General features: G+C 64.5%; 50 protein-coding genes and 3 pseudogenes. 28 read left to right on the top strand and 25 right to left on the bottom strand.

The annotated features are described in order from the left end of the window. The first annotated feature begins 119 nt into the window (after nt 1-119). From KDW55_RS28170 to hydA, 5 genes are all read left to right on the top strand, one after another. Nucleotides 120-1400: a Zn-dependent hydrolase gene (locus KDW55_RS28170; protein WP_069242459.1), complete on the top strand. Its 1281-nt coding sequence runs from the start codon at nt 120-122 to the stop codon at nt 1398-1400. Nucleotides 1401-1528: 128 nt separating this feature from the next. Next, nucleotides 1529-2869 carry an NAD(P)-dependent oxidoreductase gene (locus KDW55_RS28165; RefSeq protein WP_212161722.1) on the top strand — a complete coding sequence of 447 codons (1341 nt, stop codon included), beginning with the start codon at nt 1529-1531 and terminating at the stop codon, nt 2867-2869. A 109-nt stretch (nt 2870-2978) separates the two neighbouring features. Then, nucleotides 2979-4286: an NAD-dependent dihydropyrimidine dehydrogenase subunit PreA gene (gene preA / locus KDW55_RS28160; protein ID WP_212161721.1), complete on the top strand. Its 1308-nt coding sequence runs from the start codon at nt 2979-2981 to the stop codon at nt 4284-4286. 100 nt (nt 4287-4386) lie between these two features. Next, nucleotides 4387-5895: an NCS1 family nucleobase:cation symporter-1 gene (locus KDW55_RS28155; RefSeq protein ID WP_209825848.1), complete on the top strand. Its 1509-nt coding sequence runs from the start codon at nt 4387-4389 to the stop codon at nt 5893-5895. 61 nt (nt 5896-5956) lie between these two features. Continuing rightward, nucleotides 5957-7414: a dihydropyrimidinase gene (gene hydA, locus KDW55_RS28150; RefSeq protein WP_212161720.1), complete on the top strand. Its 1458-nt coding sequence runs from the start codon at nt 5957-5959 to the stop codon at nt 7412-7414. A 45-nt stretch (nt 7415-7459) separates the two neighbouring features. Here hydA and KDW55_RS28145 read toward each other — a convergent pair whose 3' ends face one another. The 8 genes and pseudogenes from KDW55_RS28145 to KDW55_RS28110 all read right to left on the bottom strand — a co-directional run bounded on the left by KDW55_RS28145 (nt 7460) and on the right by KDW55_RS28110 (nt 16410). Further along, nucleotides 7460-8581, bottom strand: coding sequence for an aromatic ring-hydroxylating dioxygenase subunit alpha (locus KDW55_RS28145; protein ID WP_038571045.1), 1122 nt, complete (start codon nt 8579-8581; stop codon nt 7460-7462). 217 nt (nt 8582-8798) lie between these two features. Beyond that, entirely contained in the window at nt 8799-9542 is a 744-nt protein-coding gene (msrA, locus tag KDW55_RS28140; protein ID WP_212149873.1) for a peptide-methionine (S)-S-oxide reductase MsrA, read from the bottom strand. A gap of 54 nt (nt 9543-9596) precedes the next feature. Continuing rightward, nucleotides 9597-11468: a cytochrome c biogenesis protein DipZ gene (locus KDW55_RS28135; protein WP_212161719.1), complete on the bottom strand. Its 1872-nt coding sequence runs from the start codon at nt 11466-11468 to the stop codon at nt 9597-9599. 36 nt (nt 11469-11504) lie between these two features. Next, on the bottom strand, nt 11505-12050 hold the full coding sequence (gene msrB, locus KDW55_RS28130; RefSeq protein WP_212161718.1) for a peptide-methionine (R)-S-oxide reductase MsrB: 546 nt from the start codon (nt 12048-12050) through the stop codon (nt 11505-11507). Between the two features lie 390 nt (nt 12051-12440). Further along, nucleotides 12441-13433 carry a hypothetical protein gene (locus KDW55_RS28125; protein WP_212161717.1) on the bottom strand — a complete coding sequence of 331 codons (993 nt, stop codon included), beginning with the start codon at nt 13431-13433 and terminating at the stop codon, nt 12441-12443. 299 nt (nt 13434-13732) lie between these two features. Then, nucleotides 13733-13996, bottom strand: a pseudogene (locus KDW55_RS28120) (transposase domain-containing protein); the annotation flags it as partial. 77 nt (nt 13997-14073) lie between these two features. Further along, entirely contained in the window at nt 14074-15534 is a 1461-nt protein-coding gene (locus tag KDW55_RS28115; RefSeq protein WP_212149870.1) for a winged helix-turn-helix domain-containing protein, read from the bottom strand. Nucleotides 15535-15537: 3 nt separating this feature from the next. After that, nucleotides 15538-16410, bottom strand: coding sequence for a PhzF family phenazine biosynthesis isomerase (locus KDW55_RS28110; protein ID WP_212161716.1), 873 nt, complete (start codon nt 16408-16410; stop codon nt 15538-15540). Between the two features lie 205 nt (nt 16411-16615). Here KDW55_RS28110 and KDW55_RS28105 point away from each other — a divergent pair, with 205 nt between their 5' ends. From KDW55_RS28105 to KDW55_RS29805, 4 genes and pseudogenes are all read left to right on the top strand, one after another. Then, nucleotides 16616-17470, top strand: coding sequence for an AraC family transcriptional regulator (locus KDW55_RS28105; protein WP_212161715.1), 855 nt, complete (start codon nt 16616-16618; stop codon nt 17468-17470). A gap of 626 nt (nt 17471-18096) precedes the next feature. Then, the gene (locus tag KDW55_RS28100; RefSeq protein ID WP_209825977.1) at nt 18097-19452 is read left to right on the top strand and encodes a nitrate regulatory protein; all 1356 of its coding nucleotides are present in this window, start codon (nt 18097-18099) and stop codon (nt 19450-19452) included. A 329-nt stretch (nt 19453-19781) separates the two neighbouring features. Further along, nucleotides 19782-20624: a formate/nitrite transporter family protein gene (locus KDW55_RS28095; protein ID WP_212161714.1), complete on the top strand. Its 843-nt coding sequence runs from the start codon at nt 19782-19784 to the stop codon at nt 20622-20624. 17 nt (nt 20625-20641) lie between these two features. Then, nucleotides 20642-20775, top strand: a pseudogene (locus tag KDW55_RS29805) (ABC transporter substrate-binding protein); the annotation flags it as partial. A 328-nt stretch (nt 20776-21103) separates the two neighbouring features. Here KDW55_RS29805 and KDW55_RS29680 read toward each other — a convergent pair. Both KDW55_RS29680 and KDW55_RS29675 read right to left on the bottom strand, forming a co-directional pair. Next, nucleotides 21104-21532: a LysR substrate-binding domain-containing protein gene (locus KDW55_RS29680; RefSeq protein WP_261314437.1), complete on the bottom strand. Its 429-nt coding sequence runs from the start codon at nt 21530-21532 to the stop codon at nt 21104-21106. Next, on the bottom strand, nt 21529-22029 hold the full coding sequence (locus tag KDW55_RS29675) for a LysR family transcriptional regulator (protein WP_280903323.1): 501 nt from the start codon (nt 22027-22029) through the stop codon (nt 21529-21531). The genes KDW55_RS29680 and KDW55_RS29675 overlap by 4 nt, the downstream gene beginning before the upstream one ends. 101 nt (nt 22030-22130) lie before the next feature. On the opposite strand from KDW55_RS29675, the gene KDW55_RS28085 reads away from it, so the two are divergent. The 5 genes from KDW55_RS28085 (at nt 22131) to KDW55_RS28065 (ending at nt 27702) form a co-directional block, all read left to right on the top strand. Further along, on the top strand, nt 22131-22964 hold the full coding sequence (locus KDW55_RS28085; RefSeq protein WP_069242247.1) for an SDR family oxidoreductase: 834 nt from the start codon (nt 22131-22133) through the stop codon (nt 22962-22964). 612 nt (nt 22965-23576) lie between these two features. Next, nucleotides 23577-24593 (top strand): LysR family transcriptional regulator, encoded by a 1017-nt coding sequence (locus tag KDW55_RS28080; protein WP_038571013.1) that lies wholly within the window; start codon nt 23577-23579, stop codon nt 24591-24593. A 158-nt stretch (nt 24594-24751) separates the two neighbouring features. Next, entirely contained in the window at nt 24752-25132 is a 381-nt protein-coding gene (locus KDW55_RS28075) for a response regulator (RefSeq protein ID WP_038571011.1), read from the top strand. 30 nt (nt 25133-25162) lie between these two features. Continuing rightward, nucleotides 25163-27061, top strand: a complete 1899-nt coding sequence (locus KDW55_RS28070; RefSeq protein WP_069242246.1) for a PAS domain-containing sensor histidine kinase — start codon at nt 25163-25165, stop codon at nt 27059-27061. Further along, a complete protein-coding gene (locus KDW55_RS28065) occupies nt 27058-27702 on the top strand; it encodes a response regulator (RefSeq protein WP_212161713.1) in 645 nt (214 codons plus the stop codon). The genes KDW55_RS28070 and KDW55_RS28065 overlap by 4 nt, the downstream gene beginning before the upstream one ends. 60 nt (nt 27703-27762) lie before the next feature. Here the strand turns inward: KDW55_RS28065 and KDW55_RS28060 are convergent, their stop codons facing one another. The 9 genes from KDW55_RS28060 to KDW55_RS28020 form a co-directional block, all read right to left on the bottom strand. Then, the gene (locus KDW55_RS28060) at nt 27763-29091 is read right to left on the bottom strand and encodes an MFS transporter (protein ID WP_209825843.1); all 1329 of its coding nucleotides are present in this window, start codon (nt 29089-29091) and stop codon (nt 27763-27765) included. A gap of 500 nt (nt 29092-29591) precedes the next feature. Continuing rightward, nucleotides 29592-30956: an FAD-dependent oxidoreductase gene (locus KDW55_RS28055; protein ID WP_059548215.1), complete on the bottom strand. Its 1365-nt coding sequence runs from the start codon at nt 30954-30956 to the stop codon at nt 29592-29594. Between the two features lie 42 nt (nt 30957-30998). Then, nucleotides 30999-31760: an SDR family NAD(P)-dependent oxidoreductase gene (locus KDW55_RS28050; RefSeq protein ID WP_038571000.1), complete on the bottom strand. Its 762-nt coding sequence runs from the start codon at nt 31758-31760 to the stop codon at nt 30999-31001. Between the two features lie 56 nt (nt 31761-31816). Continuing rightward, nucleotides 31817-32617, bottom strand: coding sequence for an SDR family oxidoreductase (locus KDW55_RS28045; protein WP_069242242.1), 801 nt, complete (start codon nt 32615-32617; stop codon nt 31817-31819). Nucleotides 32618-32854: 237 nt separating this feature from the next. Continuing rightward, nucleotides 32855-33616: a glycine betaine ABC transporter substrate-binding protein gene (locus KDW55_RS28040; protein WP_212161712.1), complete on the bottom strand. Its 762-nt coding sequence runs from the start codon at nt 33614-33616 to the stop codon at nt 32855-32857. 27 nt (nt 33617-33643) lie between these two features. After that, complete coding sequence (locus KDW55_RS28035; protein ID WP_038570992.1) at nt 33644-34567, bottom strand: DMT family transporter; 924 nt, start codon at nt 34565-34567, stop codon at nt 33644-33646. A 70-nt stretch (nt 34568-34637) separates the two neighbouring features. Continuing rightward, complete coding sequence (nfsB, locus tag KDW55_RS28030) at nt 34638-35291, bottom strand: oxygen-insensitive NAD(P)H nitroreductase (protein WP_069242240.1); 654 nt, start codon at nt 35289-35291, stop codon at nt 34638-34640. A gap of 40 nt (nt 35292-35331) precedes the next feature. After that, nucleotides 35332-36555 (bottom strand): L-dopachrome tautomerase-related protein, encoded by a 1224-nt coding sequence (locus KDW55_RS28025; RefSeq protein WP_059548205.1) that lies wholly within the window; start codon nt 36553-36555, stop codon nt 35332-35334. Nucleotides 36556-36615: 60 nt separating this feature from the next. Continuing rightward, complete coding sequence (locus tag KDW55_RS28020) at nt 36616-37623, bottom strand: zinc-binding alcohol dehydrogenase family protein (RefSeq protein ID WP_038570983.1); 1008 nt, start codon at nt 37621-37623, stop codon at nt 36616-36618. A gap of 139 nt (nt 37624-37762) precedes the next feature. Here KDW55_RS28020 and KDW55_RS28015 point away from each other — a divergent pair, with 139 nt between their 5' ends. The 4 genes from KDW55_RS28015 (at nt 37763) to KDW55_RS28000 (ending at nt 40929) form a co-directional block, all read left to right on the top strand. Further along, entirely contained in the window at nt 37763-38695 is a 933-nt protein-coding gene (locus KDW55_RS28015) for a LysR family transcriptional regulator (protein WP_069242238.1), read from the top strand. Between the two features lie 481 nt (nt 38696-39176). After that, the gene (locus KDW55_RS28010; RefSeq protein WP_209825839.1) at nt 39177-39545 is read left to right on the top strand and encodes a BON domain-containing protein; all 369 of its coding nucleotides are present in this window, start codon (nt 39177-39179) and stop codon (nt 39543-39545) included. A 366-nt stretch (nt 39546-39911) separates the two neighbouring features. Beyond that, nucleotides 39912-40448, top strand: coding sequence for a carboxymuconolactone decarboxylase family protein (locus KDW55_RS28005; RefSeq protein WP_038570977.1), 537 nt, complete (start codon nt 39912-39914; stop codon nt 40446-40448). 193 nt (nt 40449-40641) lie between these two features. Continuing rightward, nucleotides 40642-40929 carry an antibiotic biosynthesis monooxygenase gene (locus KDW55_RS28000; protein WP_038570974.1) on the top strand — a complete coding sequence of 96 codons (288 nt, stop codon included), beginning with the start codon at nt 40642-40644 and terminating at the stop codon, nt 40927-40929. Nucleotides 40930-41028: 99 nt separating this feature from the next. On the opposite strand, the gene KDW55_RS27995 is transcribed toward KDW55_RS28000, so the two are convergent. The 6 genes from KDW55_RS27995 to KDW55_RS27970 all read right to left on the bottom strand — a co-directional run bounded on the left by KDW55_RS27995 (nt 41029) and on the right by KDW55_RS27970 (nt 46406). After that, entirely contained in the window at nt 41029-41748 is a 720-nt protein-coding gene (locus KDW55_RS27995; protein ID WP_069242237.1) for an LrgB family protein, read from the bottom strand. Then, nucleotides 41738-42094, bottom strand: a complete 357-nt coding sequence (locus tag KDW55_RS27990) for a CidA/LrgA family protein (RefSeq protein WP_226209401.1) — start codon at nt 42092-42094, stop codon at nt 41738-41740. Before KDW55_RS27990 ends, KDW55_RS27995 begins: the two co-directional genes overlap by 11 nt. A 269-nt stretch (nt 42095-42363) precedes the next feature. Continuing rightward, nucleotides 42364-43569 (bottom strand): MFS transporter, encoded by a 1206-nt coding sequence (locus KDW55_RS27985; protein WP_069242236.1) that lies wholly within the window; start codon nt 43567-43569, stop codon nt 42364-42366. A 173-nt stretch (nt 43570-43742) separates the two neighbouring features. Further along, entirely contained in the window at nt 43743-44603 is an 861-nt protein-coding gene (locus KDW55_RS27980) for an N-acyl homoserine lactonase family protein (RefSeq protein WP_038570962.1), read from the bottom strand. 139 nt (nt 44604-44742) lie between these two features. After that, the gene (locus KDW55_RS27975) at nt 44743-45291 is read right to left on the bottom strand and encodes a TetR/AcrR family transcriptional regulator (protein WP_059548200.1); all 549 of its coding nucleotides are present in this window, start codon (nt 45289-45291) and stop codon (nt 44743-44745) included. A 305-nt stretch (nt 45292-45596) separates the two neighbouring features. Beyond that, the gene (locus KDW55_RS27970; RefSeq protein ID WP_038570957.1) at nt 45597-46406 is read right to left on the bottom strand and encodes an alpha/beta hydrolase; all 810 of its coding nucleotides are present in this window, start codon (nt 46404-46406) and stop codon (nt 45597-45599) included. Nucleotides 46407-46514: 108 nt separating this feature from the next. Here KDW55_RS27970 and KDW55_RS27965 point away from each other — a divergent pair, with 108 nt between their 5' ends. From KDW55_RS27965 to KDW55_RS27920, 10 genes and pseudogenes are all read left to right on the top strand, one after another. Then, entirely contained in the window at nt 46515-47066 is a 552-nt protein-coding gene (locus tag KDW55_RS27965; RefSeq protein ID WP_038570953.1) for a MarR family transcriptional regulator, read from the top strand. 78 nt (nt 47067-47144) lie between these two features. Next, nucleotides 47145-48101: a LysR family transcriptional regulator gene (locus KDW55_RS27960; protein WP_212161709.1), complete on the top strand. Its 957-nt coding sequence runs from the start codon at nt 47145-47147 to the stop codon at nt 48099-48101. A 220-nt stretch (nt 48102-48321) separates the two neighbouring features. Further along, complete coding sequence (locus KDW55_RS27955) at nt 48322-49251, top strand: TauD/TfdA family dioxygenase (protein WP_038570947.1); 930 nt, start codon at nt 48322-48324, stop codon at nt 49249-49251. After that, complete coding sequence (locus KDW55_RS27950; protein WP_212161708.1) at nt 49248-50717, top strand: AMP-binding protein; 1470 nt, start codon at nt 49248-49250, stop codon at nt 50715-50717. Before KDW55_RS27955 ends, KDW55_RS27950 begins: the two co-directional genes overlap by 4 nt. Nucleotides 50718-50731: 14 nt before the next feature. After that, nucleotides 50732-51358, top strand: a complete 627-nt coding sequence (locus KDW55_RS27945; protein ID WP_038570942.1) for a thermostable hemolysin — start codon at nt 50732-50734, stop codon at nt 51356-51358. A 57-nt stretch (nt 51359-51415) separates the two neighbouring features. Then, the gene (locus KDW55_RS27940; protein ID WP_038570939.1) at nt 51416-52606 is read left to right on the top strand and encodes a multidrug effflux MFS transporter; all 1191 of its coding nucleotides are present in this window, start codon (nt 51416-51418) and stop codon (nt 52604-52606) included. A 59-nt stretch (nt 52607-52665) separates the two neighbouring features. Further along, nucleotides 52666-53037, top strand: coding sequence for a DoxX family protein (locus KDW55_RS27935; RefSeq protein ID WP_249174527.1), 372 nt, complete (start codon nt 52666-52668; stop codon nt 53035-53037). Between the two features lie 165 nt (nt 53038-53202). After that, entirely contained in the window at nt 53203-54300 is a 1098-nt protein-coding gene (locus KDW55_RS27930) for an efflux RND transporter periplasmic adaptor subunit (RefSeq protein WP_212161705.1), read from the top strand. Then, on the top strand, nt 54297-57383 hold the full coding sequence (locus KDW55_RS27925; RefSeq protein WP_059548193.1) for an efflux RND transporter permease subunit: 3087 nt from the start codon (nt 54297-54299) through the stop codon (nt 57381-57383). The genes KDW55_RS27930 and KDW55_RS27925 overlap by 4 nt, the downstream gene beginning before the upstream one ends. Before the next feature lie 47 nt (nt 57384-57430). Further along, nucleotides 57431-57671 (top strand): annotated as a pseudogene (locus KDW55_RS27920) (multidrug transporter); the annotation flags it as partial.

The following is a 57671-nucleotide window of genomic DNA, read 5'->3' as shown; positions in this document are numbered from 1 at the left end:
CGAATCACGCTAACGATGCTTCGCTGCACCTCGCAGGTGCGGATTTGCCCGACGGCGGCAACGCGCGCACCGGCATCGACCGGGATGACGACATGACGGACCCCACAGGAGCGATACGAATGGACGCGGTATCGGAAACATCAAAGCGGGCAGCATTCGACACGTCGATCAAGGTCAACGGCCGGCGGTTGTGGGACAGCCTGATGGAGATGGCGAAGATCGGTGCGACACCGAAAGGCGGCGTGTGCCGTCTTGCGCTGACCGATCTCGACAAGGCCGGCCGCGATCTGATCGTCAGTTGGGCGAAGGCCGCGGGCTGCACGGTGACCGTCGATACGATGGGTAACGTGTTCATGCGCCGCGCTGGGCGCGTGGCCGACGCTGCGCCGGTCGTTACCGGCTCGCACGCCGATTCGCAGCCGACCGGCGGCCGCTTCGACGGCATCTATGGCGTGCTCGGCGGCCTCGAAGTGATTCGGACTCTGAACGATCACGGCATCGAGACCGAGCACCCGGTCGAGGTCGTGATCTGGACGAACGAGGAAGGCTCGCGCTTCGCGCCGGCAATGGTGGCTTCGGGTGTGTTCGCGGGCGTGTTTTCGCTCGAGTACGGACTGTCGCGCAAGGATGTCGACGGCAAGACGATCGGTGAGGAGCTCGCGCGGATCGGTTATGCGGGCGACGCGCCCTGCGGTGGCCGCAAGCTGCATGCGGCGTTCGAGCTGCATATCGAGCAAGGGCCGATACTCGAGGCGGAGTGCAGGACGATCGGTGTCGTGACCGATGCGCAGGGACAGCGCTGGTACGAGATCACGTTCACGGGCCAGGAAGCGCACGCGGGACCGACGCCGATGCCGCGTCGTCGCGACGCGCTGCTCGGCGCGGCGCGCGTCGTCGATCTCGTGAACCGGATCGGCCTCGATCATGCGCCGTTCGGCTGCGCGACGGTCGGGATGATGCAGGTTCATCCTAATTCGCGCAACGTGATTCCGGGCCGCGTGTTCTTTACCGTCGATTTTCGTCATCCGGACGACGCCGTGCTCGCGGAGATGGACGCGGCGCTGCGCGACGGCGTCGCGCGCATCGCAGGCGAGATCGGGCTCGAAACCGCGCTCGAGCAGATTTTCTATTACAAGCCCGTTGCGTTCGATCCCGCCTGCGTCGCGGCCGTGCGCGATGCGGCCGATCGCTTCGGGTACTCGCATCGCGACATCGTGTCGGGTGCGGGACACGACGCATGCTATCTGGCGCAGGTCGCGCCAACGTCGATGGTATTCGTGCCGTGCGTCGACGGCATCAGCCACAACGAGATCGAGGACGCAACGCCTGCGTGGATCGAGGCCGGCGCGAACGTGCTGCTGCACGCGATGCTGTCGCGCGCATGCGAACCCGCCTCATGACGGATCGGACATAGCGCGGCAGGCAGGCTGCGCACCGCTTGACCCCAGTACTCCGAAGCAGGACCGCCCCGACTGTGCATCGTCAGCCGGCGGGGACGGCTTTGTCTCCACCAGTCGAAGGAACGCGTATGACTACCCAGTCGTCACCCGGCGATATCGCCGCGCATCGCCTGTCGTCCACGCAACTGTCGTGCGAATTTTCCGATATCGCGCCGCTGCTCGATCCGACTGCCGCCGCGGCTGCGGCGAGCCGTTGTCACTACTGCTATGACGCGCCGTGCGTGCAAGCCTGCCCGACTCGCATCGACATCCCGAGCTTCATCCGCAAGATCGGCAACGGCAACCTGAAAGGGGCGGCGACCGACATCCTGTCTGCGAATCCGCTCGGCGGGATGTGCGCACGCGTGTGTCCGACCGAAATCCTGTGCGAAGGCGCATGCGTGCGCAATCATCAGGACGCGGAGCCGGTCGCGATCGGTGCGCTGCAGCGGCACGCGACCGACTGGGCGATGGCGAGCGGCGCGGTTCGCTTCCTGCGTGCGCCCGACACAGGGCGGCATGTCGCCGTGGTGGGCGCCGGGCCGGCCGGCCTCGCATGCGCGCACCGGCTCGCGCTGGCCGGACATCGCGTCACGCTGTTCGATGCGCGCGCGAAGGCGGGCGGCCTCAACGAATACGGAATCGCCGCATACAAGACGGTCGACGATTTCGCGCAGCGCGAAGTCGAATGGCTGCTGTCGGTCGGCGGCATCGCGGTGGAAACGGGCGTCGCGCTCGGGCGCGACGTCACGCTCGACGCGTTGCGGGAGCGGCACGACGCGGTGTTTCTCGCGATCGGTCTGACGGGCGTGCGCTCCCTCGCGATCGACGGCGAACAGCTGGCCGGCGTGATGAACGCGGTCGACTTCATCGAGCAGGTGCGTCAGGCGGATGCGCTCGAGAACGTGCCGGTCGGGCGGCGCGTGGTCGTGATTGGCGGCGGCAATACGGCGATCGACGCGTCCGTGCAGAGCCGCAAGCTCGGTGCGGAGCGCGTGACGATGGTGTATCGGCGCGGCGTCGACGCGATGAGCGCGACCTGGGCCGAACGTGAGTTTGCGCAAACCAGCGGTGTCACGCTCGTGACGCACGCGAAGCCGGTGCGCATCGCGGGCGCGGACGGGCACGTGACCGGCGTCGAATTCGAGGCCGCGACGGGCGAACGGTTTACGCTCGACGCGGACATGGTGCTGAAGGCGATCGGCCAGACGCTGGCGCCGGATGGTGTCGACGGCGCGCTGCTGACCGACGACGGATCGCGCATCGCGGTCGATGCGCACGGTCGCACTGCGTTGCCGGATGTATGGGCCGGCGGCGATTGCGCGGCGACGGACGGCATGGACCTGACGGTACAGGCCGTGCAGGACGGCAAGCGCGCGGCGGCCGCGATCGACGCGGCGCTTGCGCAGCGCGACGCCAAGGCTGCATGAATGCGAGATCCGCGACGGCGCCGCGCGCGTCGCACACGTCGTGCGCGCCACGCGTATGCCGCGACTCGCAAGGGTCAAGATAAACGCCCCCATTCTCACGGAGCCGAACATGGCCGACCTTCGCTGCACCATCGCAGGCATTACCTCGCCGAATCCTTTCTGGCTGGCCTCCGCGCCGCCGACCGACAAGGCGTACAACGTCAATCGTGCATTCGAGGCCGGCTGGGGCGGCGTCGTGTGGAAGACGCTCGGGCTCGATCCGCACGTCGTCAACGTCAGTTCGCGCTACGGCGCGGTGCAGTGGAATGGCCAGCGGATCGCCGGGTTGAACAACATCGAGCTGATCACCGATCGTCCGCTCGACGTGAACCTGAAGGAGATCGCGCAGGTGAAGCGCGACTGGCCGGACCGCGCGCTGATCGTATCGCTGATGGTGCCGTGTAACGAGCGCGACTGGAAATGGATCCTGCCGCTCGTCGGGGATACGGGCGCCGATGCGGTCGAGCTGAACTTCGGCTGTCCTCATGGAATGAGCGAGCGCGGGATGGGTGCGGCGGTCGGGCAGGTGCCGGAATACGTGGAGATGGTCACGCGCTGGGTCAAGGAGGGCACGAAGCTGCCGTGCCTCGTGAAACTTACGCCGAACATCAGCGACATCCGGATGGGATCGCGGGCTGCATACAACGGCGGCGCGGACGGCGTGTCGTTGATCAACACGATCAACTCGATTGTCGCGGTGGACCTCGACCAGATGGCGCCGATGCCGACCGTCGACGGCAAGGGGACGCATGGCGGCTATTGCGGCCCCGCGGTGAAGCCGATCGCGCTGAACATGGTCGCGGAGATCGCGCGCGATCCGGAAACGCCGAACCTGCCGATTTCGGGAATCGGCGGGATTTCATCGTGGCGCGACGCGGCCGAATTCATGGTGCTCGGCGCCGGCAGCGTGCAGGTGTGCACCGCCGCGATGCATTACGGCTTCCGGATCGTGTCGGATCTCGCCGACGGGCTGTCGAACTGGATGGACGACAAGGGCTACGCGACGCTCGACGACATCCGCGGCCGGGCGGTACCGAACGTCACCGACTGGAAATACCTGAACCTCAAGTACGACATCAAGGCGCGCATCGACCAGGACCGCTGCATCCAGTGCGGGCTGTGCCATATCGCGTGCGAGGACACGTCGCATCAGGCGATCACCGCGATGAAGGACGGCGCGCGCCATTTCGAAGTGATCGATTCGGAATGCGTCGGGTGCAATCTTTGCATGCATGTGTGTCCGGTCGAGCAATGCATCACGATGGAGCGGGTCGATGCGGGCGACTACGCGAACTGGACCACGCATCCGAACAACCCGGCGCGTGCCGATGCAGGCGCCGGCGCCGCGGAACCCGCGAAGCACGCGAAGGCGGCCTGATCGGCGGCCGGCGGCGCGGTATCGCCCGCGCCGCTGCTCGTGTCCTGTTCTGCCGGCATCGCGCGATGCCGGCGCCGACGTTTACAAGGAGCAGCGTTCGATGAAACCAGCAGCGATTTCCGCCGATCCCGACGCCGCCGCGGTGCCCGCCGGCAGCCTGTACAACGCAGACCTCGCGCCGACGACAGCCGCGCAGCGCACCTGGCGCTGGTATCACTTCGCCGCGCTGTGGGTCGGCATGGTGATGAACATCGCGTCGTACATGCTCGCGGCCGGGTTGATCCAGGAAGGCATGTCGCCGTGGCAGGCGGTGCTGACCGTGCTGCTCGGCAATCTGATCGTGCTCGTGCCGATGCTGCTGATCGGCCATGCGGGCGCGAAGCACGGGATTCCGTATGCGGTGCTGGTGCGCGCGTCGTTCGGCACGCAGGGCGCGAAGCTGCCCGCGCTGTTGCGCGCGATCGTCGCATGCGGCTGGTACGGCATCCAGACCTGGCTCGGCGGCAGCGCGATCTACACGCTGCTGAACATCCTGACGGGCAACGCGCTGCACGGCCCGGCACTGCCCGTCGTCGGCATTTCGCTCGGGCAACTCGCGTGCTTCCTCGTGTTCTGGGCGCTGCAGCTGTACTTCATTCTGCACGGCACCGATTCGATCCGCTGGCTCGAAAGCTGGTCCGCGCCGATCAAGGTCGTGATGTGCATTGCACTCGTATGGTGGGCGACGTCGCAGGCAGGCGGCGTCGGCTCGATGCTGTCGGCGCCGTCGCAATTCGTCGCGGGCGGCAAGAAGGCCGGGCTTTTCTGGGCGACGTTCTGGCCGGGCCTGACCGCGATGGTCGGGTTCTGGGCGACGCTCGCGCTGAACATCCCCGACTTCACGCGCTTCGCGCATTCGCAGCGCGACCAGATGATTGGGCAGTCGATCGGGCTGCCGATACCGATGGCACTGTTGTCGGTGGTCTCGGTGGTCGTGACGTCGGCAACGGTGGTGATTTACGGCAACGCAATCTGGGATCCGATCGACCTCACGAGCCGGATGACCGGGATCGGTGTCGGCATCGCGCTCGTGATCCTCACGCTCGACACGATGTGCTGCAACCTCGCGGCGAATCTCGTCGGCCCCGCGTACGATTTCTCGAGCCTGTGGCCGAAGGCGATCTCGTACCGCGCAGGCGGCATGATCACCGCGACGATCGCGATCGTGATGATGCCGTGGAAGATCCTCGCGACGACGGACGGCTACATCTTCACGTGGCTCGTCGGCTACTCGGCGCTGCTCGGGCCGGTCGCGGGCATACTCATGGTCGACTACTTTCTGATTCGCGGCACGCGGCTCGATACGCGCGCGCTGTTCGACGAGCGCGGCGGCTTCAGCTATGCGCACGGCTGGAACCCCGCCGCGCTGGCCGCGCTCGCGATCGGCGTGCTGCCGAACCTGCCCGGCTTTCTGCACACCGCATTCCCGGCATCGTTTCCGAATGTGCCGGCGTTCTTCAACATGCTTTATACGTACGCGTGGTTCGTCGGTCTCGTGCTTGCGTCTTGCGTATACGGAACCTGGATGAAGTGGCGCGCCGCGCAGCGCCCGCAGATCGCGAGTGCGTGAGGCAGCCGGTGCAAGGGATGCGAGCGATGCGGCACACGACAGTCAACGAGGAGGCAACCAAATGGCAATCCTGATTCGCGGCGGCACCGTGGTCGATGCCGACCGCACCTATCGTGCGGACGTGCTGTGTGCGGACCCGCAGGACGGCGGCACGATCCTGCAGATCGCGGAGACGATCGACGCGGCGGCCGGCGTGACGGTGGTCGACGCACACGACCAGTACGTGATGCCGGGCGGCATCGATCCGCATACGCACATGGAGCTGCCGTTCATGGGTACGACGGCGAGCGACGACTTCTATTCGGGCACGGCTGCCGGGCTGTCGGGCGGCACGACGAGCATCATCGACTTCGTGATCCCGAGCCCGAAGCAGCCGCTGATGGACGCGTTCCATCAATGGCGCGGCTGGGCGGAGAAGGCTGCGGCCGACTATGGCTTTCACGTGGCCGTCACGTGGTGGGCCGAATCCGTGCATCGCGACATGGGCACGCTGGTGCGCGAGCACGGCGTGTCGAGCTTCAAGCACTTCATGGCGTACAAGAACGCGATCATGGCCGACGACGAAGTGCTCGTGAACAGCTTCTCGCGCTCGCTCGAACTCGGTGCGCTGCCGACCGTGCACGCGGAGAATGGCGAACTCGTGTTCCAGCTGCAGAAAGCGCTGCTCGCGCGGGGGATGACGGGGCCGGAGGCGCATCCGCTGTCGCGTCCGCCGGAGGTCGAGGGTGAGGCTGCGAACCGCGCGATCCGGATCGCGCAGGTGCTCGGCGTGCCCGTGTATATCGTGCACGTGTCGGCGAAGGATGCCGTCGATGCGATTACGCGCGCGCGCAGCGAAGGGCTGCGCGTGTTCGGCGAGGTGCTGCCCGGCCATCTGGTGATCGACGAAGCGGTGTATCGCGACCCGGACTGGACGCGCGCGGCCGCGCACGTGATGAGCCCGCCGTTTCGCTCGGCCGAGCATCGCGAGGCGCTGTGGCGCGGGCTGCAGGCCGGACAGCTGCATACGACGGCGACCGATCACTGCGTGTTCTGTGCATCGCAGAAGGCGATGGGCCGCGAGGACTTCACGAAGATCCCGAACGGCTGCGGCGGCGTGGAAGACCGCATGTCGGTGCTGTGGCATCACGGCGTCAATCACGGCCGCATTACGCCGAACGAGTTCGTGCGGATCACGTCGACGAACGCCGCGCAGATCTTCAACCTGTATCCGCGCAAGGGCGCGGTGCAGGTTGGCGCCGACGCCGATCTGGTCGTGTGGGACCCGGCCGCGACCAAGACGATCTCGGTGAAGACTCATCACCAGCAGGTCGACTTCAACGTGTTCGAAGGGATGACGGTGCAGGGCGTCGCGACGCATACGCTCGCCCGCGGCGCGCTTGCATGGACCGATGGCGAACTGCGGGCAGTGCGTGGCGCGGGCCGGTACCTGAAGCGGCCGCCCGCAGCCGGGTACTACGAGGCCGCGCGTATCGCCAACCGGCTGCGCGAGCCGCATCCGGTCGAGCGCAGCGGCTGAACGCATCGGCCCCGCGGGCGCGCTGCGGCGCGCTCGCGGCGGTGTTCAGCGCGCGTCGTTTGCGTGCGCCTCGCGGATCGGGATCACCGTGCGCGCGCCGCACTGGCGCAGCAGGTCGCGCAGCTCGTTGATGACCGGGAACACCTCGTGGTTCCAGTCGGCGCCCTGCCGGTCGTGCGCTTCCTGTTCGCGTTCGACGATCCAGCGATCCTCGCGGAAAATCCGCTCGGTGAACCATACGAGCAGCGGCCACGCGAGATCGAGTGCGAACGGGATGCCGGGCTTGTGGATCGACAGCAGTCCGAACGTGCGATTGGTGCGCTGCTCGGCGTCGAGCGGCACGTAGACGATCCACAGGTCCATCACCAGCGTGCCCTCGCTCGAGCGGATCTGGAGCGTCTGGTACGGATACTCGGTGCGGACCGTCATCACGCTCTTGTTGGCCTGGTCGCCGGGCTTCTTGCTCGAACCGAATACGAGGGCCTCGCCTACCGGCTGCTTGCCTTCCATCCGCGCGAACGTGTAATCGACCTCGACCCAGTCGTCGCCGCGCCGGCGGCCGATCGAGCGCGCCCGCATCTGCCCCATCTGCTTGCGGTGCAGGAACTGATGGTTCATGTCCATCAGGTTTTCGTGCATGAACGAGTAGTGGCATTTGACCTCGCGGCCGAAGCGGCGCGTCTTGAATGCCGGGTCGTCGGCTGACGCGAGCGCGGGGAACGGGCGTTCGTTCGCGAGTGCCGCGTCGCCGGGGAACACGAAGATCAGCCCGTGCGACTCGCGGCACGGATAGGCGCGTACGCCGTTGGGCAGACGCTCGCGGCCGAGGTACGGCACGTCGACGCAGCGGCCGCTGTCGCACGCGTAGGTCCAGCCGTGGTAGCAGCAGCGCAGCGTTTCGCCGCTCACGACGCCCGCATGCAGCGGGACCTGGCGGTGCGCGCAACGATCTTCGAGCGCGTACACGGCGCCCGATTCGGTACGCACGAGCACGATCGGATCGCCGGCGAAGCGCACGCCGAGCGTCTTGCCGCGCTTGAGCTCGCGCGACCACGCGAGCGGATACCAGTGATCGGGATGGATCGGCACGCGGCGCAGGTCGCGCACGACCGCGCCGGTGGAGGGTTGGTCCAGGGTGCTGCTGTCAGACAAAGGCACTGCGCGCATGCGTGACGCCTCCTGCTGGCTGAAGAGTTCCAGGCGCCGCGCGACGCGCGGCGGGGACTGATCTGGAGAAGTCTACGCGAAGTTGGCCCGCGAAGCTGATCCGATGCGGGTTTGCCCGGTCGGGGCGGCGTGCGTTTCATTGATGCGGCGCAAACGCGGGCGGCGGCGCGCTGTGCTGATGCCGCGCGTCGGCCGTCCCACGTCGCCGCGCGTTCGGTCAAAGTCGCGCGTCGCGCCACAGCACCGCGTCGGCACGGTACAGCGCGGGGAAGCGCTGCTTCAGCCCGGCGACTTTCGGCAGGTCGTTGTATGCAATGTACGGCGCGTCCGGATGCAGCTCGAGGTAGTTCTGGTGATACGCCTCGGCCGCATAGAAGCCCTTGTACGGCTCGACGCGTGTGACGACCGGTGCAGGGAACGTGTGCGCGGCGCCGAGCTGCGCGATGTACGCGGTCGCGACGGCCCGCTGCTGCGCGGTGGTCGGGAAGATCGCGGATCGGTATTGCGACCCTTCGTCGGGGCCCTGGCGATTCAGTTCGGTCGGGTCGTGCGCCACGGAGAAGAACACCTGCAGCAGCCGGCCATACGTGATCTGCGTCGGATCGTAGACGATGCGCACCGATTCGGCGTGACCGGTCAGCCCCGTACCGACGAGCGCATAGTGCGCGGTTTCGGACGCGCCGCCTGCGTAGCCGGCCGTGACCTGCTTCACGCCCTTCACGTGCTCGAACACGCCTTGCACGCCCCAGAAGCAGCCGCCGGCGAACACGGCGGTTTCGTCGTGGGACGCACCCGGCGTTTCGTCGAGCGCCGGCGCGGGCACGGTGCGCATCGGCTCCGCGGAATTGACGATGCGTTGGTAGCCGAACACGGCAGCGGCCGCGACGGCGATTGCGCCGATGCGGCGCAGCATCGCGGACCGTCGCCGCGGGCCGGAATCGGAAGTGGAGGTCGGGATCATCAATTGCTCCTTCGAAATGCGGGACGGAATACGGGACATGGCGCCGGGGTGCGTTCAACCGAACGTGAATGCGTACGCATCGACGCCCGGGTCGAGAAACTCGATCGAGAACGTGCGGTCCGCGATCGCGCCTGGTTGCCGCACCAGCTGGTACAGGCGTTGGCCGGTGACGGTGCCGTAGCCTTGCGCATCGACGTCGGCACCGTGTGCTGCGCCGGGTGCGGCGCCGTCGAGCGTCACGCGAAAGCGCACCGGCTTGCCGTTCGCGCCCGGGCCGAGCACGAGGTGCAGATCGCGCGCATGGAAGCGATACACGATGCTGCCGCCCGGCGCGGCGAGCGTCGCGCGTTCGGCGCCGACCTGCCACGTGCCTGCGAGACCCCAGTCGTTGAGGTCCGGATGTGCGGGTGCGTCGTACCGGTGCGCCATGTCGCGCACCACGCCGCCGGCAGACGTGAAGTCTTCCGCGCGCGCATAGCCGACATACGTTTCGGGTGAGCGGACGTCCGCGCTGTCTGCCGCCGCGAGCGCACCCTTCGCGGGGGCGCCCGTGAGGCCGAGCGGCACGTTCAGCGCCTCGGGGTGACCGGCTTCCGCAAGCAGCGACTGGATCGCGCGCTCCGACTGCGCGTATTCGCCTTCGCCGAAGTGGTGATGGCGGATACGTCCTTGCGCGTCGACGAAGTAGTGTGCGGGCCAGTATTCGTTGCCGAACGCGCGCCAGATCGCATAACCGTTGTCGATCGCAACCGGATAGTCGATGCCGAGATCGTGCACGGCTTTCTTCACGTTGCCGATGTCGCGCTCGAACGCGAACTCGGGCGCGTGCACGCCGATCACGACGAGCCCGTACGGCGCGTACTTGCGCGCCCACGCGGTGGTGTACGGCAGCGTGCGCAGGCAGTTGATGCACGAATACGTCCAGAAATCGACGAGCACGACTTTGCCGCGCAGGCCGGCAGCCGTCAGCGGCGGCGAGTTCAGCCACTGCACCGCGCCGTCGAGCGATGGCAGCGTGCCTTCGACGGGCAGCGCGGCAGTCGTGCGCATCGCGGGCGACGTGTCGGCGGCGCGCATCATTGCGCCGCCGGGGGCCGGGGCGCCATCGGATGTGGCGGCCATCATCGCGCCGGCTGCCGCGCCGCCGTTGCCGGAGCTCGTGTCACTTGTCGCGGCCATCGCCGCCGGCGCGCCATGCGAGCGTCCGCCGAGCCGGTCGACGAGCTTCGTCTCGAGGCCGCCCGTCGTGACGGTCGACAGTTGGGCGAGCGCACCCGTATCGAGGCCGAGCGCGATCGCGCCGACGCCGGCGAGCAGCGCCGCGCCGATCGCGCGCCGGATCCATTCGCCGGCGCCGAGCGAACGTTTCATCGCGGCGAACACCTTCCCGCCGATCGCCAGTGCGATGCCGAGCGACGTCGCCGCGCCGGCCGCATACGCGACGAGCAGCAGCGTCGTGCCGACGTTCGCGCCGTGCAACGCGGCACCGGTCAGCACGAGCCCGAGGATCGGGCCCGCGCACGGCGCCCACAGCAGGCCGGTCGCGACGCCGAGCAGCAGCGACGACGCGGGGCCGGCAGCGCGGCCGTCGCGCTGCGCGAAGCCGGTGAGCCGGTTGCCGGCCGCGACGAGCGGGCGCGTCAGGTGTTCGGCGAAGCGCGGCAGCAGCAGCGTCAGGCCGAACACCGCGAGCAGCACGATGGCGAGCCAGCGGCCGGCCTGGTTGGCCTGCGCGACCCATCCGCCGCCGACGGCGGCGAGCGTCGCGACGACCGCGAACGTGAGCGCCATGCCGATCAACAGCGGCAGGCCGGTACGGATGAATGGCTGGTCGGCGCGCGCGAACACGAACGGCAGCACGGGCAGGATGCACGGGCTCAGGATCGTGAGTACGCCGCCGAGGTAGGCGAGGACGATGAGCAGCATGGGGCAGTCTCCGGTCGGTCGGGAATCGGCGACGCGTCAGGCAGTGGCCGGGTGGAAGGCGAGCGCGAGCCCGTTCATGCAGTAGCGCAGGCCGGTGGGTGGGGGGCCGTCGTCGAACACGTGGCCGAGATGGCCGCCGCAGCGGCGGCAGTGCACTTCGGTGCGCGCCATCCCGTACGACGCATCGGCCTCGGTCGCCACCGCATGGTCGAGCGGCTTCCAGAAGCTCGGCCAACCGGTGTGGCTGTCGAACTTGGCGGACGACGAGAACAGCGCGAGGTCACAGCCGGCGCACGCAAAGGTGCCGCGGCGATGCTCGTCGTTCAGCGGGCTGCTGTACGGCGGCTCGGTGCCGGCATCGCGCAGCACGTTGTATTGCGCACGCGTGAGGCGGCGGCGCCATTCGGCGTCGCTGCGCGTGATTGCGAACGGGGCGGCCGTCGGAGCGGGGGTGTGCCCCGGAGCGGCGGGCGGCGCGGCGAACACGCGACCGACGAGCGCGCGGCGGCCGGTGGACGACAGCGTCGCGAGCGCGGCGAGGCCGGTGGCGCCGGCGAACAGCAGGTGTCTGCGGGTGGGCATGATCGGCTCCTGGAAGCAGGTCCTGAAAACATGCGCACAGAGTAGTCAGCGGCCGGTGTCGAAGTCCTCACGGAAAGTTAAATGAATCGTTATATATGGTGTTACGTGGCCGTACGGGGGAATCAGTCGACACCCTGGCTCGCAAGCGCTCTCGAGCCGATGAGCCGCCGAGATTTAACCGCGCGCCGGTTCGTGCCGCAATTTCCAGTGTTTTCGTTATGTGCGTCGAATGGCGTGGCGAATCCGGACTCTCGCTTGCCGATCAAGTCGGACCGGAAGAAGCGTTGTTCGACTGCGGTCGCGAGTCACAGCGAGCGTCCGATGCGCATCGATGAACGGATAAGTCTGCAAGCCAGGGTGACCGACGTATGGCGCGTGCGTGGACGGTTCTTACCATCCGCGTTGAATGCCGGTCTTTACGATGTGTGCGTCATAGTCGTCGTTGGAACGGAGCTGGGCTCTTAGGGCATTGTAATAGTCAGGAGCTTGAACGCCGTGGATCTGCTGCTGGTTACCATTTGACGCCTGATAATACGGCCTCATTCCGTGCCCGTCTGGCACGACTACGGCCGGCGGATATACTGGCTGACGCGCGGCCAATTCCCGATCAACTTGCCGGGCGGTGTGCGCATGCGCTTGCGGGACGTAAACACCGCGAAACTCTGACGGCGGCATACCGGGACGAGTGTATTCGTACGGGGTTGCATATTCCGCGGGGGCACTTGCGTGCGCTGTCACCATAAAAGTATTCTGCATCCGATGGTAGGCCTGAGACTGCCCTTCCGGTGACAGACTTGTTGTTTGTTGATCCGTCGCCATCATCGCGAGAAGGTCCTCGGGCTTCATACCGTACTCGACCGCTGCGTTAAACTCTTCAAGTTGTTTGGGACTCAACGACCCAATCAGCTCTTCCATGGATGGCGCGCGTGTTTCAGTATGCAGCGGGCCGTATCCATGGCGCTCAAGCGCGACGGACAGCGCCCCATGCGCAGGGTTTTCCAGCGCCATCCGGGCGGCGCGCGCCCTCTGTTCGGGATCCGAGCTACCCTTTATCCGGGTAACATCGATATCGTTCCGATCCACTCGACCGTCGTGTGATTCATTAAACGAAATGTTCTGCTCACGCATCCGGTTTTGAGGAAGGATACCGTACCGCCTTACGCTGCTGTAGGTGGCAGCAAACGCGGGATCAGTCGTCGTTGGCGCGGAAGATGGACGCCCGTGGAATGCCGGAGGCATCCCATGGACAGGAGGCTGCGTGTTAGAGGCCGGCGAAGTATGCGACCCTGCCCCCGAGCCGGGCGCTGGATACGGTTCATGAAAATCAGTCGTGTAAGCGTTGTTGCCGTACGTAACGCGAGGAAAGCTGTTGCTGCCCGTCATGGGGGTTTCTCCGGTTAACAGAAGGTGTAGTACCGATATTAATGATGTACGCCGACCCGGAAGCCTCACTCACGCGCAATAAAAGCATGAAACGCGAACCGGAGAACGTTTCAATCTGGAAGCGGCGAATGCCCGGCAGTAGCGCAACGAGAGATTGCTCGTGGGACGGAGCTGTTCCGCATGCGCGACGAGCTCGGCGGGCGCGAGCAGAATCTTTGGCAGCAGATGCGGGCGCTGGTCGCGAGCGGAGTCGAATCGAAGTGCGGGCGTCACCCGGCTCGCCCTTGATCCTTCTCGCCTCACTCGGTAAACCCGGCTCGGCGCCGGTTTTTTTCATCTGTGCAGGTTGTCGACGACGAAGAATCGCGACGCTCGCGGAGGGGTTGGATGTGGGCAGTGGACGGCAGCGACGGCGCCACGTTCGACGGCTGCAGTTCGTCGATGCGATTGATCGGCTGGTCAGCAATGTGCTCGAGGACGTAGGCGAGATACGCGTCGCGATCGAGGCCGTTCAGGCGTGCGGTGCCGATCAGGCTATACATCGCGGCGGCACGTTCGCCACCCGTAGAGCACATTCACCTGGTCGATGCTATTCGCTCGGTGGCGTTAGCGGGGCCACGCGTGCCACTTCCTTGCATGCTCAGATGTCGTAGGCGAGCGCCCGCTCTTCCGCTTTCGCGTTGAACGAATCCGTTCCGATGGTCGGAGCCGCGTCACGAGCAGCGAAGTTGTAACCGGCATACTGCGCGAGCATTTGAATGTCGCCCGTTCCGAGGCGACGCTTTTGCAATGCGTATGCTCGAGCGGATTCGGAAAGAAAAAATCTGTGTCCGTCTCGATCCGGCTCGACACTCACCAGAGACTTGTCGGTCAATTCGGCAATGTCGCTGGCTACGTCGGACACTGTATAGCTCCTGTCACATACTAGCGCGCGCAATGCCTCGAACGTAAAAGCACTCTGGAATTCCGCAATCTGCCCAAATAACTTCTGACTCGACGGGCTCAGCGACGCAAAGCTCCAATCGAAGCTAGCCAGCAACGTCTGGTGGTGCGAAAGAGCCGTCCTGTATCCACGCGTCAGCAACTTGAAGCGGTCGTCGAGAAATCCGTGAACACCGCTAAGGCCGAATGTACCGACACGTGCCACTGCCATTTCGATCGCCAGTGGATTACCGTCGAGCCGGCGACAGATGTTCCCAACGAGATGGGCGCTTTTTCTCAAACTATCAAGGTCGCAACCTGACTGTTCCGCGCGCTGCATAAACAACTGCACTGCCGCACAATCCAGGATCTCCGTGGTGGACGAGCCGGGGAGCGGCACCTGGAGTGGGCGCACGCGCAACACGGCTTCACCTGGTACTCTCAGCGGCTCGCGGCTCGTTACGAGCATCCGCAAGTTGTCATGCCGGACGCAAACCGAATCGACAAGTCGAGCGACTGCATCGATGACGTGCTCAGCGTTGTCGAGCACTAGCAGCGTGCGATCTTGTGGTAGAGCTGCGGCAAGCTCCTCCATCCCCCACCTGTCTTCCGATATCGATAAGCCGAATGCCGTAGCTACTTTTTGCAAAACCAGGCCGGCAGTGGCGGCATCGGCAAGGTTGACGAAACGCGTGATATCAAAACGGTCGCATAGTGCCGCATGAGCAGCTTCAATCGCCGCGCTTGTTTTCCCAACTCCACCTGCGCCCACCAGTGTCAATACATGCGTCGTGTCGAGTATTGCCGAGATATCGGACACCAGGCCATCGCGTCCTGTGAGTGCCCTTTGCCGTTGCGGGATATCGCCAGTCATCGCCAAATTCGCGCTCGGGGCTTGTCTGCGAGTAAGTCGGTAACCGCGGCCGGGTACGGTCACGATCAGATCGCGCTGCGGTCCGAGCAATTTTCGCAACGCGGCGACGTGCACGTGCAGAGTGTTTTCTTCAACGACGGTCCCGGGCCAGACCGCGCCCATCAACTCGTCTTTCGTTACGAGACGTCCCGCCGCCGACAACAGTACCGCGAGCACGTCAAACGCACGCGAACCGACATGGACAGCTTTCCCGTCACGTCGCAGCGAGCGCGTCGACAAATCGACTTCGAGTGTGCCTAGCAACATCGCTCAGACCTCGTCGATCAGACAAACCGGGCCACTGAGCCAACACCCGCTGCCTTTATCGGCCGGATCGCGAAAGTTCACCGTGATCGCCGACGGACGCCCCATCGCCACGCCCTGACGCACGACGATGCCGCGTCCCCCCGCGGCGACGAGCCCATAGCGATGCGCACCGTACAGGAGCGCTGCCGCTGCGATGCCGGTCGCCGCGTCTTCCGGATAGCCGGACGCGCGCGGGAATTGCCGTGCCTCGAACACGTGCGGGGCGCTGACAACCGGCGAAAACGGATACAGACCGGTGGACGACAGCGCGTCGCACAAGCCTTCGACTTGGTCGAGTTTCGGCGTGATCGCATTCAGCCGTGAAGTCGAGCGGACCGGCACCAGCGTTTTGGTGCGGCTCGTCGTTGCGTTGACGATGCCGACAGGCAGCAGATCGCCCGCAACCAGGTTCAATACATCGAGTGTTCTGGCGATGAGCGCCACGTCAACAACCGGCTCGGTGCGCCCCGCAGGCTGGCTGACTTCGATCCGCGCGTCGGACGCGTCGTAACGTGCTTCGACGCTGCCGCTCAGCGTTTCAATCAGCGCTGTGTTCGTGCGCCATGCGCCTGTCTGACGCAGCAGCCACAATGCGCCCAGCGCCGCGTGTCCGCACATCTCCATCTCGTGGTTGGGCACAAAAAAGCGGAAGCGGAAATCATGGCGCGGATCGACGGCGCGCATCACGAACCCGCTTTCCAGACCATACCTGCGGGCCACCTCTTTCATCTGCGCGTCGGACCAGCCGTTCGCATCGAGCACAACCGGAGCCGGATTGCCGCCCTCGTCGCCGGTCGAAAATACCCGTACGAGCCGCACACGTTGTACGATGCTCATGCGCTTGCTCCCTTATTAGCTCCGCCGCTCGGTATGCCGCCTTGTGTGAAGCTGGCGCAAAGGCCAGTCCGTCGTCTCTCGCAGCATGCACGGCCTGCGTTTTTTATTCGCTTCCATTTGGGCCGGATAATGCGAACTATCGGGCCATGGCGGTTGGCATCCGAGCTGCCCACCCCTATCAAGTCCCAAGTCGCAGGTATTCGCCATGTTTTATCAGACGTCTAAATCGCACATTCCCGCCGATCGCGTGGCTGCGACCCGTCGCATCACGATGGCCGATTACGTGACGTCGTGGCACGAGCACGAAGAATTCATGTTCCTGCTGCCGAATCAAGGCTCGCTGACGCTGACTTCGGAGTGTTCAAAGCATTCGCAACGCATCGGCGCCGGCGTGCTTGCGATGGTTCCGGCGGGGGTTTTTCACGACACGGCGAGCAATCCCGGCGAGCATTGTCATACGGCGGTCTATGCGGAGCGCGACTTCGTTTCGTTTTGTGCGCGCAAATCCAATGTCCGGATCGCCGTGGGCGATGCACCGCGATACTGCGTGCCGCCGCCTGCTCTGCTCGGGGCACTGCGTTTGCAGACACGGCTCGACGCGGACAACGAAACGGAGGAAGCACATGACATGTTGCGGTATCAAAGCGATCTGGTCGATCGGCTGATTGCGTCAGCGTGCGTGGCGGCTGTGCTAAGTGCCGCACCGAGCGGTGCCAATCGGAAGGCTTCGCGCGAGCAGCTGGTCAGTGAAATCAAGGCGTATCTTGACGTCATGCTGGCGGAGCGGATCGATATCGAGACAATCGCTTCGGAATTCGCCATATCGCGACGTCATCTCACCCGGATTTTCCGCGAGGAGACCGGTGAAAGTGTCACCGATTACCAACTCCGGCAACGTGTCATGCGCGCGCGTTCGCTCTTGAGTGTTCCCGGCACAACCGTGCTGTCGGCAGCGCTGAGCGTAGGGATCGAATCGCCTTCTTATCTGGCAAGGCTCTTTAACAAGTTCGGTCTGCCTTCGCCGCGCGAGGTAAAGGCGTCCCGTGCTCGATGCAACTGACGCCTCTTCACTTCTGTCACGCCCATCGGACTCAACCGCTCCTCCGGTAAATCCTGGCGTACCTGACCGCTCGCGAGACAGTTGCTGCGGGTGGTTCTGGCGTGGCAGATCCAGTCTTGACGCTTAATGGCCGATGCTGGCGGCCGTTATTGAGGGCTTCAAAGTCTGCTCGGTAAACGTCGTTGCCAGAGCCATGCCAGGCAAAGGCGACGACAGGCTGCGCCTATGGCATCCCGAATGCCAAGAGCGACAGGGGACCGTTTGTGTGTCATACCTGCCGTTACACTGTCATTGGCTCGAGCGTCGGCAACAGGTCGTGCAGAGTCGTTCGCGTCGCCCCGGAACCGCGCGCGGTCGCGGCCAACGCTGATGCCGGGGCTAATGTGCCAGCACGATAGGGCACCTTATCACCGTGCACTATGCTGCGAGCGCCCGCTCAAAAGCCTGCGTATCACGGCTGGCCTGCATCGCGGAGCGACTAAAGCTCACGCTTGAGCGGCGCCAAATAGGTGGCCTCGTTGCTGACTGCGCCTTCGTCACGAGTCTTGGTAGGCGAGGCGTCAAAAAACGACGATTATTGTCCGCACTACACTGCACCAAGTCACTGTCGACGGTCAGTCTCCACCATGCCCGCCACCGCCCTGCAATTTGCGCTGCTCGCCAAGCATCAGGAAATCGCGTCCCTGCGCCGCCTGGCCGAGCAGATCGAATTGGTCGACTTGCTCGGCCGCCTAATCCACGCGCTACAGCGCGAGCGCGGCACCACCAGCATCTATTTGGCGTCGAGCGGCAAGCGCTTTGTCGCGGAGCGCGCGGCTTCGCGCGGTGAATCGGCGCCGCTCGTCGCGCAATTGCGCGCGCGGCTGGATCTGGAGCTGACGCCCGCGCGCGGCTCGACGTCGCGTCTGCTGTCGCTGATCGCGTGGGTGCTGCTCGACCTGGAATCGCTGGATGTGCTGCGCGAACGGATCGACCATCTTGGGCTGTCGGCGCACGATTCCGTCCAGGCGTTCAGCACAGTGATCGGCGGCCTGGTGGAACTGATTTTTCAGTTTGCCGACAGCGCGGCAGATCCGTCGGTGTCGCGCATGCTGATTGCCCTCGTCCATGTCGTCGAGGGCAAGGAGCAAGCCGGACAGGAACGCGCCGTCGGCGCGCACATGTTCGCGGCGGGCACGTTTTCGGCGGACCAACAGCAGCGCCTGCTGTATCTGATCGCCGCGCAGGAGCGCAGTCTCGAAGTCTTCGCGAGCTTCGCAAGCACGGCGCAAAACGCATGGTGGGAAATCCGCATGACGGAGCCGCACATGGCAGCGCTCGAGAAGCTGCGCCGCGTACTATGCACGGCGCGCGCGGGCGATGCGCTCGACGCCGGCCTGAGCAAAGCATGGTTCGACGCCGCGAGCGCCCGCATCGACGATCTCTGGTACCTTCAAATTGCGCTGACGCTGCAGGTGCAGGAAACGTGCGACGCGCGAATCGACGACGCGCACCGAACGCTTCGCGACTCCGAGCGCCTGATGGCTCAGTTGCGGAACAATCCGCCCCCGCATATCCAGGCGCTCGCGCAGTTCTTCGCCGGCGATCCGTTGTCGGCTCGCGCGGCGGTTCACGAGCTGCCGGGACGCCTCTCCGGCTCCGATCCGTTGACGCTCGCCAGCCTGAAATCGCTGCTGGAATCGCAATCGGCGCGACTGGCGGGTGCGGAGGTCGAGCTCGATGCGGCACGTCGCGCGCTCTACGAACGAAAGCTGGTGCAGCGCGCGAAAAATACGCTGATGACGCGCTTCAGGATGCGCGAGGACGAAGCGTATCGGATGCTGCAAAAAGCGTCGATGGATGGCAATCGGCCACTTGCCGATATCGCGGAAGACGCGCTGACGTCGCCCGAGCGATTCGTCGACGAGCACGCGCAACCTTCCGCGCGACGCCGTACGCAGCGAAGCACGCCGGAGACACCGCACGACGACGGCACGACCTGACAGGAACGGCACCGCGCTTCACGCACCGCGGCGGCGCGCGACGCGCATGCACGAAGTGCAGTTTGCACCGCGCGAGTGCGGCTTGCTGCGATCGTCCGCGGCATTTTCCCCGGCATTTCGCGTCCTGCCGGCCTGCATCGCGATATCGTTGTCACCGGTATGAAAATTGCAAACATCTCGTTCGTCGGGCTAATGGCGGCCTGACGATCCCGCCATGTCCAACCGTGGCGGCCGATCACGTGGATAACAGCGTCCGCGCGAGGCACTCGCATGTCCAGCGAGTGCCTCGCGCGTTTTTTTTTGCCCGTCCAACTCTATGAGCGCACACCATGGCCTATCTCACGCCCAACGAATTCGTCACCAGGATGGTCGACGCCGGTGAATCGAAGCTGTCGATGTCGACCCGCGATACGCTGATTCGCGCGTACATGGCGGGCGCGATACTCGCGCTCGCAGCCGCCTTCGCGGTCAGCATCACGATCAACACAGGCAACGCGCTGGCCGGTTCGCTGCTGTTTCCGGTCGGCTTCTGCATGCTCTACCTGCTCGGCTTCGACCTGCTCACCGGCGTATTCACGCTCGCGCCGCTCGCGGTGATCGATCGCCGACCCGGCGCGACCTGGGGCGGCGTGTTCCGCAACTGGACGCTGGTGTTCTTCGGCAATTTCGCCGGCGCGCTGACGGTCGCGCTGTTCATGGCGATCATCTTCACATTCGGCTTTTCGGAAGCACCGAACGCAATCGGACAGAAGATCGGCGGCATCGGCGAAGCACGCACGCTCGGTTATGCGGCCCACGGCGCAGCCGGCATGCTCACGCTGTTCGTGCGCGGTGTGATGTGCAACTGGATGGTGTCGACCGGCGTGGTCGCCGCGATGATGTCGACGTCCGTACCCGGCAAAGTGATCGCGATGTGGATGCCGATCCTCGTGTTCTTCTACATGGGCTTCGAGCACTCGATCGTGAACATGTTCCTGTTCCCGTCCGGCCTGATGCTCGGCGCCCACTTCACGATCGTCGACTATCTACTGTGGAACGAGATCCCGACGGTACTCGGCAACCTGGTCGGCGGGCTGGTGTTCGTCGGCGCGGCGCTGTACAGCACGCACTACAAGACCGCACCGAAACGCGCGCCCGCTTCGCCGGTGGGTGTCGTCGCGCGTAAGGCCTGATCGCGCTGCGCACGCCGCAACCTAACGCCGGCGAGGCGCTGAAACGCGCACGGGGCGCGCACCGTCCCCGTCGGCGGACGCACCGGCGCGGATCTACGACGCACTCACGGTCACGCCGGCGAGGCTTGCCGCGCGCCGGGCCGACTGGGCGCACGACATGCGCGAATCCGGCCATCGCCTGTTTTCGGATGCTCCACGACAACGGTTGGTGTTCAGGATTGGCGCTAGCGGTGCTCAGGCTGCATGGGACGGCGCGTGTCCGCGAAAGCCGTCGTAGCGGGCTGCTCAGACACTCCATGATTGTTCATTAACTGTATCCAGGCGCGCGATTTCCGAAAGGACGCGGCTCTCGATGCCGGTCTGCGAGCGATATCGCGCTATCGAACTCCACAATTTTCGCGGCCCGGAACCCGGTGCCGGCAGGGTTGCCGAACATATTGGCGCGCCTATGAACATTGCTAGCGCTTATTGTGAACGCCCTACACCCGTGGACCATCGCGATGCGACCGCGTAGCGTCGAGCTCCTTAAGAACGCCAACAAAAGCGCGCAAACCAACGGGAACTTGTCGGTGTCCGGGGTAGTACAAATACAAGCCGGGGTAGGTCGGGCACCATTCGCTCAGCAACGCGCTCAGCGAACCATTATCGAGGTACGGCCTGGCCATCTGCTCGGGAACGAAAGCCACCCCGAGCCCTTGTAGTGCGGCCTCAAGCATCAATTCGGTCCGGTTCAAGACCAGTGGGCCCGGAACATCAATCGAAACTGCATGACCACGGCGCTTGAACTCCCACTTGTACGGCCGCCCGTTCGGCGTACGGGAACAAATGCATTGGTGTTCAGTGAGATCAACTGGCGTGCGCGGCGGTTTGCGGGCAGCGAGATATGTTTTGGATGCGACGGGAATCATTCGAGACGGGCCGCCGAAATGAACCGCGACCATATCCTGAGGCACTGCCTCCCCAGCCTAAAGCCTGCATCGAAGCCTTCGGCAACGATATCCACGAAGGCCGGTTCGGCGACGAGGTCGACGCGGATTTCCGGGTACCGGTGCAGGAATTCGGGGATGATTTTCTGAACAAGCAGCATCGATACCGTCTCGGACGCAGTGAGACGCAATGTGCCAGTAGGGTGATCGCGATTCGCATCCATCTCGGCGAGCACGCTGTCGAGATCCTGCAAAATCGGATGAAGCTTCGTGACGAGGCGTTCCCCGGCCGCAGTGGGGGAAACGCTGCGCGTCGTTCGGTTAAGCAGCCGCACGCGGAGTCGCTCTTCTAGATCGCGCATCATGTGGCTAAGTGTGGAGGAAGCCAGCTCGAGTTCTTCGGCGGCTTTTCGAAAACTGCGGTGACTGACAACCGCGCCGAGCGCTCTCAGTTCATTTAGAGTGGGGCGGCTATTCATGGTTTTTTGCCATCAAGACATGCCGCATTAGACCACTTATCGCCTGCTTTAGCGGCGGATACAGTGATGACCCGATTCCCATTCGACTGAAGGAGCGTGTCATGACCCATACGTGGTTCATTACGGCTGTGAACAGCGGCTTCGGCCGCGAGATGAGCGAACAACTGCTCGCGCGTGGTCACCGTGTCGTCGGTACGGTACGTGAACTGCAATCCGTCGACGACCTGCGCGCGCGTTACCCGGAATCGTTTCGGCGACTCCCATTGGATGTTACCGACATCGCAGCCATCCCCAATGTGGTGCGGCAAGCGTTTGCCGAATACGGCAGGATCGATGTCGTGATGAATAATGCAGGCTATGGGCTGTTCGGGCCGGCCGAAGGGCTGACCAGCGAGCAAATCCGGGACCAGATTGATACCAACTTGGTCGGTCCGATACATGTGACACGTGCGGCACTTCCTCACCTGCGTGCGCAGGGTGGCGGGCGCATCGTCGCGATGTCTACGTACGGTGGCCAGGCCGCGCATCCTGGCGCGTCGCTTTACCATGCGAGCAAGTGGGGGCTAGAGGGTTTTTTTGAATCGCTCGCCGCTGAGGTGGCGTTTTTCGATATCGGCGTGACGATCGTCGAGCCGGGCAGTGTGCGGACGGCATTCCGATGCACCGCCGGCGCCCGGATGGGTGCAGACCTGCCGGCCTACAAGGACTCGCCGATCGGCGCACTGCGTGCGCGGCTGGCCGATCCTGCTTTCGCGCCGAATGGCGATCTTGAGAAGATGGTGCGCGTGATTATCGCCAGCGCGCACGAAACCCCAGCGCCAAGACGGATCGTGCTCGGCACCGATGCACACAACATGATCCATAAAGCCCTCAGCGAACGCCTCGCCGGTCTTGAGGCCCAAAAGCAGCAGGCACTGTCGACAGACAGTGCGTGACGCCGAAATCGCTGGATGGCGGCAACGCATGATCGTGCTCATCGGCTGGGTCCGGAGCATCGCTCGCGGACGAGGGTTCGATCGAGCGCAGCGTGCTCAATGCGGTGCTCGAGCGCTACGTCAGAGGAGATGCACCAGCTGCACCAACATGGGAGCGTTGAACTGTCGCAAGAGAGAGGGGCGCAAACCGCGCTCTTTCGAACAGCCGGGCCGTCGCTTGTGGCGCACGCCCGGCATAAGCGTTCCTTGAAGGAATAACCGGTTTACCCTGACATCAGTGTTGAATGGAATCGGGGCGAGCATCCCGCTCGGAAGCGAACTCGTCAGAACGGCCAAAAGTTACGTTGCGGGCCAATGGATTTGGGCGACGTGACGAATCGGAAATCCACGGGCCGTCAGTAGCCGGCCAGGCGACCCTGCGCCGGATTGCGTGTGACCAGCAGCGATCACCCGTTCAATTCCACGTACCGCCGTGCGATTTCGCCGGGTCGATGGTGTGGCGGCTAACACTATCGTATAAGGTCCAAACTCCCACGAGGTGATATTGCGGAGGCCGACGGTTCTCTAGACTTCCGGTTAATCCTTCCACCGCAACAATTTCCGGAGAACAGCATGGACCGTACCCTGCACGCGATGTCAGTGTTTAGTCACGTCGCCCGCCTCGGCAGTTTCACCGCAGCGGCTGATATGCTCGGTATCAGTGCAGCGTCGGCCAGCACGCTGGTTCGCAGACTGGAAGAATATCTCGGCGTCACGTTGCTTCAGCGATCGACCCGCTGTGTCAGGCTCACTGCGGAGGGCGAGCAGTATCAGGAGCACTGCCAGCGCATTCTCGGCGAGATCGAACTGATGCAGCAGCAACTGAGCGGCGCGGGGAAGGTCGCGCGCGGCCGGTTGGCGGTGGATCTCGATCAGGAAGTCGCGCATTCGGTGTTGCCGTTCCTGCCGGTGTTCCGTGCGAACCATCCGGAAGTGGGCTTGCGCGTCGACGTCGGCGGCGACGCGGACGGCCTGATTGCGAACGGCGTGGACTGCGCGGTCGTGGTCGGCCAGTTGGCGGACTCGTCGCTGCGCAGCCGTCGCGTCGGGCAGTTCCATGCGGTGACGGTGGCGAGCCCCGACTATCTGAAAGCGCGCGGCACGCCGGTCGATCCCGACGGCCTCCATTGCCACGACGTTATTCATTACACGCCGCGGCGCTTCGGTCCGGTCCGCGAGTTCCGTTACACCGTGGACGGCGCCGAGACGCGGCTCAAGCTGGCCGAGCGGATTTCCGTCAACGATGTGCGTTCGGCCGTTCGATATGCGGTCGAAGGCGTCGGCATCGCGCAGGTGAGCGAACGGATGGTCGCGGAAGAGTTGGCGACGGGCGCGCTCGTCAGCATTCTCGGCGAGTACGGCCCGCCGCCGCTGCCGATTTCGGTGCTGTATCCGGATCGACGTCAGGTGCCGATGTCGATACGCGCGTTCATCGACTGGATGCAGACCCAGCTTCGCGATCTGGAAATCGCCAGCTTCGACCATACGTCGGCGCCGAACGGCAGGCGCGACGCGGCACCGTACTGGACGCCGAACAGCGAGCGGCCGTTCATTACAGCGGGCTTCCAGCAGCTGTCGGCCACGGCGTGAGATGCACAGACCAGGTGGCTGCACGCATATCGGGCGCGGCGTTATACCGAAGTATAGTTTGCGTGCCGATGCCGGCGGCATAGGATGCGGTCGAGCCCGCGGACCTCGAATGCGCGATCTCGCCATTTTTTTGAATTGAAGGGCAAGGACCCGCTGGTATGTCGAACCGAGGTATTGTTTCCATCGTCGATGATGATCGGTCCATCCGTCGGGCAACGCGCAGTCTCGTGCGCTCGCTGGGCTGGGACGTGCGCGTCTACGAGTCCGGGGAGGCGTTCCTCGACGCCGATCTGATACTGGATGTCGCGTGTATCATCTCGGACGTGCATATGAAGGGCATCACGGGGTTGGAGATGTATGAAACCCTGCTGGAGCGCGGGCCGGCTCCTCCTGTGATCTTCATCACGGCTTTTCCGTCCGAAGCAACGCGCGAGCGAGCGATGAAGCTTGGCGCGATCTGCGTGTTCAGCAAACCGGTGGATCCGGCGCGAATCCAGGAGCGCCTCGAGGACGTCGCCGCAAACAGCGGCCCCCAGTAATCCGGACATCCGTTTTTATCAAGTCACGATATGGATAGCAATCGCCAGATGAGCGAGGGTCGCGGCGTACGTGTGGACCACATCATTGCGCCGCCCGAGCTCGCGGCGGTGCACGCGTCGGCGCTGGGCCCGAATGTCGACGCTCAATTGCGCACGAGCCCCTACGTCGTGTATGCGGTAGCGATTGCACTGGGCTTAACGGTGTTCCTCATCGATGCGTTTGCGCCGGTCGACGTCGCGGTCGCCGTGCTGTATGTCGTCGTGGTGCTGCTGGTCGCGTCGGTTGCGTCCCCGACGGTCACCGTCGGCGTGGCATGGGCCTGCGTGTCGCTGACTCTCCTCGGTTTTCTGCTCGCTCAAAGCGACCAGATCGCGGTGAGTTCGCTCGCGCGTTGTATCGTTAGTGTCATTGCGATCGTGACTGTGTCGGCATTGGCGCTGCGCAATCAGAGCAGCCGCGCGATGCTGCAAAACCAGGTCGATTTGCTGAACCTCACGCACGATGCAATCGTGGTGTACGGGCTTGACGGGCGAGTCCGTTTCTGGAGCAAGGGCGCGGAGCGCCTGTACGGATGGCGCGCGCACGAAGCGTTCGGCGAGGCGTTTCACGAGCTGACGCGCACCGGAGCCGCATCGCCGATCGCCGAGCTGATCGACACGACGATCCGGGACGGCAGCTGGCAAGGGGAACTTACGCGCACGCGCAAGAACGGCGAGACGGTGCTGGTTTCGAGCCGCTGGATTGTGTCGCGCGACAAGTCGGGCCAGCCGATAGCGATTCTGTCCACCGACAGCGACATCACGCAGGCGAAGTCGCTGGAGGCCGAGTTGCGCCGCCAGAAGGAAGAACTGGTGGCAACGATCGACGCGATCCCCGCGATGGTATGGAGCACCGCCGAAGACGGCCGGCTGCTGTACCTCAATCGGCGCTGGACCGATTACGACGTGAGAACGCGCGACGGCACGAACGTATGGCGCGACATCGTGCATCCCGACGACATCGCAACGCTCGAGGCGGCGTGGCACGACGCGATTACGTCGGGCAGCCCGTTCGAGGTGACGGCGCGGGTCCAGCTCGGCAGCGGCGAGTATCGCTGCATGATCATCGGCGCCGCACCGTTGCGCGACGGCGACGGCCGGATTCGCCGCTGGTACGGCGTCAATACGGACATCGAGGCGCGCCGGCAGGCCGAGCAGGCGCTCGAGCGCTCGCGCGCGGAACTGGCCCACGTCACGCGGGTCACGATGCTCGGCGAACTGGCGGCTTCGATCGCTCACGAAGTCACGCAGCCATTGGCTGCGATCGTCACATCGGGCGAGGCCGGGCTCCGTTGGCTCAACCACGACGTGCCGGACCTCGACGAGGTGCGGGATTCGATCGAACAGATGACCGACGACGCGCGGCGCGCGACGGACATCATTCGGCAGATTCGTGCGATGGCGAAGCGCAACGACCGGGACGACGCGCGCGTCGACGTGACGTCGATCGTCGAGCAATCGATCGATCTGATGCGCCGCGAGCTGCAGAGCCACGACGTCGAAGTCGCGCAGAACTGCCAGCCGTCGCTGTGGGTGCGCGGCGATCGTGTGCAGTTGCAGCAGGTGATCATCAATCTTCTGATGAACGCGGTGCAGGCGATGAGCGGCGTCGCGGACCGCAGGCGCACGCTGGCCGTGTCGACGCGGCTCGTTGACGGCACGTCTGTGCAGGTGAGGGTGGATGACGCCGGTCACGGCATCAGAAGGCAAGACGCCGATTCGCTGTTTACGCCGTTCTTCACGACCAAGAAGGAGGGCATGGGAATGGGCCTGTCGATCTGCCGTTCGATCGTCGAAGGGCATGGTGGCCGCATCTGGGCCGAATCACAAGAAAACGAGGGGACATCGATGCAGTTCGTTCTACCAGTCGAAGGAAGCACGCAGCCATGAGCAACGGTCCCGATCTCATCGCAACGAACTCTGTCGTATATGTCGTCGACGACGACGACTCGATGCGCAATGCGCTCGGCCGGCTGTTTCGCTCTGTCGGTCTTGGCGTGGAACTCTTCGGTTCGGCTCAGGAGTTTCTCGATTTCGACAAGCGCGATGTGCCGAGCTGCCTGATTCTCGACGTCCGGCTCAAAGGCCAAAGCGGCCTTGCCTTGCAGGAACAGATCGTTGCCGGCGATCTCCAGTTGCCGATCATCTTCATCACGGCGCACGGCGACGTCGCCATGTCGGTGAAGGCGATGAAGAACGGCGCATTGGACTTCATGTCCAAGCCGTTCCGCGATCAGGACATGCTGGACGTCGTCCAGAATGCATTGCTGAAGGACGAGAAGCGCCGCAAGTCGGACGGTCGTCTCGCCGACATTCGCCGCCGTTACGGCACATTGACGCCGCGCGAGCGCGAAGTGATGAAGTACGTGGTGAGCGGCCTGCTGAACAAGCAGATTGCCGCGGAGATGGGGCTCAGTGAAATCACCGTGAAGATCCATCGAGGCCATGCGATGCGCAAGATGGGCGCGCGAACGCTGCCCGAATTCGTGCTTGGCGCGCAAGCATTGGGGCTGGATCCCGCATCGGAATGACGGTGTTGGCGCCGCACCCCCGGCGCGATGCGCTGCGGCGGCGCGTGCGCTGCCGGCAGCCTATCGGTTCACGATGTGCGTCGGCAGCGTCAGTGTGAGACACAGGCCTGCCAGCAGACACACGATCATGCACGACACGGGAAGCACGAAGCTGCCCGACGACTGTTTCAGCACGCCGACGACATAGGGGCCGAAAAAGCCGCCGATGTTGCCGATCGCGCTGATCCAGGCGATGCCGCTCGCCGCGTTGCTCGGGCCGAGCAATGCCGTCGGCATACCCCAGAACACGGGTGGCACGGACAGCAACCCGGCATTGGCGATGCACAGCGCGATCACGGTCAGCCACAGGTTGCCGTGCCAGACGAGCGCGAGCGTCAGCCCGGCCGCTGCCAGCAGGAACAGGGCGGCCGTATGCAGGCGGCGCTCGCGATGACGATCCGCGCTTTGTCCGACCGTGATCATCACGATCATTGCGACCGCATTCGGCAGCGCTGCAATCAACCCGATGAAGAGATCCCTTCCGACGCCCAGCGATTTGATCATCGTGGGCGCCCACAGCGTGTAGCCGTATATTCCGAACACGTCGAGGAAGTAGATCACCCCAAACGTCCAGAAGATCCAGCTGCCGAACATCTGGTTGTTGTTCGCAGAGGCGGCGAGCGCGCGGTCTACGGCGAGCGTCCGGCTCAGATACGCGCGATCGGCGTCGCTTTCGTGGCGGCTCTGGGTGACGTCGTCCTCGAGATATCTCCAGCAAAGCAGCGCGGCGACGAAGGCCGGCAACGCCTCGACGACCAGCATCCACTTCCAGCCGACGAGGCCGCCGATGCCGTCGAAGTATTCCATGATGAAGCCGCTCAGCGGCGAGCCGATCAGCCCGGACAGCGGAAGCGCCGCGTAGAACGTGGACAGCACCCGCGCGCGATGGTATCGCGGGAACGACTGCGAGATGTAATAGACGATGCCCGGTACGAGCCCGGCTTCCGCGACGCCCAGCAGATAGCGCATCACATAGAACTGCTTCGGTGTCGCGATGAACGTGGTCAGCGCCGACACGATCGCCCATGACAGGATAATGCGCGTGAGCCAGCGCTTCGCTCCGACCCGCTGCAGGATCATGTTGCTCGGGACCTCGAACACCACGTAGCCCAGCGCGAACGTGCCGGCTCCGAACCCGAACACCGCATCGGTGAAACCGAGGTCGACGCCCATCTGCAGTTTCGCGAAGCTGACGTTGATGCGGTCGACGTATGCGGCAACGTACGCGAACATGAAGATCGGCAGGATGCGTAGCGCGAGATGCCGCGCGATCCGATTTTCGCGCGCTTCGTCGTTCGGGTCGTCGCTGCCGGCCGGATGACCGGATGAGCGCGTCGCGTTCAGATCCAAGAGGTTCCCTCGTTGCATGGCGAGCCAGGCCGCGCGGATTCGTCCATGGCAACGCCTGTGATCGTCGATATCGAATGCCAACAGCAATTCATGTTTCCACGCCGCGACGCATACCTGCGCGTGCACGTCGTTCGCTCGGTAACGAAGTGCAGCGGGTTGCTGGATGCAAGTGGAAGAACGGCGACTTTACCCACGGTCGATGCCCACGCGCCCGCGGCGGGGCGTCGGTATCGACGAACGCATGTTTTTCTCGAAGCTCGCGACTGCCGCGCCGTCCGTGTGCCTGTTGACCGAGGCGACGCGCCATTCGAACTCGCCCGCGGATTTTACCGGATAGCGGCGACGCGAGTACGCAAAGTGCAGTCATTTTTATGTCGGCTGCGACACGCGTGCGGACGTGCCGACGCCGTCGCGACGCATCAGGCGTCGCGACGGCGCAAGCAGCCGGCCGGGCCCGCGCGCCCTGCCGGGAAAACCCGGCAATCTGGGCGAGCGGCGGCTTACTTGATCGTTGCGAAAAGCAGGTTGAGGCCTTCGGCGAGAAGCGGGTGGGCAAGAATCGCGTCGCGCACCGCCGTGTAGCGCAACTTGCCGATCATCGCGATCTGGACGGCCGACATCACTTCGCCCGCGCCCGCGCCGACCATCGTGAAGCCGAGAATCTGGCCGGTGTCCGGCGCGACGAGCGCTTTCATGAAGCCGGTGGTGGTGCCGTTGGTGCGCGCTCTGGGTACGGCCGCCATCGGCAGTTTCGCGACGATGACCGGCGTGTTCCGCGCTTTGGCGTCCGTTTCGTTCAGGCCGATGCGCGCCAGCTCCGGGTCGGTGAACAACGCGTACGGAATCACGCGCGACGCCGTGCTGCCGCCACGGCCTTCGATGCCGGCCTTCAGCACGCGATAGTCGTCGAATGACGCGTGCGTGAACATCGGCGTGCCGGCTACTTCGCCGATGGCCCAGGTCCGTTCCGCGGTGGTCGCGAGCGTGTCGTCGACCTTGATGAAGCCGCGCTCGTCGCGCTCGACCCCGGCCAGATCGAGGCCGATGTCGTCCGTGACCGGCCGCCGGCCGGTCGCCACGAGCAGATGACTGCCTTCGACCGTGGTGCCGTCGCCGAGCGCGACCGTGACGCCGGCGCCGGACCGGCCGTCCACGCGTGCCAAGCGGGCGGACAGTTTCAGCGTGATCCCGTCGCTTTCGAACGCCTGCTGGATCGCGATGCTGACGTCCTCGTCCTCGCGGGCGGCGACGCGCGGCGCGTCATGAACGACGACGACCTCGCTGCCGAGTCGCCGGAAGGCCTGCGCCATCTCGAGGCCGATGTAGCCGCCGCCGATGACGATCAGCTTTTCAGGCAGCGCGTCGAGGCCGAGCGCCTCGACGTGGGTCAGCGGGCCGGCATCGCGTAGCCCCGGTACGTCGGGAATCGTCGCGACGGTGCCGGTGTTGATGTAGACGTTCTCGCCTTCGAACACCTGCTCGCTGCCGTCGGCAGCGCGCACGGCAATCCGCCGCGGCGCGACGAAGCGGCCGGAGCCGATGACCAGCTCGAGGCCGGACTGCTCGAACGCGCGGCGGTTGATATCCACCATCCCGTCGACGACGCCGCGCACGTTCGCATGAACGCGCGCCATGTCGGCAACGGGGCGCGCCGGCGCGGCAGCGGTGCGCCACGCGTGCATGTTGCGTGCGTTCTGAATCAACGTTTTGCTCGGAATGCACGCGACGTTGATACACGAACCACCGATCATCCCGCGCTCGATGACAGCCACGCGTTTGCCGCTACGCGCGAGATCCATCGCCAGCGACTTGCCACCCTTGCCGCCGCCAAGGAACAGGTATTCGTAATGTCTGGGGCTTTCCATAACGCGACTCCTCAAGTTGTCCATACGTCGATCCGCAACGACTCATGCAACCGGAATCGGGTTGTCGACGAGCGCCTGATTGAACTGCTCGACGAACGCATGCTCGTTCGGGCCGACGTTGCTGCGCAGCGGCTGGGCCATCTCGACCACGACTTCCGTCGTCGCGGTTTCGAGACGCTCGAGCGTCTCCGCGATGAATGCGTCGAGCGGCATTGCGCGTGGATCGCCGCTCTTGTGGATCAGGTCCGTATCGACCCACGGCGGCGCGATCTCGAGAACATGCACGCTTGTGTTTCGCAACGCAAAGCGCTGCGACAGCGTGTACGAGTGAATGGCGGCCTTCGTCGCCGAATAGAGCGCGGTGGCCGCGAGCGGCACGAATGCGAGAACCGAGCTGTTGTTGATGATGTACGACTCGGGTTGCGCTTTCAGATGCTCGACGAGCGCCGCGCTGACGCGAACCGGCCCGAGCAGGTTGGTGGTCACGAGGCGCACGGCCTGGGCGTCGTCGAGCGCGCCACCGGCATCGTCGAACGGCATGATGCCCGCATTATTGACGACGACGTTCAGCGTCGGATAGTCGGCGATCAGCTGGCGTGCGACGCGCTCGATTTGCTGCGCGTCGCCGACGTCCAGCTCCACGGTGTCGATGCCCGGATTCGCTCGTGCGATCTCGTCGAGCAGCGCTTTGCGGCGCCCGGCGACGATGACCTTGTTGCCGCGACGATGCAGGTTTTCCGCGAGCGCGCGGCCGATGCCCGACGTGCCGCCGGTGATGAAGATGGTGTTTCCGGTGAGTTTCATGATCGACGTTCCTTTGAATGTGTGACGGAAGCAGCTACGAAAATGGATGGCAACGGTCAATGCGTGACCGCGTAACGGGCAGCGACGACGCTGTTGGACAGATGAGGAAGCATGACGCGACGCGCGGCATCGTAGGCGTCCCATTCTTCCGCTGCGTGAAGCGACGGAATCGTGACGACTTCCCGACGGTCGAAACCGCTGAGTGCCGCATCGACCAGGTCGGACGCCGACATCACGATCTCCTTCGGCAGATTGTCGAGCGGGAGCCCGCCGATGTCCCAGAACTCCGTCGCCGTCGCGCCCGGCAGAACGGCCTGCACCTGCACGCCCTTGTCCGCCAGCTCGTGATGAAGCGACTGCGTGAAGGCGAGCGTGAACGCCTTGCTGCCGCCGTACACGCCGTTCAGCAGCTCGGGGCCGATTGCGACGATCGACGAGATGTTGATCACCGCGCCGCGGCCGCGCGCGACGAAGCCCGGTACGGCCGCATAGGTCAAGCGCGTCAGCGCTGTCACGTTGAGGTCGATCATGCGCGTCATGGCGTCGACGTCGCTTTCGAGCAGCGGCTTGTGCGTGCCGACGCCGGCGTTGTTCACGAGCAGCGTGATGCTCGCGTCCGTGCGCAGCTTTGCTTCGATCTCGGCGAGCGCATGCGGATCGCCCAGGTCGGCGGCGATCACTTCTACATTGCGCTGCGTGTCGTTGGTGATGCGCTTCGCGAAGTCGTTGAGCCGGTCCCGGTTGCGGGCGACGAGGACGAGATCGAAGCCGCGGCGTGCGAGTCGTTGTGCGTAGATTGCGCCGATGCCCGACGATGCGCCGGTGATGAGTGCGGTGCCTTGATGTGCTTGCGTCATGCTGTTGCTCCGGTGAGGGTGACGAAGTGATCGACACAGGTCAGGGAAGTGCATGAGCCGCTTGCATGATGCCGGTGGCTCCGTGTTGCATGCGCTTCCTCGGTCGTGTCGGCGTAGTGCGATGCAGTGTATTGGCCGCATGACGGGTCGATCAACGAGTCCCACCCATAAACTCAATTCATCCAGCATGAATACCGGATCGGCGAGCCGGCATCTGGCGGCGCCGATCGTCGAGCGTCAGCTCGGCCGCTTCGCACCGGTGCGTGACAGCACGTAGTCGAGCCGGCTCGTCTCGCGATTGCCGAGGTTCAGCGCGCGCAGTTCGGCCAGCGCGGCGGGCGCGATCGCGTGAAGCGATGCCTTCCTCACAATCAGCGTGGCGTCGTCCGTGCCGCCCAGTAGGCCCTTTGGATCGTCGAGTTCGCGGATCGTGTATTGCTCATGCAGATACTGCGGCGTCCACAGCGGAACGACGACCCAGCGACGCTCGGCGACCGCCTGTTCGAAGGCGCCAACGCAGTCGTCGAGCGTGCCGTTCTCGAAGTGATAGCCCGCGTCGTCCAGACCATACTGCGTAACGATTTCGCGCGAAAAGCGGCTGATGCCCGCGCCAGGATTGATGCCCTGAATCCGCTTGACCATCCGGGCGGCGACATCGGGCCGTTTCAGATCGGGAATCGCGCGCACTGCGCTGGCCGGAACGTAATCCGGCACGCCCCACAACGCGTATGGCCGATAAAGAACCGTGATTTTCTCGACGTCATGCTCAAACGGTGCGAGATAAATGCTGTGGCTGCTCGGCAGCCACGCGCTGCTCAGCATGTCGGCCTTTCCTTCGCGCAGCAGCCGGAATGCTTGTTCGTGCGGCGCGAAAACTTCCTGGACCGTAACGCCATGCGCATTCAATATTCGCCGCACGACGGCGGACGCCGCACGATGAAACGACAGATCGATGGTAACCAGCTTGAGCGCGGATTGCGGCGGGACGTGACCGGCCATGAGATTCTCCTGGGTAGACGATCGAGATCAGCGACGGGTAATGGAAAGCGCGATGCCGGCGACAATGAGAACGTCGCTCGTCGCCAGCGCCGGGGTGAGCGGCTCGTGAAGAAAGAGCACTGCCGTGAAAAGGCCGAAGACGGGAACGCCGAGCATCGCCGTCGCCATGCTCGTGCTCGACATGCGCGTGTTCGCGGCATTCACCGCGCAAAAGCAGAATGCCGTCGCGATGGGGCCGATGTAGAGCAGCGCCGATGTCAATGCGATGCTGCCATCGCCGGTGTACCGCCCTTCGACGATTACCGCGAGTACGACCAGCGGTACTGCCGCTACGAGCATCTGCCACGGGGCGAGCACATACGCGCTCGATTCGCTGCGGAAATGCCGCAGATGCAGGATGCAGACCGCCCAACACAACGAAGCTGCAAGCAACATGACGTTCGCCAGCACGGCCCGATGATCGTGCCAGTCGACGTCGAGCGGGTTGAACAGCAACAGCACGCCCGCGATGCCGAGCGTCGTGCCGAGCGCCGTGCGCCGGGAAAGCCGCTCGCGAAAAACGAGGACCGACACGGGCGTGACCCAGATCGGCGTCGTATACGCGAGCACCGCCGAGCGGCCGGCGCCCACGCGATGCAGCGCAATGGCGCTCAACGCGGTGAAGGCGAGCATCTGAAGGGCGCCGACGCTGGCCAGAAACGGCAGATCGCCGCGCTTCGGGATCCTGAGCGTACCGGTCACGGCCTGCACCGCGAACAGGCAGAGCGCGCCGGATGCGAAACGCATCGCCGACAGCCACAGCGGCGTGATGTGCGCGAGGCCCAACTTCATCGCGGGCCAGTTGGCGCCCCACAACAGGATGGCGGCGCCCAATATCGTCGCACCGCCGTATTTGGACTGCGGCGCCGCCGCGGTGCGGCTCTGCGGCTCCACGCGAACCAGCTCGGACATGATGACGCTCCTCGGGGTGATGCGAGCCGACGCCGCATGGCGGCGGCGAACGCGCGTCGAAGTCGAACGATCAGATGAAGGTGAATATCCGCTCGCGCGGCAGCCGCGACTTGGGCAGCTCGGCGTTGAAGTCCTCGTCGCTGCGGAATCCGAGCGATACCAGTACGACGCTCGTCAAACCGCGTTCGCGCAGGCCGAGGGTCACATCGAGCGCGCGGCTGTCGAAGCCCTCCATCGGTGTGGCGTCGACGCCCAGCACGGCCGCGCCTAGCAACAGGCCGCCCAGCGCGAGGTACACCTGCTTTTCCATCCACTGCGCCGTATCGCGCAGCTCGTACTTGTGCATGTCTACGTACGAGCGCCGGCTCTTGTCCTGGGCGGCGCGCATCTCGGCGGTCTTGAAGCGGCCGTCGGCGGACTCACGCTCCAGGATCGTCTGCAGGTGTGTGTCGTCCATGTCGATGCGCATGCACATCGCGATCACGTGCGATGCATTGACGACCTTCGGCGCGTTGTACGCATAGGTGCCGGTCGTGGCGGCGGCAATTCGCGCACGGCCTTCGGGCGTCGCCGCGACGACGAAATGCCACGGCTGGGAATTCACCGAGGACGGCGACTGGTGGAGCAGCGCGAGCAGGGTGTCGACCTCCGTTTGCGGCAGCGATTTGCCGCTGTCGAAGGCCTTCACGGTATGGCGTGCATGGACGGCGTCGGCGAGGTTCATTGCGAAAAACTCCGGTTGTCGTTAATGGGTAGCGGTGCGGTCAATAGGTCGGCGCGGGACCGGCATCGATGCGCACGCGGAACAGCGCATACGGCTTCTCACGCTCGTCCTTGCCGCCGTGGAAGACCGGCTGACGATGGAGCTGATTCGCCGTGAAGTACAGGTAGCCGTCGGCGCCCACCGACAGCGTGTCCGGCCACAGCACACGCGGGTCGTGCACGATGGTCCGCCATTCGCCGCCCGGCTGGAGCCGGCGAATCGAGTCGTGTTCGTAGTCGCCCGCATAGATGTTCCCGTTCGCGTCGCTCGCAAGGCCGTCTGACGCGCCCTTCTCGCCGAGATCCGTGACGGCGGCTGCGAGTTGTGCGTCGCTGATAGACGGATCGCGCAGCATCGCGGTTGGAATCGAGTACAGATGTCGGCTCGACAGCGGGCAGTAGTACAGCGTCTTGCCGTCGGCCGACAGCGCGATGCCGTCGGACGCCACGGAGAACGGCTTGCTCGTGCCGTTCGCGTCGCGGAGTTTCAGAGTCTGCCCTTCGACGACCGGCACGAACGCCGGATCGGCGGACGTCGACACGTCGCCGGTGAGGCGGCGTATCGCCTTGCCGCTGTCGAGGTCCATGACGATCAACCCGCCGACGCCCGATAACGACGAGTCCGTCACGTACGCGACGCCGGCCTTGCCGACGCGGAAGTCGAAGCGAACGTCGTTCACGTAGGTCTGTGTGCGCATCACGTTGGCCGGAAACACGATGGTCTTGACGACGCGATTCGTGTCGAGATCGATGGCAACGAGCTTCGCGCCGCCGGCGACCGGCTCCGAAAAATTGGGCGCTGCGGTGTCGAGTACCCACAGCCGGCCGCGTCCGTCCGCAACGACGCTTTGCACGCTCAGGAAGTGCGTGGCCGGGCGCGACGCATCGGCACGGTTGATCTCCGCGTTCGGATAAGCGACGACGCGGCCGTCACGCACTTCGCCGACCGTGAACGGCACGGCGTCGCCCCAACGCGGGAAGTTCACGAAGATCCTGCCGCGTTCGGTTACCGTCACGCCAGTGGGCATTGCCCCCGGAAACGTCGCGACGGTCTCGATGACGCCGAGGGTGCGCTCGGTCGCCTGTCCGACAGCCGGCGTGTCGTGAGCCGGCGTCTGCGCGATAGCCGGCGTGATCAGCACGCCGAACGCCAGCCCGGCGGCGAGCGCGCTGGCGTGGCGGCGGATGACGGGGAATCTAGCGATGTGTCGATGCGGGAAGCGCATGGGGGTTCTCCGGTCTGATTCAGTGTGTTTGGAATTGCGATGCGGGCGGGGCTGCTCGCGTCAGAAGCCTTCGAGGACGATCTTGCCGCGCGAGCGGCCGCTCTCGATGAGCGCATGCGCGCGACGCAGATTGGCGGCGTTGATGGTGCCGAAGTGATCGGCCATGGTTGTGCGCAACACGCCGTCGTCGATCAGGGCGGACACCCGGTCGAGGATTTCGTGCTGCCTGACCATGTCGGCGGTTTCGAACAGGGAGCGTGTGAACATCAGCTCCCAATGGAGTGAAATCGACTTCCGCTTCAGCGGCATTGCGTCGAGCGCGTCCGGATCGTCGATGACGGCGAGCCGGCCCTGCGGCGCCAGCGCCTCGACGAGCTGCGCGTAGTGGACGTCTGTTTGCGTGAGACTCGCGACGTAGCGCACCTGCGGCGCACCGATACGGCGCAGCCCTTCGAGCAACGGTTCACTATGGTCGATGACGTCGTGTGCGCCGAGCGCTTGCACCCATGCGCGCGTCTCCGGGCGCGACGCGGTGCCGATCACGCGAAGGGCGGTCAACCGACGCGCCAGTTGCGTGAGCATGGACCCGACGCCGCCCGCCGCGCCGACGATGAGCAATGCGTCGCTGCCGCCGCCGCCCTCTTCGATGCCGAGTCGATCGAACAGCAATTCCCACGCAGTCAGCGACGTCAGCGGCAATGCCGCGGCTTGCGAGTCCGACAGCGTCGCGGGCTTGCGGCCCGCGATTCGCTCGTCGACGGCAACGTATTGCGCATAGGCGCCGGCCCGTGCGATCGAGCCTGCGAAAAAGACCTTGTCGCCGGGCGCGAACATGGACACGTCGGCGCCGACCGCTTCGACGGTGCCTGCGGCGTCCCATCCGAGGATCCGTGGCTGCTCGGTGGGCGAACCCATGCGCACCTTGGTGTCGACCGGGTTGACGGCGATCGCATCGACCTTCACCAGCAGATCGCGCGGCCCGGCTTCCGGTTTCGGTACGTCGGCATCGAACAGGGATTCCGGATGGTCGGCGGGCAAGCCGTGCCGTGCGTAGACAACTGCTTTCATCAATGAACTCCGAATCGTGTTTGACTGGCGACCGACCCGCAGTGGCATGCAGGTCGCTGCATGTGGATGAAATACTGCGCGTCCTCATCTATCGAAAAAACGCGTTACATTAGGGAGGACTTTCACTCCGGGAATGAAAATGGTGCGTCTGGAAGACCTTCAACTGTTCGTCAGAACCGCGGCGCTCGGCAGCTTCTCGAGCGCGGCGAGGGAGGCCGATCTACTACCCGGACAGGTGAGCGCCGCCATCCAGCGGCTGGAACGCGAGCTCGATACGCGTCTTTTTGCGCGTTCGACGCGCAGCCTCAAGCTCACTGCGGAAGGCGAGCAATACCTCCCCTATGCGGAGGAGGTGCTGTCGACGATCCACGAGGGGCGCGAACGCCTGCATGGAGACAAGCAGGCGTTGCAAGGCACGTTGCGCATCGCGGCGCCGTCGGACATCGGACGCAACGCTTTGCTGTCGTGGCTCGGCGTGTTCCGCGACGCGCATCCGAAGCTCGTGCTTCGGCTGTCGTTGTCGGACTACGTAACCGACGTGTTTCGCGACCCCGTCGATGTGGCGATTCGTTACGGCGCACCTGAAGCCGCGAGTTACGTTGCGCTGCCGCTCGCGGAAAGCAATCGACGCGTGCTCGTCGCGTCGCCCGGCTACGTGAAGCGGCACGGCGCGCCTGCATCGCTCGACGAGCTGGTGTTGCACGAATGCCTGCCGTTCGTGCTGGGTGGACGTGTATACGATCGCTGGGTGTTCCCCGCCAGCGGCGTGCGGCGTCAAGTTACGGTGAAGGGCGTACTGCTTTGCGACGATGCCGAGATTGCAAGACGCTGGGCCGTCGAGGGTCGAGGGATCGCGTACAAGTCGTGGCTCGATGTCCACGACGATGTGCTGGCCGGCCGGCTCGTCGTGCTGCTGCCAGAACAGCGCGGCGAGGCAGCTCCGCTTAGCCTCGTGTGCCCGCATCGTCGTCAGTTTTCGCCCGCCGTCCGATATCTCCATGCGCATCTGCGCGAGCGGATCGCGCCAATGATCGCGGCGATGCGCGACTACGTCGGCGACGCGGCCGAGTAACGCGCGGCGCGTCGTCGTGCAGGCGTTCGCGCTTGACGGCGAACGTCGAAGCTCGTGCATCGTGGCACGCATCGTTCTGGCTCCAGTGCGGGACCGTGTGCCCGCGAGTGTCGTCGAGTTCCGCTTGCGGAAGCGTCTTCGTCACTTCACCGAATTGCCCGCTCGCGCAATGCAGCGCGTTGCATGTGTCCCGTACGCGGATGAGCGTCGGTCGGACATCGTGCAACACGTGCTTGTACTGTGCCGCTGCGGCGTCGTCCGGAAAATCGTCTCGCCGGGTATTCGACTAGTCGGAAATATTCAATTCACCTATACGCAGGTATAGCGAGTACCGCGGGCGCCGCCGCGGGACATGATCATCTGCATCGCTTTAAAGCTGTTTTTGCAAATGCGCCATTGAGCGCGGGTAGGCGGTTGTCTACCATTCGATCGGGTTTCAGCCCTTGTCGAATTTCCATCGATGTATTTTCAGGAGCGTGTGATGAAAAAGATTATTGCGTCGGTACTGTACGTAACGTATTTGGCTTTTGGCGTTTCCGCCCATGCGGCAGAACAGGATGCCGCTGCATCTTCTGACGCGGTCGTCAGCCAGAAAGAAGTGAACAAGGCCGACAGGCGGGCCGAACGCACCGCCGATCGGGCACTGTCGCGCAAAATCGTCTGGGCGCTGTCGAAAACGAAAGGGCTGAACGCGGTCAATGCGCGGGTACTCGTGCGCCATGGCGTGGTGACGCTGACCGGCTACGTGCCTGACAGCGAGCAGGTCCAGCGCGCCGGCGACAGCGCAGCGCGCGTCGCGGGCGTAACGTCGGTGGTCAACAATCTGGTGCCAGGCGAGCAGGGCCGGTGATTTCGCGCGCGCGTCGATGCCATGCGCGCGCTGCTGTGCGAAGCACACTGGAACCATCGACGGCTCCGCGGAGCCGTGAGAGCCGTGTAGAGCATTTTCCTCAAAGCGTCGGAATTCGAATGCCGTTTTCGGTGCGCCCAAGGCGCCGGAATCGAAATTCATTTCGTCGATAAGGAATGGAGAAGGAATGGAGAAGGAATGGAGAAAAATGTCGCCGCAGATCGCATTCGTTGCGCGACTGTGCGCATTTGCTCCTTGCCGCGTTTGACCCTTAGTCAAGACCCGGAATGCGGACATCGATACGCATTCCTTAATCACGTCGGCCATTGTCGGCCGGCGCCCGATTATCCAGCCAGTGAGATATATATGACACGCCTGACCACTCTGAAACCGTCGGAAGCGACCGGGGAAACCGCTGTCGTCTTCAACCAGATCAAGGCCGCGATCGGCAAAGTTCCGAATGCGTATGCGACCATCGGCACGCATAGTCCTGCCGGTCTGGCGGCCATGCTGAACGTCGACGCCGCTATCGCCGCCAGCTCGCTCGAGCAGGCCGACGTCGAAGCGGTGCGCCTCGCGGTCAGCGCGCTGTCGGGCTGCGATTACTGCGTCGCGGCGCACACGATGATCGGCAGGATGGCCGGCCTCGCGCCTGACGCGATGAAGCACATCCGCGCCGGCCTGCCGTCCGGCGATGCGCGCCGCGATGCGTTGCTCGCGTTCGTCCGCGCGATCGTGACCAGCCGCGATACGGTGCCTGTCGCCGTTCTCGACGCGGTGCTGGAAGCCGGGCTGACGGAGCGCCAGGTGATCGAGACGATCCTCGTCGTCACGTCGATTACGTTCACCAATCTGGTGAATCGCGTGAACGACACGACGCTCGACTTTCCGGCTGTCGACTGAGGATGGCCGTATCCGGCGCACGTTTCATTGCGTGACGCCGCGCGAGCCGGTGCGGTCGTGTGGGTCGTCGTACGTGCATGTCGGGCGGACGGCAGGCAGCGGATACCGCTTGAAGTCGCGCAACGAAGGCGGTCGCGATTCGGGCAACGCGCCCGCTCGCGCCCGATCGGTCCAATCGAAAACGGAGGTATCAATGTCCACGCAGTATGTGGTTGCCACGATTACGGCAGATCCGCAGCACGCCGCGACGGTGGAAGCGGCGCTGGTGGCCGCGGTTCCCGCTGTTCGCGCCGAGGATGGATGCGAGCAGTACGAACTGCATCGGCACCGCGCCGCGTTTCATCGCTTCACGATGGTCGAACGGTGGCGTGACGAGCACGCGCTGAATGTGCACGGCATGGCGCCCGCGTTCCAGGCGCTATCGCTTGCGCTCGAAGGCAAGGCGACGCTCGACGTCGTGCTGCTCGAGAAGCTGATCTGAGTCTGCCGGCTCTGGCTGTCAAGCAGCGGCGGCGCGCGGGATTACCGGCCGCCGCTGTTTCGTTCCCCGGCCGCGATGGCGATCGCCTCGCAGCGTCGTTCATCGGACCAGCGCGGCGAGCACCGGCGCGACAAGTGCGGTTAGCACGCCGCTCATTCCGATCGCCACCCCACCGAACGCGCCGGCTGTTTCGCTGATACTCAGCATTCGCGCGGTGGCCAGCCCGTGGCCCGCAGTTCCTGCAGCCAAGCCGTGCGCGCGGGAATCGACGACGCGCATCACCTTCATCGCCACGCCGATCTGCAGCACGGCCGCGATGCCGGTGAGCAGCGTGAACGTCGCGGTCAGCGAGGGGTCGCCGCCGATGCGACGGGAGATGCTCATCGCGATGGGCGTGGTTGCCGAATGCGCGATCAGCGATGCCGTAACCACCGGCGCGGCGCCGAGCCCCTTGCTGATCAATGCGGCGCTGCCGGCCGACACGATCGAACCGATCGCGAGCGCCGGGACGAGCGCGCGAGCGGTTCTGCGTATGTGGTGAAAACTGCGGAACATCGGGATGGCGAGTGCGACGGTCGCCGGCCCGAGCAGAAAGTGCACATACTCCGCACCCGCCAGGTAGTCGCGGTATTGCACATGCGCGAGCGACAGCAATCCGACGAGCAGCAGCACCGCGACGAGAACGGGATGAGCGAGCACGTGTCCGTGCGCGGCCCGGTTCGCGAACAGTCCGATCCGATAGGCGACCAGTGTTGCGAGCAGCCCCCAAAGCGGTTGGTGTTGCAATATGGCCCATGCGGACGCGAGATCAGGCGTCATGTTCGGTCTCCGTTTCGGCAGCGAGCGTTTTGCTGAGTCGCTCCATGATCCATCCGGTCGTCGCGAGACCGAGCAACGTCGAGATCAAGATGGCGGCCGCGATGCGCCACCAGTCCGTCGTCAACTGGTCGAATGCGGTCATCAAGCCGGTGGCGGCGGGCACGAAGAGCATCGCGAGCCACGACAGCAGGTCGTCGCCGAATCTCTCGAGGTCCGGCGATGGGCCGCCCTTCCAGATCAGGATGCCGAGCAGGAGCAGCATCCCGACTAGCGGGCCGGGGATCGGCGCGCCCGTCAGCTGCGCGAGCAACTCGCCGACGAACTGGCTGGCGAGAAGGGTCGACATCGCACTCAACATGATGGCTATGCCTCGAGAAGAACACGTGAACGCGCGTTTGCGCGGACGGAGCAGTCGTTCGGATTGTCGTCCGTCGCTCGGCTCTGGAGTAGTGCGAAATGGCGAGAAACAGTTTCTGCAATAGACGGAAAAAGCGCTTGCCGAGCGCAGCGGAACGAGCGCCACGCGGTGCGATGGGCCTGCCATTGGGTCCTCGCGACGCGCACGCGGATGCGCGCGGCCCGCACGCGACTCGGCTGCATGGGGGCATCGCCGGTTCACGATTGAAGCGATGCACTGCATGGGGCGGCGCTGCGTCTTGCGTGGACCGCGGCGCGCGACACGAGCAGGCTGCCGGTCGCCAGCGCGAGAAACGCGAGCGAACTGCCGATCGAGCCTGTCAGTCCGAAGACGGGATAGACCCAACCGGCGACGGCTGAGCCGACGCCGATGCCGCAAAACACGAACGACGCGGTCAACGCCAGCGCAATACCTCGCCATTGCGGCATCAGTTCGACGATGCGCCGTTGCTGCGACGGCCACAGCAGGTCGGTCGCGAACGCCCAGGCGAGGAGCGCGACGAACAACAGACGCAAGCTCGGCGGCGTGAAGCGGAGAAACACGAGGTCCAGCGCGAGCAATCCGAGGCCGGCAAACAGCATCGCTTCGGCGCTATAGCGGCGCGCGGCGCGCGTCACGAAGAGGTTGCCCGCGATGCCCGCGGCGCCCAATACGATCAGCGCGGTCGACACCGTATCGGCGCCGGCGTGGAACACGTCGCGAATGATCGGCGCAATGAACGCATAGGTCGAATACACGCCGGCCGCGATGAAGAACACCACCAGAAACGCGCTGAGCGTATCGGTGCGCGTCAGCAACGATGCCATCGTCGCGAATTCGATGGTTTCCCCCTGGCTCGTGTCCGGGACTGCCCGAACGATAAGCGCGGCGGTTACCGCGCCTGCGAGTCCAATGACGAGAAAGAGCACGCGCGCGCCCCACGCGTGCGCGATCCACGCGGACAGCGGCATGCCTACCAGGCCGGCGACGCTCAGGCCCAGCAGCACGACGGCGATCGCGCTGCCCTGTTGATCACGTTCGACGAGGCTCGAGCCCAACGCGCCGAGCACCGGGCCGATGAACCCTGCGCCGACGCCCATCAGCACGCGCGACAGCAGCAGCACCGGATAATTTGGCGCGGCTGCGAGCAGCAAGGCGGCCGCGCTGAACAGCGTCAGGCCGAGCAATACCTGGCGGCGGCGCCGCAGATGGCCGAAGCCGACCTGCAGCAGCGGCGCTGCAAGCGCGAACGTGACGCCGAATACGGTCACGAGGTACACGCTTTGCGAATCCGCGAGCCCCCATTGATGCGAGATCGAATCGAGGCTGCCGACGACGGACAGCGCGCCCGTCGCCTGGACGAAGTATGCGAGACTCAAGATGCGAAGCGCGCGGGTCGTGCGCGCTGAAAAGGGTGTAGTCATGTTGGGTCCTTTCGAGCCTGGGAAGCGCGCGCTCCGGAAAGCCGGGTCGAAGCGCACAGGGGCGGCCGGTCAACTGCCGAATGCGTGGAGAACCAGCTCGGCCGCGACGTGCCATGCGCCCGCCGCACAGATCAGCAGCCCGAGCGCTCGACGTAGCGGGTATGACATCGGTATCAACGGGCGGCCAACGACGTGTAACCGGCGGCCTTCGTGACATCGGCCTGCGGATTCGAGATCGCGTTTTGCATCACGCCGACGACCTTTCCGCCCTCGACGAGGGCAGGCGCATCGTGGCTCGGCAGCAGAAACCGGCTCGTTGCGAGCGCGCGCTTGATCGCGCGCTTTTCATCGAGCGTCGACATTGCGCGGTTCGCGGTGATCGTGGGTTCGTGCGCGGCCTGATCGAGGATCGGGTCGATCAGTTGGTCCTGCAGGTTGTACGCGATATCGCCGCAGATGTTCGCGATGCCTTCATCGGTTTCGACGAGCACCGACAGGGAACCCGGCGTGTGACCGCCGGACAGGCGGACTGCGACGCCCGGAATGATCTCTTCCTCGAACGTACCGTCGACGTCGAGCAGACGGATCGCGCCGCGCGTGTGCAGGCGGTCGATCAGATGCTTCGTATCGGCGGCTGTGTACATCAGCGGGCCCATGATTCCCGAGGCGGCGAATTCGAGCTCGCGGCGCGAGATTGCGACGGTGGTCGTCATTGGAAACCGGTCGGTCATGCCGACGTGATCGATATGCGCATGCGTGTGCACGATGTGGCGGATATCGCCCATCTTCAGCCCATGCTGCGCAAGGTGATGCTCGATCGTCATTTCCGGCGTGACTTCGTACGGCAAGCCGAAAGCCGTGTACTGCTCGACGTTGCGTGAGCCCGTATCGACGAGCACCGGATGTGCGCCGCCGGTGATCAGGAAGCCCAGCACCGGGATCGTCACCTGCTTGCCCGGTTCGCGAAACAGCACGAGACCGCTCGAATCGAGCGACATGTTGCCGAAATTGATGGGGTGAATCTTCAAGGCCATGGCTGCTCTCCGTTTGGATCGGCACTTTATTGAACCGATTGGTTCAGTATGAGTGCACGGAGCGGCCTACGCCAATTAAAAAAACCAATCGGTTCAAAATGAAGTGGCTATCGGGCCGAGGCGCCGGCCGTCGGGGGCGTCAGAGAAGGCGCAGCGCTTGCATGAATGCGCCGACGGCGTCGCTTTCCGCCAGTTGAGGCAAATTGCGTTCGATGCAATAACCGGCAAAGAACACTGTGACGATCGTTGCGATCGTTGCGGCCGGGAGCTGGTGACGTTCCGCTTCGATGTTTTCGATGATCTGCGGCATCAGCCTGTGGTGATACGCACCAACCACCTCACGGACCCGCTCGGACAGCGACGGGAATTCACGGATCGAATTGACGGAAAAACAGCCCACGCAGCCGTTGTCTTGCGGATCGCCGAGCCGAAGAAAGCGCTCGATGTTGCCGTAGCCCTTCGGTTCTGCGGTGAGGATCTGCTGTGCGCCCCGATGCTCGTAGTAATAGAGAAGGCTATGCAGGAACAAGTCTTCCTTGTCCTCGAACTCCGAATAGAGCCCGGACTTATTGACGCCGGTGGCTTGTTCCAGCTGCTGGAGCGAGGTGCCGGCGAAGCCGTATTTCCAAAAGAGCGGGAGCGTTTTTTCCAACACGCCGTCTCGGCTGAATTTTTTGGGTCTGCCCATTTCGGAACACCACACGATGAGATGCGAGCATTTTAAACCGAACGGTTCAGTTTGGTGTCGGCATTCGCATTCGTAGGGGTATCCGTCCTTTTCGCGCAAAACCTGACGATTTCGCAGCAAAGCCTTCTGTCGGAAGACTTTGTGCGCGATTCTGTCAATCGTTGACGGTGCCGGCAGGGATCTGTGCAGGCTGGTTCGCTAGACGGCACGCCGGAATTTTCCACATTCAAGCGGGACAGTTTTGTGGCGTGGGGTCAATGACAGTCCCCGCATCTCGCCCATTCAAACGAGAAATATAAGAACACCTACACAGCGTTCGACCCGCTCAGAAAGCGCAATACCGCCCAGTTGAACGCCCCGGCACGGTCGAGATTTGCATGATGCCCGCCTTCGGGAAGCGTTCCGAAGCGGGCGCCCGGAATCATGGCCGCGAGCCGTTGCCCTTCGGTCGCCGGAAAAATGCTGCCATCTTCGCTTTGCAGCACGAGCGTTTCGCTGCGTATGAGATTCAGTCGCCTTCTGACGTCGTAGTTCGCGATCCCCATGCAGAGGCGGGCGAGCTGCGCGGAATCGGTGGTTGCCGCACGAGCATGGCCGATTTGATACGCGATTTCACCGTCTTCCGATTGAGCGAATTCGGCGCTCACCATCAGAGGCCACATTTCCTCGAACCACCGCGTTGCGCCATCGTCGCGCGCGAAACCGCATTTCCAGAGCTCGAAGCGGCGGACGAATTCGTCGTCGACCAGGTTCGAGAAGCCGTTGCAGACGACCAGCTTGCCGACGCGTGCGGGTGCATCGAGAGCGATCGTCAAAGCGATCGCGCTACCAAGCGAGATGCCGACGAGGGCGGCACTTTCGAGGCCAAGGTAATCCAGCAGAAACTGCACGCCGCCGGCAAGTTCCCTCACGTCAAGCGTGCGGTCCGGATACGAGGACGCACCGTGCCCCGGCAGATCCGGCACGATCACGCGATAACCCGCTTGACGGAGAAACGGCATTTGCCGCGCCCATGCGAGACCGCAGCTACCCAGATCGTGAATCAATATGATCGGTTGGCCGCTGCCGACGTCCGCATAATAAAGATCGTGGTCACTGAATGATAGTTTTGCCATCTGCCTGCTCCACTGCTGCTCCCCACATGTGCTTCCGAACTATCTTAATATTGAGATATATTGGCTGCAAGTTGAGCAACCAAGCCCGCATCGAATGCGAGGATATTCATGATGGTTCCTGGCACCGAAGATCACGTTGACCTGGTCGTCGCGCAATGGCACGACGAGCGACCCGAACTCGATGTGAAGTCGATGGAGGTGTTCGGACGTTTGGCGCGCCTGGCGAAGCATTGCGAAAAGGCGCGGACCGAGGCGTTGTCGCCGTTTGGCTTCAAAGAGGGCGAATTCGACGTTCTGGCCACGCTTCGCCGGTCGGGCGCACCGTACGAACTGTCGCCCACGCAGCTATACCGGTCGCTGATGATTTCGTCGGGCGCGATCACCAACCGCCTGACGCGGCTCGAGCAGGCCGGCCTCGTCGAGCGTATTCCAAATCCGCAAGATGGTAGGGGAATGGCCGTGCGATTGACGCGCGAGGGGCTCGCGCTGATCGACAGGGCAGTGAATGTACACGTCGACACACTGAATCTGTTGCTCGGCGGGCTGAATCGGGACGACCGCACGACGCTCGCGCTACTCCTGAAGCGTGCGCTTCTCGCGCTACCGGGCGAAGCGCTGATGCCTGACGGCGCAGGGTGGGGGCGAGGGGAGCGGGTGTGACATACCGAAAGTCGTTGGGTTTAAGATAAAGACCGAAAAAAATGATGCCGGCGACAACAATAACGATAAGGAAATATCGTGCTTAAGAGTAATGTACTGCGCCAACTCGATCTTCAGGACGTGATGGTATTTCTGTGTCTGTACGAACATAAAAGCGCGCGCCGCACCGCCGAAGTCCTGAGCATCAGCCAGCCGACAGTCAGCTATTGCCTGAAACGCTTGCGCAATTGCTTTCACGACGTGCTCTTCGATGTCGATCGCGGCAGCCTCGTTGCGACGGCCAAGGCCGAGGCCATCGAACCGTATCTGCGAAACGTGATCGACGCGGTGAACCACTGCGCCGACATGGATGACGACCAGGTGGCCGCAACGTCACGTCGCGTGATGCGCGTATGCGCGCCGGAGTATTTCGAGCTGCTGCTGTTGCCGGGGGTGCTCGAGTCGTTCATGAAGCGCGGCCGTGAAACCTCGCTGATCGTCGATCGCCTCGGCCGCGAACTGCCGGTAGAACGGCTGCTGGCCGGAGAACTCGATTTCGCGATCGGCTTCGGCCCCGGCTATCATCGGCTGCATCCCGACCTGCAGTGGGAGTCGGTCCTCTCCGACACCTTCGTGTGCCTGACCGCTTCGCGCAAGCTCGCACAGTCGACGCGCGTCTCGCTCGACGAATTCTGCGACATGGCCCACGTGTTCCCGACGCCGTGGGTATCCGAGCGCAACATGATCGACGGCTGGCTCGAAAAGCTCGGCCGCTCGCGCAGTATCGTCGCGCGCGCCAACACGTATCAGGCCTGCCTGAACATCGTCGCGCGGCTGCCGGTCGCTCTGACGCTGCCACGGCGCCTGCTCCAGCACCTGTCGATTCCGGCGAACGTGCAGATCTGCGACGTGCCGCTCGGCTTCCCGACCTTCACGCTGGACGTGATCTGGTCGACACCGATGGAAAAGAACCCCGACATCCGCACCATGCGCAGCCTCTTCAAGGATCTCGCGAGCGCCAACGCGTTCGACCCGGGAGAATTGCCTCGCGCCTAGCCGCGACCGAGCCGCGACCGAGCCGCGCCGCGCCGTCCCGGCGACCGGTCCGGTTTATTGCCAGTGAGGAAGCAAAGCCGGGCTTCCTTTCAGGAGCCTGAACAAAATTCACATCCACCATTTAATTTTTAAAACGGTGCGCCCCGCCGTGTCGGTAGATTAGTCAGTGTTCGACGAGGCCGTGATTCGAACACAAAACTAACCACACTGAGAGGCAACTATGATGGATGTTATTGATGTAGTCGCTGCGAGGGTTCAGCATAAACCGTTACCGCGTTTCGGCTTCGAGTTGATCGAAAGCCTCGAGGCCGGTCAAAAGGCGATCGATCTGGTCGATACCGATCAGTTGTACGCGCAACTCGCCCATTCGGGTGTCGTGATCTTTCGCAATTTCGCCGATACGCTCGACGATTTCAACCGCTTCGTCAGCGAGCATTCGGCGCGCGTCACGTTCGACCCGGCGCGCAAGACTTCGACGGAAAACACCGCCGAAATCGATGCCGGCGAGCTGGAAATGGGCCTGCACCGCGAGAACGGCAACCTGCCGTTCACGCCTGACCTGCAATGGTTCTACTGCCTCGAGCCGGCTCGCGTCGGCTCCGAAACGACGATCTGCGACGGGCAGCGCGTGCTGCAGGAACTGACGCCGGCCGTGCGTCGTCTGTTCGAGCAACGCCAGATCAAGTATTCGCGCCGCATTCCCTGGCCGAACGTGCAACGCTTCCTGAGCGTCGAACTCCAACTGCCGGCGCACGAAGTGAACGACTCGCACCTCGAGGTCGTCAACCAGCGCGTTCGCGGCCAGCACTATCGCCGGCTCGACCAGTTTCTCGTGTCGTCCGAGCGTGTGACCGACGCGATCACCGTCAGCTGCTTCTCCGGCCGTCGCGCGTTCTGCAACTCGCTGCTCGGGCCGAGCGTGAACTACGAGCCGCCGCTGATCACGTGGGCCGACGGTACCGACATCGATTTCGAGGTGTGGGACGAAATCAAGGACGTGACGGCCCGTTATACGTACGACCTGTTCTGGAACAAGGGCGACATCGTCGTGATCGACAACAGTCGCGTGATGCATGGCCGCCGCCGTCTCGCGGACACGGGCCGCCGCATTTTCGGTGCGCAAAGCTATCGCAAGGGAGCCATCGCATGATCAGCGCACTTATCGAACGTCACTTCGCCGAAGCGCCGAACCGCATTGTCGTGCGGGAGATGGACGGCCGCGAATACTCGCTCGACCAATTGCGTGCCGACGTCGCGCGGATCGGCGGCAAGCTGGAGGAGGTGTACGGCGATTGCAGCGGTCTCGTGTTCGGTATTGCCGCGCGCTCCAGCTACACGTGGGTGGCGACGATGCTCGCGATCTTGCGCGTGAAGGCGGTGCTGCTGCCGGTGCCGATCGAGTTTTCCGACGAGCAGATCGGCAGCCTGTTGCACAAGGCCACCGCGATCTTCGCGCAGGATGCGCAAACGGCCGCACGCATCGGTTCGATCCTGCCGGGCATCTCGTGCATCAACGCCCCGAGCGGCGAATGGCCCGCAGCGGGTGCACCCACCGGCGAGCGGATCGAGCCGGGCATCTGCGGGATCATCCATACGTCCGGTACGACGTCGAAGCCGAAGGGCGTGAAGATCCGCGACGAGGCGGTCGGCCTGCTCGTGACGAACGTGCTGAAGCGCGTGCCGGCCGGCCCGCTCGATTACCTGTCGATCGTGCCGATGAGCCTGCTGATCGAACAGGTTCTCGGCGTGTTCCTGCCGGTGCTGTCCGGCGGCTCGCTGACGCTGATGCCCGCGCACTACGCAGAGTACGGCGCACGCAGCGGCAATGCGCGCGAATACCTCGACCTGATCGCCAGCGTCAATCCGAACTTCCTGTACTTGCCGCCGAAGCTGCTCGAGGAGGCCGATACCCTGCTGGAGTCGACCAGTACGACGCAACTGTTCGGTCGCCGCAATCCGCATATCATCACGGGCGGCGCGAAGATCCCGGCGACCGTGCTCGAATCGTTGGACAAGCGCGGCGTGCAGGTGTACGAAGCGTACGGTCTCAGCGAGAACAGCTCGATCATCTCGCTGAACTATCCCGGACAGCGCCGCATCGGTTCCGCCGGGACGTTCCTCGACGGGATCGAGCCGGTGATCGTAGACGGCGAGCTGCGCGTGCGCACACCGACGCTCTGCGCGGGCTACTACAACTCTGACGATACGTCGTGCGAGCTCACCGACGGCTACCTGCATACCGGCGACCTAGCCGAGATCGTCGATGGTTTCCTGTACATCACCGGCCGCAAGAAGCACGTGATCATCCTGTCGACGGCGCGCAACATCTCGCCGGAGTGGGTCGAGACGGTTTACAAGGAAAGTCCGCTGATCGACGACATCGTGGTGTTCGGCGAAGGGCGCGAAGAGCCGGCGGCGATCGTGCTGTCCACGCACGACGAAGCGGCGGTGCGCCACGAGATGGCGCGGCTCGAACCGCGGCTCGCGGATTTCGCGCGGGTGCGGCGCGTCCGGGTCGTGACCGACATCGAGCGCTTCCGCACGGATTACTACACGGTCACCGGGCGGCCGCGCCGCCAGCTGATCGAGCGTGACCATGCGGCGTCGCTTTACTGACCGGGGAGCCGAACGTGCAGATCGTACGGACCTTTCACCCGGGCCAGGACGCCTATCGCGAGATTCAGCTCGCGGTCTCGCAGCACTACTATCAGGCGCACGGCGCGCGTCCGGAGCCTCGCCCGGACCAGTTCTGGTGTCTCACCGACCGCAAGAGAACCTTGCCCGGATACGCGTGCCTGGGGCTCAGCTGGGGCGATAGCGCGCGGCTGTTCTCGGAGCACTACCTCGACGAATCGCTGACGAGCCTGTATGGGCTGTCGCGTGCGGAGCTGATCGAGCTCGGGCAGTTCTCGTCGTTCGGCCCGAAGGGCGCGGGGCGCTACCTGATGGCGAGCGTGTTCCGCACACTGGCCCAGCACCACTACCGATACGTGCTGATGACCGCGACGGAGCGGGTGCGTTACATCGTGCAGTCGTTGCAAATCGCCTATGACGACCTCGGCCGCGCGTGTGCGAGCCGGGTGCGTGACCGGCATGTCGACTGGGGCACTTACTACGACAACTCGCCGCGCGTCATCATGGTGAGGATCGACGACATGGCCAGACGCAATGATTTGCCGATGTGGAGCCCGCTCGGCGATCCGCCCTCGGCCCGAATGTCGCCGAGGCAGGTCGAATGCACCGCCAACGGTCACTGATCCCGACAGGCCGCACGCACTCGCGTCGGCCTGTCCCGTCATTTCAGGAACGTCCCCATGTCCAACTCAAACAGATATGAAAACTTCCTCGTGTTCCTCGCGCCGCTGATCAATAGCGTCGGCGGGATCGCGATCGATCTCTATGCGCCGAGCATCCCGGCCATCGGTCGTGAACTCGACGTCCTGCCGAGCATGATGCAGAACACGATCACGATTACGCTCGTGTTCTATGCGATCGGCCAGCTCGGGTTCGGCATACTGGCCGATTGGTGGGGCAGACGCCCGTCGATACTCTTCGGCCTCGTGCTGTTCATCGCCGGCAGTGCGCTGGCCGTCGTCGCGCCTTCGTTCGAGGTGCTGATGGCGGGACGCGCGATTCAGGGCTTCGCAATCGGATCATGCCAGGTCGTCGCGCGCGCCGTGCTGGTCGACCGGCTGAAGGGCGACCGCTTCCGCGTCGCGATCGTCTACCTCAGCCTGGCGTTCGGGTTGGGCCCGGTGATCGCGCCGTATGTGGGCGGACACGTGCAGGAGTGGGCCGGCTGGCGCTGGAACTTCGTCGTGTATTGCGGCTACGGGCTCGTCGTGCTGTCGTTTGCGTTCGCGGGATTGCGCGAGACGCTGCGGCCGGAATTGCGGCGCACGCCGCGGCAAACCATTGCGGGCTATCGCGAGATCCTGTCTGATCCGCACTTCCAGTCGGCTGTCGCGATGCTCGGGATGAGCTTCTCGGCGTTCCTGATGTGGAACGTGATCGGGCCGTACATCGTGCAGATCCGTCTCGGGCATTCCGCGGCCTACTTCGGCTCGACTGCGCTCGGCGTCGGCTTGTGCTACCTCGGCGGCACGACGCTGAACCGGAGCCTGATCCGCCGCTACAGCGGCGAGCAGCTCATGCGCGGCGGCATCGCGACCTTTGCGCTCGGGGTGGCCTGCGTGGCGTCGAGCGGCGTCGAGCTGAGCCTGGCGACCGCCCTCGGCGGAATCATGCTGATCGCGTTTGCGCAGGGCTTCATCTTCTCCAACGCGATGGCGCGCTCGATGGCCCTGTTCCCGGGCCGCGCCGGCGCTGCAGCCAGTCTGCAAGGGTGCCTGATGCTGGCGCTCGGTTCTATCGTATCGGGGGTCGTCAGCGCGTTGCCCATGGAGACGAACGCGACGATTGCCATCATGTTCGCGTGTCTGCTGGGCGTGACCATGATCGGCTTCCGGCAACTGCATCGCCGGCATCCGCAGGTGGCGCGATGAAGGCCGCCGTCGCGCTCGCGCTGCGGCTCGTGCTCGGCGCGTTCTGGAGCTGGGCGGGCTTGACGAAGATCGTCGGGCACTTCGATGCGGGCCCCTTTCTGACGGCTGCCGTCTCGCGATCCGCGGCGGCGCCCGAAGCGGTGCGGCTCGCGCTGACCAGCGCGATCGTGCACGTCGCGCTTCCGCACGTCGTCGCTGTGAACCTGATCGTGCCCTGGCTCGAACTGGCGGCAGGGCTGTCGATCCTGCTCGGCATCGCGATCACGTGGGGCGTTGCCGGCGCGGCTGCGATGTCGGCGCTGTTCCTCATGTGCGGGGCGGTCAGCACCAATCCGTTGCTGCTGTTCGGCGCCGTCCTGTTGGCCATGTCACACCGGTATGCGCGCGCATGCACCCTTCATGCGCCGCGAGCGCCTGCCACGAACATCTGAGCTCGTGGCGGGCGTTGTTTCGCCGCTTGTCCCGTTCGTAGGGGCAAGCGGCTTTTTTTCGTGTCACGCATGCGAAAAATTTAAACAGGGATTCGAAAAGTTGACGTCCGGGGGCGGCGGTTCCACTCAAACTGATGTCATGACTGATTCATTGAGGAGAGATCGGTGAGACGCTCTGTGTTCCTTGCCGCAGGCACGTTGATCGTCCTGTCCGGCGCATTGTTCCTTTGGCGCACGGAACGTGTATCGGCTGCCGATCGGCCGGCGTCGCCACCGTCGCCGTTGCCGGTCGAAACCATCGTCGTGAAGCCGCAGGCCGATGCGCCGACGCTCGAGGCGGTCGGCTCGCTCGAAGCGGTACGGCAGGTGACCATCGCACCGGAGGTCGCCGGTCGCGTCGTCGACATCCGGTTCGTCGCGGGCTCGCGCGTGAGCGCCGGACAAACGCTCGTGCAACTGTACGACGCACCCGAACAGGCGAAGCTCGCTGGCTTGCAGGCGAAGGCCGAATATACGCGCCGGCAGTTCGACCGTGCCGCGCAGCTCGTGCCGAACGGCGCCGAGCCGAAGGCGACATTCGACGCACGCCGCTATGAACTCGACGCCGCGCGCGCCGATATCCGCGAGACTCAGGCGGTCATTACGCAAAAGCTGATCCGCGCGCCGTTTGCCGGCGTGATCGGCTTGCGCCGCGTGAACGTCGGCCAGTACCTGAACCCGGGCGACCCGATCGCGACGCTGACCGATCTCGGTGTGTTGTACGCGAACTTCACGGTGCCGCAGAAGGAGTTGAGCCGCGTGTCGCTCGGCCAGGCGGTGCGCGTGACGACGGATGCGTATCCGGGGCGGACCTTCGAAGGCCACGTAACGGCGATCGAGCCGCAGGTCGGCGACGAGACCCGCAACATCACCGTGCAGGCCACGGTGGTCAATGCCGGCCAGTTGCTGCGCCCCGGCATGTATATCGACGCGCATCTGGCGCTGCCTGGCCGCGACGCGGTGATCAGCGTGCCGGATACCGCCGTGCAGACCTCCCAGGCGGGCGATACCGTGGTGGTGGTCGAGCAGCGCGATGGGCGCGGCGTCGGCGTTGCCCGCGTGCGCCAGGTGCGCGCCGGCGCGCGCGAGCGTGGCCGCATCGTCATCGAAGACGGGCTGCGCGCCGGCGACGTGGTCGTGACGACCGGGCAGTTGCGCGTCGCACCGGGGGCGAAGGTGCAGGCGCTGGCCGATGCCGGCACACAACAGGAGACGGTGCGATGAGCCAGACCACGCAAGGCGCGCGTTTCACCGACATCTTCGTGCGGCGGCCGGTGCTGTCGATCGTCTGCAGCCTGCTGATCCTGCTGGTGGGCCTGCGCTCGCTCGGTGCGCTGCCGGTGCGCCAGTACCCGATGCTGGAGAGCGCGACGATCAGCGTCGAGACGGCCTATCCCGGTGCGTCGCAGGCGTTGATGCAGGGCTTCGTGACGACGCCGATCGCACAGTCGATCGCGACCGCGGACGGTATCGAGTATTTGACCTCGACGTCCACGCAGGGCAAGAGCGTCGTGAAGGCGCGGCTGCGCCTGAATGCGAACGCCGATCGCGCGATGACGGAAATCATGGCGAAGGTGCAGGAGGTCAAGTACAAGATGCCCGAAGGCGCGTACGACTCCGTGATCACCAAGCTGACCGACGCGCCCACGGCCGTGATGTATCTGGGCTTCTCGAGCGATACGTTGTCGATCCCCGAGATCACCGATTACGTGGTGCGCGTGGCGCAGCCGCTGGTCACCACGGTGCCCGGCGTCGCGTCCGCTGAAATCGTCGGCGGGCAGAATCTCGCGATGCGCGTCTGGCTCGACGCGTCGCGGCTCGCCGCGCACGGGCTGTCGGCCGGCGATGTCGCGGCCGCGCTGAAGGCGAACAATGTGCAGGCTGCGCCGGGCCAGTTGAAGGGCGCGCTGACCGTTGCCGACATTTCCGCGAACACCGACCTGACCGATGTCGGCGCGTTCGGCAACCTCGTCGTGAAATCGGAGGCGAACGGCAGTTTCGTGCGCTTGCGCGACGTCGCGACGATCGAGCTGGGCGGCCAGCAATACAACGCGAGCGCGCTGATGAACGGGCACCGCGCGGTCAACATCGCGATCAACGCGACGCCGTCGGGCAACCCGCTCGACATCGTGCGCGGCGTACAGGCGTTGCTGCCGACGATGGAGCGCAGCAAGCCGGCCAGCATCAGGATCGGCGACGTATTCGACGTCGCGCGCTTCGTCAACGCGTCGATCGACGAGGTGCGCGAGACGATCGTCGAGGCGATCGCGATCGTCGTGGTCGTCATCTTCCTGTTCCTCGGCTCGTTCCGTGCGGTCGTGATTCCGGTCGTGACGATTCCGCTCGCACTCGTCGGCTCCGCCGCACTGATGTTGGCTGCGGGCTTTTCGCTGAACCTGCTCACGTTGCTCGCGATGGTGCTGGCGATCGGGCTCGTCGTGGACGACGCGATCGTCGTCGTCGAGAACATTCACCGGCACATCGAATCCGGCGAGCCGCCCGCGCGTGCGGCGCTGCTCGGCGCGCGCGAGATCGCGTCGCCGGTGATCGTGATGACGATCACGCTCGTTGCGGTGTATGCGCCGATCGGGCTGATGGGCGGGCTGACCGGCTCGCTGTTCCGCGAGTTCGCTTTTACGCTCGCAGGGGCGGTGTGCGTGTCGGCGGTCATCGCGTTGACGCTGTCGCCAATGCTGAGCTCGCTGCTGCTCGACAGCCGGATGTCGGAGGGCCGGGTAGCGCGGGCGATCGAACACACGCTCTCGCGCGTCACGCACGGATACCGGCGCCTGCTGCACGCGAGCCTCGGCGCGCGGCCGGCGGTGCTGGTGTTCGGAGCGGGCGTACTGCTGGGCATCGGCCTGCTGTTCAGCGGCGTGAAGCGCGAACTGGCGCCGCAGGAGGACCAGGGCTCGATCATGCTGCAGGTGAAGGCGCCGCAGTACGCGAATCTGGATTACCTCGAACGCTACGCGCCGCAGATCGAGAAGGTGTTCCGCTCGCTGCCGGAAGCGGATACCAGCTTCGTGTTGAACGGCGTCGGCGGGGCGAACCTCGGCTTCGCCGGCGTGAACCTCGTCGACTGGTCGAAGCGCACGCGCAGTGCGGCCGACCTGCAGGCGCGAGTGCAGGCGGGCGCCAACGCGATCGCCGGCGACCAGGTGTTCACGTTCCTGCTGCCGTCGCTGCCCGCGTCGAGCGGCGGCCTGCCGATCCAGATGGTGCTGCGCGCGCCCGCCGATTTCAACAGCATCTTCGCGACGATGGACAAACTGAAGGCTGCCGCGTCGAAGAGCGGACTGTTCTCGGTGGTCGACAGCGATCTGACCTTCGACAGCCGCTCGGTCGGCGTAACGATCGACCGTAACCAGGCGAATGCGCTCGGCGTGACGATGAAGGACATCGCCGACACGCTCGCTGTGCTCGTGGGCGAGAACTACGTGAACCGCTTCGATCACAACGGCCGCTCGTACGACGTGATTCCGCAGGTCGCGCGTGCGGAGCGCCTGTCGTCGGACATGCTGAACCGCTACTACGTAAAGACGCGCGGCGGCAAGATGGTCGCGCTGTCGACCGTCGTGCGCGTGTCGAACGGCAGCCAGGCGAACGCGCTCACGCAGTTCAACCAGTTGAACTCCGCGACCCTGTCGGCGGTGGCCGCACCGGGCGTGACGATGGGGCAAGCGGTCGAGTTTCTGCAGAAACAGCCGCTGCCGGCCGGCTACGAGATCGACTGGCTCGGCGAATCGCGGCAATACGTGCAGGAAGGCAATCGGCTGACGGTCACGTTCGTGTTCGCGCTCGTCGTGATCTTTCTGGTGCTCGCCGCGCAGTTCGAGAGCCTGCGGGATCCGCTCGTGATTCTCGTGTCGGTGCCGCTGTCGGTGTGTGGCGCGTTGGTGCCTCTGTACCTCGGCTTCGCGACGCTGAACATCTATACGCAGATCGGGCTCGTGACGCTGATCGGCCTGATTTCCAAGCATGGGATCCTGATGGTGAGCTTTGCGAACGAGCTGCAACGCACGCAACATCTCGACCGGCGCGCGGCGATCGAGCACGCGGCCACGGTGCGGCTGCGGCCGATCCTGATGACGACGGCCGCGATGGTCGCCGGGCTCGTCCCGCTGATTTTCGCGCGCGGCGCGGGCGCGGCCAGCCGCTTCGCGATCGGGATCACCGTGTCGACCGGCATGCTGGTCGGTACGCTGTTCACGCTGTTCGTGTTGCCGACCGTGTACACGCTGATTGCGAAGCGCCATCGCGAGGCGGCGAACAGCGAGCGCGCCCGCGTGCTGGAGACCGTATGAAAGTGCAATCTGAAACGCGTGCCGCGACGGGACGCAACGAGGGCAACATGAGTGGAATTCGGATGATGGCCGCTGCGGCGCTCGCGCTGTTCGCCGCGGGCTGCACGCTGGCGCCGCATTACACGCGGCCCGACGCGCCTGTCGCGCAGGCATACCCGTCCGGCGGCGTCTATGCGACGCAGCCCGGCGCTGCCGGCGCGCGCAGCGCGAACGGCCAGGCGGCGACCGCCATCGGCTGGCGCGAATTCTTCGTCGATCCGCGCCTGCAGCGGCTGATCGAGATCGCGC

The organism is Burkholderia sp. AU19243 (assembly GCF_018148075.1).
Classification (GTDB): Bacteria; Pseudomonadota; Gammaproteobacteria; order Burkholderiales; family Burkholderiaceae; genus Burkholderia; species Burkholderia latens_A.
Note: the sequence above shows the minus strand (reverse complement) of the source record. Positions and strands in the feature narration are given on the sequence as shown.

Bases quoted from the DNA above. Each gene is read 5' to 3' on its own strand.
- KDW55_RS27995 (WP_069242237.1), bottom strand. From the start codon at position 41,748: ATGACGCCTGATCTCGCGTCCGCATGGGCCATATTGCAACACCAACCG.
- KDW55_RS28165 (WP_212161722.1), top strand. From the start codon at position 1,529: ATGACTACCCAGTCGTCACCCGGCGATATCGCCGCGCATCGCCTGTCG.
- KDW55_RS28065 (WP_212161713.1), top strand. From the start codon at position 27,058: ATGAGCAACGGTCCCGATCTCATCGCAACGAACTCTGTCGTATATGTC.
- KDW55_RS28040 (WP_212161712.1), bottom strand. From the start codon at position 33,616: ATGGCCGGTCACGTCCCGCCGCAATCCGCGCTCAAGCTGGTTACCATC.
- KDW55_RS28000 (WP_038570974.1), top strand. From the start codon at position 40,642: ATGTCCACGCAGTATGTGGTTGCCACGATTACGGCAGATCCGCAGCAC.
- KDW55_RS28080 (WP_038571013.1), top strand. From the start codon at position 23,577: ATGGACCGTACCCTGCACGCGATGTCAGTGTTTAGTCACGTCGCCCGC.
- KDW55_RS28050 (WP_038571000.1), bottom strand. From the start codon at position 31,760: ATGAAACTCACCGGAAACACCATCTTCATCACCGGCGGCACGTCGGGC.
- KDW55_RS28085 (WP_069242247.1), top strand. From the start codon at position 22,131: ATGACCCATACGTGGTTCATTACGGCTGTGAACAGCGGCTTCGGCCGC.
- KDW55_RS28135 (WP_212161719.1), bottom strand. From the start codon at position 11,468: ATGCTGCTCATCGTCCTCGCCTACCTCGGCGGCGTACTCACGATCCTG.
- KDW55_RS28075 (WP_038571011.1), top strand. From the start codon at position 24,752: ATGTCGAACCGAGGTATTGTTTCCATCGTCGATGATGATCGGTCCATC.
- KDW55_RS28035 (WP_038570992.1), bottom strand. From the start codon at position 34,567: ATGTCCGAGCTGGTTCGCGTGGAGCCGCAGAGCCGCACCGCGGCGGCG.
- KDW55_RS28005 (WP_038570977.1), top strand. From the start codon at position 39,912: ATGACACGCCTGACCACTCTGAAACCGTCGGAAGCGACCGGGGAAACC.
- KDW55_RS27965 (WP_038570953.1), top strand. From the start codon at position 46,515: ATGATGGTTCCTGGCACCGAAGATCACGTTGACCTGGTCGTCGCGCAA.
- KDW55_RS28020 (WP_038570983.1), bottom strand. From the start codon at position 37,623: ATGAAAGCAGTTGTCTACGCACGGCACGGCTTGCCCGCCGACCATCCG.
- KDW55_RS28095 (WP_212161714.1), top strand. From the start codon at position 19,782: ATGGCCTATCTCACGCCCAACGAATTCGTCACCAGGATGGTCGACGCC.
- KDW55_RS28125 (WP_212161717.1), bottom strand. From the start codon at position 13,433: ATGACGGGCAGCAACAGCTTTCCTCGCGTTACGTACGGCAACAACGCT.
- KDW55_RS28155 (WP_209825848.1), top strand. From the start codon at position 4,387: ATGAAACCAGCAGCGATTTCCGCCGATCCCGACGCCGCCGCGGTGCCC.
- KDW55_RS27980 (WP_038570962.1), bottom strand. From the start codon at position 44,603: ATGGCCTTGAAGATTCACCCCATCAATTTCGGCAACATGTCGCTCGAT.
- KDW55_RS28110 (WP_212161716.1), bottom strand. From the start codon at position 16,410: ATGAGCATCGTACAACGTGTGCGGCTCGTACGGGTATTTTCGACCGGC.
- KDW55_RS28100 (WP_209825977.1), top strand. From the start codon at position 18,097: ATGCCCGCCACCGCCCTGCAATTTGCGCTGCTCGCCAAGCATCAGGAA.
- KDW55_RS29675 (WP_280903323.1), bottom strand. From the start codon at position 22,029: ATGAATAGCCGCCCCACTCTAAATGAACTGAGAGCGCTCGGCGCGGTT.
- KDW55_RS27925 (WP_059548193.1), top strand. From the start codon at position 54,297: ATGAGCCAGACCACGCAAGGCGCGCGTTTCACCGACATCTTCGTGCGG.
- KDW55_RS28055 (WP_059548215.1), bottom strand. From the start codon at position 30,956: ATGGAAAGCCCCAGACATTACGAATACCTGTTCCTTGGCGGCGGCAAG.
- KDW55_RS27940 (WP_038570939.1), top strand. From the start codon at position 51,416: ATGTCCAACTCAAACAGATATGAAAACTTCCTCGTGTTCCTCGCGCCG.
- KDW55_RS27985 (WP_069242236.1), bottom strand. From the start codon at position 43,569: ATGACTACACCCTTTTCAGCGCGCACGACCCGCGCGCTTCGCATCTTG.
- KDW55_RS29680 (WP_261314437.1), bottom strand. From the start codon at position 21,532: ATGATTCCCGTCGCATCCAAAACATATCTCGCTGCCCGCAAACCGCCG.
- KDW55_RS28115 (WP_212149870.1), bottom strand. From the start codon at position 15,534: ATGTTGCTAGGCACACTCGAAGTCGATTTGTCGACGCGCTCGCTGCGA.
- KDW55_RS27950 (WP_212161708.1), top strand. From the start codon at position 49,248: ATGATCAGCGCACTTATCGAACGTCACTTCGCCGAAGCGCCGAACCGC.
- nfsB (WP_069242240.1), bottom strand. From the start codon at position 35,291: ATGAACCTCGCCGACGCCGTCCATGCACGCCATACCGTGAAGGCCTTC.
- KDW55_RS28170 (WP_069242459.1), top strand. From the start codon at position 120: ATGGACGCGGTATCGGAAACATCAAAGCGGGCAGCATTCGACACGTCG.
- KDW55_RS27955 (WP_038570947.1), top strand. From the start codon at position 48,322: ATGATGGATGTTATTGATGTAGTCGCTGCGAGGGTTCAGCATAAACCG.
- KDW55_RS28105 (WP_212161715.1), top strand. From the start codon at position 16,616: ATGTTTTATCAGACGTCTAAATCGCACATTCCCGCCGATCGCGTGGCT.
- KDW55_RS27990 (WP_226209401.1), bottom strand. From the start codon at position 42,094: ATGTCGACCCTTCTCGCCAGCCAGTTCGTCGGCGAGTTGCTCGCGCAG.
- KDW55_RS28145 (WP_038571045.1), bottom strand. From the start codon at position 8,581: ATGCGCGCAGTGCCTTTGTCTGACAGCAGCACCCTGGACCAACCCTCC.
- KDW55_RS28045 (WP_069242242.1), bottom strand. From the start codon at position 32,617: ATGACGCAAGCACATCAAGGCACCGCACTCATCACCGGCGCATCGTCG.
- KDW55_RS28010 (WP_209825839.1), top strand. From the start codon at position 39,177: ATGAAAAAGATTATTGCGTCGGTACTGTACGTAACGTATTTGGCTTTT.
- KDW55_RS28025 (WP_059548205.1), bottom strand. From the start codon at position 36,555: ATGCGCTTCCCGCATCGACACATCGCTAGATTCCCCGTCATCCGCCGC.
- msrA (WP_212149873.1), bottom strand. From the start codon at position 9,542: ATGATCCCGACCTCCACTTCCGATTCCGGCCCGCGGCGACGGTCCGCG.
- preA (WP_212161721.1), top strand. From the start codon at position 2,979: ATGGCCGACCTTCGCTGCACCATCGCAGGCATTACCTCGCCGAATCCT.
- KDW55_RS27970 (WP_038570957.1), bottom strand. From the start codon at position 46,406: ATGGCAAAACTATCATTCAGTGACCACGATCTTTATTATGCGGACGTC.
- hydA (WP_212161720.1), top strand. From the start codon at position 5,957: ATGGCAATCCTGATTCGCGGCGGCACCGTGGTCGATGCCGACCGCACC.
- KDW55_RS28015 (WP_069242238.1), top strand. From the start codon at position 37,763: ATGGTGCGTCTGGAAGACCTTCAACTGTTCGTCAGAACCGCGGCGCTC.
- KDW55_RS27975 (WP_059548200.1), bottom strand. From the start codon at position 45,291: ATGGGCAGACCCAAAAAATTCAGCCGAGACGGCGTGTTGGAAAAAACG.
- KDW55_RS28070 (WP_069242246.1), top strand. From the start codon at position 25,163: ATGGATAGCAATCGCCAGATGAGCGAGGGTCGCGGCGTACGTGTGGAC.
- msrB (WP_212161718.1), bottom strand. From the start codon at position 12,050: ATGCCCACCCGCAGACACCTGCTGTTCGCCGGCGCCACCGGCCTCGCC.